This is a genomic window from Methylobacterium variabile (assembly GCF_001043975.1).
Classification (GTDB): Bacteria; Pseudomonadota; Alphaproteobacteria; order Rhizobiales; family Beijerinckiaceae; genus Methylobacterium; species Methylobacterium variabile.
Window position 1 is genome coordinate 1 of record NZ_LABY01000119.1, and the last position, 45,760, is coordinate 45,760.

The 45,760-nt window shown below is 72.1% G+C and carries 42 protein-coding genes and 1 pseudogene; 35 read left to right on the forward strand and 8 right to left on the reverse strand.

Translation table 11 applies throughout. The features are described from left to right. Positions 1-96: 96 nt before the first annotated feature. Positions 97-3,462, reverse strand: a complete 3,366-nt coding sequence (locus VQ02_RS17335) for a molybdopterin-dependent oxidoreductase (RefSeq protein WP_048445456.1) — start codon at positions 3,460-3,462, stop codon at positions 97-99. Positions 3,463-3,567: 105 nt separating this feature from the next. Here VQ02_RS17335 and VQ02_RS17340 point away from each other — a divergent pair, with 105 nt between their 5' ends. The 9 genes from VQ02_RS17340 (at position 3,568) to VQ02_RS17380 (ending at position 11,033) form a co-directional block, all read left to right on the forward strand. Next, on the forward strand, positions 3,568-4,266 hold the full coding sequence (locus VQ02_RS17340) for a GntR family transcriptional regulator (protein ID WP_245239763.1): 699 nt from the start codon (positions 3,568-3,570) through the stop codon (positions 4,264-4,266). A gap of 605 nt (positions 4,267-4,871) precedes the next feature. Further along, on the forward strand, positions 4,872-5,627 hold the full coding sequence (locus tag VQ02_RS17345) for a FadR/GntR family transcriptional regulator (protein WP_048445457.1): 756 nt from the start codon (positions 4,872-4,874) through the stop codon (positions 5,625-5,627). A 1-nt stretch (position 5,628) separates the two neighbouring features. Further along, positions 5,629-6,531: an NAD(P)-dependent oxidoreductase gene (locus tag VQ02_RS17350; protein WP_083469277.1), complete on the forward strand. Its 903-nt coding sequence runs from the start codon at positions 5,629-5,631 to the stop codon at positions 6,529-6,531. A gap of 17 nt (positions 6,532-6,548) precedes the next feature. Beyond that, entirely contained in the window at positions 6,549-7,232 is a 684-nt protein-coding gene (locus VQ02_RS17355) for an amino acid ABC transporter permease (protein ID WP_048445458.1), read from the forward strand. 10 nt (positions 7,233-7,242) lie between these two features. Then, positions 7,243-7,911, forward strand: coding sequence for an amino acid ABC transporter permease (locus VQ02_RS17360; protein ID WP_048445459.1), 669 nt, complete (start codon positions 7,243-7,245; stop codon positions 7,909-7,911). 17 nt (positions 7,912-7,928) lie between these two features. After that, positions 7,929-8,681 carry an amino acid ABC transporter ATP-binding protein gene (locus tag VQ02_RS17365; RefSeq protein ID WP_048445460.1) on the forward strand — a complete coding sequence of 251 codons (753 nt, stop codon included), beginning with the start codon at positions 7,929-7,931 and terminating at the stop codon, positions 8,679-8,681. A gap of 48 nt (positions 8,682-8,729) precedes the next feature. Then, positions 8,730-9,521 (forward strand): transporter substrate-binding domain-containing protein, encoded by a 792-nt coding sequence (locus tag VQ02_RS17370; RefSeq protein ID WP_083469280.1) that lies wholly within the window; start codon positions 8,730-8,732, stop codon positions 9,519-9,521. 70 nt (positions 9,522-9,591) lie between these two features. Beyond that, positions 9,592-10,038, forward strand: a complete 447-nt coding sequence (gene rpiB / locus VQ02_RS17375; protein ID WP_048445461.1) for a ribose 5-phosphate isomerase B — start codon at positions 9,592-9,594, stop codon at positions 10,036-10,038. A 77-nt stretch (positions 10,039-10,115) separates the two neighbouring features. Beyond that, the gene (locus VQ02_RS17380; protein WP_048445462.1) at positions 10,116-11,033 is read left to right on the forward strand and encodes a ribokinase; all 918 of its coding nucleotides are present in this window, start codon (positions 10,116-10,118) and stop codon (positions 11,031-11,033) included. 33 nt (positions 11,034-11,066) lie between these two features. Here the strand turns inward: VQ02_RS17380 and VQ02_RS17385 are convergent, their stop codons facing one another. After that, positions 11,067-12,011 carry a LysR family transcriptional regulator gene (locus tag VQ02_RS17385; RefSeq protein ID WP_245239764.1) on the reverse strand — a complete coding sequence of 315 codons (945 nt, stop codon included), beginning with the start codon at positions 12,009-12,011 and terminating at the stop codon, positions 11,067-11,069. Between the two features lie 269 nt (positions 12,012-12,280). Here VQ02_RS17385 and VQ02_RS17390 point away from each other — a divergent pair, with 269 nt between their 5' ends. The 9 genes from VQ02_RS17390 (at position 12,281) to VQ02_RS17430 (ending at position 21,660) form a co-directional block, all read left to right on the forward strand. Further along, on the forward strand, positions 12,281-13,915 hold the full coding sequence (locus VQ02_RS17390; protein ID WP_048445463.1) for a flavin-containing monooxygenase: 1,635 nt from the start codon (positions 12,281-12,283) through the stop codon (positions 13,913-13,915). 184 nt (positions 13,916-14,099) lie between these two features. Further along, the gene (locus VQ02_RS17395; protein WP_048445464.1) at positions 14,100-15,368 is read left to right on the forward strand and encodes an ABC transporter substrate-binding protein; all 1,269 of its coding nucleotides are present in this window, start codon (positions 14,100-14,102) and stop codon (positions 15,366-15,368) included. Between the two features lie 78 nt (positions 15,369-15,446). Further along, a complete protein-coding gene (locus tag VQ02_RS17400) occupies positions 15,447-16,349 on the forward strand; it encodes a branched-chain amino acid ABC transporter permease (protein ID WP_048445465.1) in 903 nt (300 codons plus the stop codon). Between the two features lies 1 nt (position 16,350). After that, positions 16,351-17,418 (forward strand): branched-chain amino acid ABC transporter permease, encoded by a 1,068-nt coding sequence (locus tag VQ02_RS17405; RefSeq protein ID WP_048445466.1) that lies wholly within the window; start codon positions 16,351-16,353, stop codon positions 17,416-17,418. Beyond that, positions 17,418-18,185 carry an ABC transporter ATP-binding protein gene (locus VQ02_RS17410; RefSeq protein ID WP_048445467.1) on the forward strand — a complete coding sequence of 256 codons (768 nt, stop codon included), beginning with the start codon at positions 17,418-17,420 and terminating at the stop codon, positions 18,183-18,185. Before VQ02_RS17405 ends, VQ02_RS17410 begins: the two co-directional genes overlap by 1 nt. Before the next feature lie 2 nt (positions 18,186-18,187). Next, positions 18,188-18,901: an ABC transporter ATP-binding protein gene (locus tag VQ02_RS17415; protein ID WP_048445468.1), complete on the forward strand. Its 714-nt coding sequence runs from the start codon at positions 18,188-18,190 to the stop codon at positions 18,899-18,901. Positions 18,902-18,945: 44 nt separating this feature from the next. Continuing rightward, on the forward strand, positions 18,946-19,737 hold the full coding sequence (locus VQ02_RS17420) for an SDR family NAD(P)-dependent oxidoreductase (protein WP_048445469.1): 792 nt from the start codon (positions 18,946-18,948) through the stop codon (positions 19,735-19,737). A gap of 38 nt (positions 19,738-19,775) precedes the next feature. Then, on the forward strand, positions 19,776-20,519 hold the full coding sequence (locus VQ02_RS17425) for an SDR family NAD(P)-dependent oxidoreductase (RefSeq protein ID WP_048445470.1): 744 nt from the start codon (positions 19,776-19,778) through the stop codon (positions 20,517-20,519). 304 nt (positions 20,520-20,823) lie between these two features. After that, positions 20,824-21,660, forward strand: a complete 837-nt coding sequence (locus VQ02_RS17430; RefSeq protein WP_245239765.1) for a LysR substrate-binding domain-containing protein — start codon at positions 20,824-20,826, stop codon at positions 21,658-21,660. Between the two features lie 180 nt (positions 21,661-21,840). Here VQ02_RS17430 and VQ02_RS17435 read toward each other — a convergent pair whose 3' ends face one another. Both VQ02_RS17435 and VQ02_RS17440 read right to left on the reverse strand, forming a co-directional pair. Then, positions 21,841-22,416, reverse strand: coding sequence for a thiamine pyrophosphate-dependent enzyme (locus VQ02_RS17435; RefSeq protein WP_048445471.1), 576 nt, complete (start codon positions 22,414-22,416; stop codon positions 21,841-21,843). Positions 22,417-22,448: 32 nt separating this feature from the next. After that, positions 22,449-23,003, reverse strand: coding sequence for a thiamine pyrophosphate-binding protein (locus VQ02_RS17440; protein WP_048445472.1), 555 nt, complete (start codon positions 23,001-23,003; stop codon positions 22,449-22,451). 582 nt (positions 23,004-23,585) lie between these two features. On the opposite strand from VQ02_RS17440, the pseudogene VQ02_RS39760 reads away from it, so the two are divergent. From VQ02_RS39760 to VQ02_RS17450, 3 genes and pseudogenes are all read left to right on the forward strand, one after another. Then, a pseudogene (locus tag VQ02_RS39760) lies at positions 23,586-24,083 on the forward strand (NAD(P)-dependent oxidoreductase); the annotation flags it as partial. Further along, positions 24,069-24,509, forward strand: coding sequence for an NAD(P)-dependent oxidoreductase (locus VQ02_RS39765; RefSeq protein ID WP_280818950.1), 441 nt, complete (start codon positions 24,069-24,071; stop codon positions 24,507-24,509). The pseudogene VQ02_RS39760 and the gene VQ02_RS39765, both read left to right, overlap by 15 nt. A 77-nt stretch (positions 24,510-24,586) precedes the next feature. Further along, positions 24,587-25,807, forward strand: coding sequence for an ABC transporter substrate-binding protein (locus VQ02_RS17450; RefSeq protein WP_048445474.1), 1,221 nt, complete (start codon positions 24,587-24,589; stop codon positions 25,805-25,807). 48 nt (positions 25,808-25,855) lie between these two features. Here the strand turns inward: VQ02_RS17450 and VQ02_RS17455 are convergent, their stop codons facing one another. Both VQ02_RS17455 and VQ02_RS17460 read right to left on the reverse strand, forming a co-directional pair. Further along, the gene (locus VQ02_RS17455; RefSeq protein ID WP_048445475.1) at positions 25,856-27,223 is read right to left on the reverse strand and encodes an MmgE/PrpD family protein; all 1,368 of its coding nucleotides are present in this window, start codon (positions 27,221-27,223) and stop codon (positions 25,856-25,858) included. A gap of 35 nt (positions 27,224-27,258) precedes the next feature. After that, complete coding sequence (locus VQ02_RS17460) at positions 27,259-27,999, reverse strand: SDR family oxidoreductase (RefSeq protein WP_048445476.1); 741 nt, start codon at positions 27,997-27,999, stop codon at positions 27,259-27,261. Positions 28,000-28,158: 159 nt separating this feature from the next. Between VQ02_RS17460 and VQ02_RS17465 the strand changes: the two genes are divergently transcribed. The 12 genes from VQ02_RS17465 (at position 28,159) to VQ02_RS17520 (ending at position 41,186) form a co-directional block, all read left to right on the forward strand. Next, positions 28,159-29,085, forward strand: a complete 927-nt coding sequence (locus VQ02_RS17465) for a LysR family transcriptional regulator (protein ID WP_048445477.1) — start codon at positions 28,159-28,161, stop codon at positions 29,083-29,085. A gap of 361 nt (positions 29,086-29,446) precedes the next feature. Then, entirely contained in the window at positions 29,447-30,343 is an 897-nt protein-coding gene (locus VQ02_RS17470; protein WP_048445478.1) for an NAD(P)-dependent oxidoreductase, read from the forward strand. A gap of 100 nt (positions 30,344-30,443) precedes the next feature. Further along, on the forward strand, positions 30,444-31,895 hold the full coding sequence (locus tag VQ02_RS17475) for an MmgE/PrpD family protein (protein WP_048445479.1): 1,452 nt from the start codon (positions 30,444-30,446) through the stop codon (positions 31,893-31,895). 113 nt (positions 31,896-32,008) lie between these two features. Further along, positions 32,009-32,965: a branched-chain amino acid ABC transporter permease gene (locus VQ02_RS17480; RefSeq protein ID WP_083469279.1), complete on the forward strand. Its 957-nt coding sequence runs from the start codon at positions 32,009-32,011 to the stop codon at positions 32,963-32,965. Further along, positions 32,965-34,746 carry a branched-chain amino acid ABC transporter ATP-binding protein/permease gene (locus tag VQ02_RS17485; protein ID WP_048445480.1) on the forward strand — a complete coding sequence of 594 codons (1,782 nt, stop codon included), beginning with the start codon at positions 32,965-32,967 and terminating at the stop codon, positions 34,744-34,746. The genes VQ02_RS17480 and VQ02_RS17485 overlap by 1 nt, the downstream gene beginning before the upstream one ends. Continuing rightward, positions 34,733-35,440, forward strand: coding sequence for an ABC transporter ATP-binding protein (locus tag VQ02_RS17490; protein ID WP_048445481.1), 708 nt, complete (start codon positions 34,733-34,735; stop codon positions 35,438-35,440). Before VQ02_RS17485 ends, VQ02_RS17490 begins: the two co-directional genes overlap by 14 nt. Positions 35,441-35,498: 58 nt before the next feature. Then, entirely contained in the window at positions 35,499-36,728 is a 1,230-nt protein-coding gene (locus VQ02_RS17495) for an ABC transporter substrate-binding protein (RefSeq protein ID WP_048445482.1), read from the forward strand. 45 nt (positions 36,729-36,773) lie between these two features. Then, a complete protein-coding gene (locus VQ02_RS17500; protein WP_048445483.1) occupies positions 36,774-38,009 on the forward strand; it encodes an ABC transporter substrate-binding protein in 1,236 nt (411 codons plus the stop codon). 133 nt (positions 38,010-38,142) lie between these two features. Further along, positions 38,143-38,535, forward strand: a complete 393-nt coding sequence (locus tag VQ02_RS17505) for a carboxymuconolactone decarboxylase family protein (protein WP_048445484.1) — start codon at positions 38,143-38,145, stop codon at positions 38,533-38,535. 82 nt (positions 38,536-38,617) lie between these two features. Then, a complete protein-coding gene (locus VQ02_RS17510; protein WP_048445485.1) occupies positions 38,618-39,610 on the forward strand; it encodes an Ldh family oxidoreductase in 993 nt (330 codons plus the stop codon). Beyond that, positions 39,607-40,416, forward strand: coding sequence for an N-acyl homoserine lactonase family protein (locus tag VQ02_RS17515; protein WP_048445486.1), 810 nt, complete (start codon positions 39,607-39,609; stop codon positions 40,414-40,416). Before VQ02_RS17510 ends, VQ02_RS17515 begins: the two co-directional genes overlap by 4 nt. Next, positions 40,413-41,186 (forward strand): SDR family oxidoreductase, encoded by a 774-nt coding sequence (locus VQ02_RS17520; protein WP_048445487.1) that lies wholly within the window; start codon positions 40,413-40,415, stop codon positions 41,184-41,186. The genes VQ02_RS17515 and VQ02_RS17520 overlap by 4 nt, the downstream gene beginning before the upstream one ends. Positions 41,187-41,344: 158 nt before the next feature. Here the strand turns inward: VQ02_RS17520 and VQ02_RS17525 are convergent, their stop codons facing one another. Beyond that, a complete protein-coding gene (locus tag VQ02_RS17525; protein WP_048445488.1) occupies positions 41,345-42,292 on the reverse strand; it encodes an AEC family transporter in 948 nt (315 codons plus the stop codon). A 260-nt stretch (positions 42,293-42,552) separates the two neighbouring features. Between VQ02_RS17525 and VQ02_RS17530 the strand changes: the two genes are divergently transcribed. Next, the gene (locus VQ02_RS17530) at positions 42,553-43,695 is read left to right on the forward strand and encodes an acyl-CoA dehydrogenase family protein (protein ID WP_048445489.1); all 1,143 of its coding nucleotides are present in this window, start codon (positions 42,553-42,555) and stop codon (positions 43,693-43,695) included. A 166-nt stretch (positions 43,696-43,861) separates the two neighbouring features. Next, on the forward strand, positions 43,862-45,472 hold the full coding sequence (locus VQ02_RS17535) for an AMP-binding protein (protein ID WP_048445490.1): 1,611 nt from the start codon (positions 43,862-43,864) through the stop codon (positions 45,470-45,472). 108 nt (positions 45,473-45,580) lie between these two features. On the opposite strand, the gene VQ02_RS35735 is transcribed toward VQ02_RS17535, so the two are convergent. Further along, the coding region (locus VQ02_RS35735) for an IS3 family transposase (RefSeq protein WP_157080673.1) at positions 45,581-45,760 on the reverse strand (180 nt) is incomplete at its 5' end.

The following is a 45,760-nucleotide window of genomic DNA, read 5'->3' on the forward strand; positions in this document are numbered from 1 at the left end:
CCGCCCCGACCTCCGCGGCGGGGCCGCCGCGGAGGTCGGGGCGGGGATGTGCTTCACGGTCAGCTCCTTCTCAGGCATCGGGCCCGGTCATCGGGCTCAGGCGTCGAGCACGCAGTCGGCCAGCGGGACGGCGCGGCAGGTCAGGCAGTGGTCGGAGGGGCCGTCGTAGGCGGCGAGGTGCGCCACCGCCCCGGCCTCGATCCGCACCTGGCAGCTCTCGCACTGGCCGGTGCGGCAGCCGCTCGGCAGGCGGAGCCCGGCTTTCTCGGCGGCGTCGAGCAGGGTTCCCGCGCCGGGCGACCAGAGGAAGTTCTTCCCGCTGCGGGCGAGGGCGACCGTTCGCGGCGCGAGGTCGGCCGGGACCTCCGTCCGGGCGGTGAACAGCTCGCTGGCGATGTCGTAGCGCGGCAGCCCCCAGGCGAGCAGGAGCGCGGTCGCGTCGGCCACGAAGGCGTCCGGGCCGCAGATGTAGGCGAGGGGGCGCCGGCCCGGAAAAAGCGGGCCTAAGTCGCGCAGGGCGCCGCGGCCGGCCAGATCGTAGTCCCGCCCTGGGACGTCCTCCGGGGCCGGCCGCGTGAAGACGTGCGTGGCGGCGAGGTTCGGCAGGCGGGACGCGAGCGCCCTCAGCCGGGGCCCGAAGGGATGGGCGCTCCCGTCGCGGCAGACGTAGACGAGCCGGATTGCCGCGGGGCGGGACGGCCCGCCGGCGCCCGCGAGCGCCTCGAGGTAGCTCACGAAGGGGGTGATGCCGATGCCGGCGGCGAGCAGGATGACGGGCCTGTCCCCGTCGAGGGGCGGCGTGAAGGTGCCCTGCGGCCCCTCCAGCATCAGGCTCGCGCCCGCCTCCAGGCCGTGGAGGTGCGTCGACATCCGCCCCGGAGCCGTGCCCGAGCCGACCAGCTTCACGGCGACCTCGTAGCGGTCGGGACGGCGATGCGGCCCGGTGAGCGAGTAGGACCGCGCCAGCCCGTCGCCCGTCGCCACGCGCACGTGCTGCCCGGGCCGGAAATCCGCGAGGGGACCGCCATCCGCCGGGGCAAGGGAGAGGGCGAGGACGTCCGCGGCCTCGCGCCGGATCTCCGCGACCGTGAAGGCGCGCCCGCCGCTCCACCAGCCCCGGCTGCGCTCCTCGTCCCGGGCGATCTCGCAGGCGACCGCGCGCAGCGGCACCGAGCCGCTCACCGGGTCCCGGCTCTCGTCCGAGAGCGCGTCGTTGACGTTCAGGGTGCCCGCCCCGGTGCTCGGGACGCGCGGCCGGCCGAGCGGCGGGCAATCCTCCCACCAGCCGAACTCCGCGATGACCACGTCGTCCGCCAGGGCCGGGTCGAGCCGGGCACGCAGGCGCGCCGTGCCGTGCGCCGTGCGCACCGTGATCCAGTCGCCGTCCCGAATACCGCGGGACGCGGCGGCGGCGGGGCTGATCTCGACGGCGGGATCGGGGGCCTTGCGGCGCAAGGAGGCGACGTGCCGGTGCGAGCTGTGCACGTACCAGCCCGACTTCGCGGTCGAGAGCCACAAGGGCAGCGCCGGGTCGCCCCCTCCCGCGGGCGGGACGTAGCCGGGCAGGGGAGGGTGGCCGTGCGCGAGCAGGAGCTCGGAGTAGAGCTCGGCCCGGCCCGTCGGCGTGGCAAAGCCCCTCGGCCTGCCGTCGGCGCCAGGGGCGGCGTACTTGCGCTCGGCGAAGGACTGCGGGACGCGGATGCCCTCCGGACGGGCGCGCAGATCCGCCACGGTGAGCCCGAGCGGCGCGAGCTGGTGGTTCCAGCCCGCCTCGACCGAGCCGCCGAAGAACGCGTCGGCGTGGCCGAGCCGGCAGGCGAGGTCGAACACGATGTCGTAATCCGCCCGCGTCTCGGCCAGGGCCGGGACCATGGCCTGGCGCAGCTGCACCAACTCGACGGCCTCCTGGGTGATCTCGAAGCCGACCCGCAGCGCCTCGCGCTCCCAGGGCATGCTGGCCGGGAGCACGATGTCGGCGTTCTCCGCCGTCGGGTTCAGGAACATGTCGACGTGGACGTGGAAGCCGAGCGCCCGCAGCGCGTCCCGGTTGCGCGACGACGCGCCTTGCGACACCACGATGTTCGAGCCGAAGCTCATCAGGGCCTCGACCCGGTAGGGCTCGCCCTCGATCACCGCGCGGGCGAAGTCGCGCGCCGTGATCCAGCCCCGGGCCGGCGGGCCGAGGGGAAGCGCGTCGAGGCCGAGGGCCTTGGCGCGCTGGTGCGGCGCCAGCAGCCCGTAATCGTTCACGCTCCGGGAGGGGGGCGCCACGGTCCACAGGTTGCCGCCGGCCCGGTCGTTCGCGCCCGTGAGCGCGTAGAGGGACGCGATCGCCCGCTCGGTCTGGGTCGCGTTGGTGTGCTGCCCGACCCCGGTCCAGGAATGATAGGCGAGGCGGGGCGATCCCTCGAACAGCGCGTAGAACCGGGCGAGGTCGTCGGGGTGAAGGCCTGTGATCCCCGCGACGTGCGCGGGCGTGTACGGCGCGGCCTCGCGCTCCAGGAGCGTCAGCGCGGTCGCGCAAGGGAGGGCGCGCCCGTCGCGCGCCCGCAGGACGTCCTCGCCCCGCAGCAGGATCGCGGGATCGTCGGGGCCCGACTCCGCCGGGCGCGGCCCGCCGGGGCCGAGCACCACGAAGGCGGAGTCCGAGCCGCCGTCCCACACGTCGCTCGCCCGGACGAAGCGCCCGGTGTCGCGGTCCACCAGGAAGGGAGCGTTGGTCCAGCGCCGCACGAAGGGCGCGTCGTACCGGCCGGTCTCGATCAGGTGCCGGATCGCCCCCATGGCGAGGGCCGCGTCGGTCCCGGGGCGGACGCGCAGCCACAGGTCCGCCTCCTCGCCCGAGCCGCCGCGCTTGGGATCGACCACCGCCACCGTCGCGCCGCGCCGGCGCGCGGCCGCGACCCGCGTCGCTTGGGCGAGCCAGGTCCGGGCCGGGTTGTGCCCCCACAGCACGATCGCGTCTGCCCGGTCGTAGTCGGCCGCCCCGATGCCGCGCCCGAACGTCAGGGCCTGCGCGTAGTCCTTGTGCCAGCCGCAGACCTCGACCGCGTAGATCAGGTTCGGGCTGCCGAAGACCCGGATGAACCGCTCCACCCACTCGAAGCTGTCGGCCATCGGCGTGCCGCTCGGCGTCGTCACCGCGAAGGCGACCGCCTCGGCGCCCCGGCGCGCCCGGATCTCACCGAGGCGGGCCGCGATCTCCGCCAGCGCCTCGTCCCAGGAGATCGGCACGAAGCCGGGATCCGGGTCGTGGCGCGGCCGCGTGCGCCGGAGCGGGACGGTGAGGCGCCGCGGGCTGCCGACCATCTCGGGCGCGGCCCGCCCCTTGGCACAGAGCGCGCTGCCGGTCGGATGGTCGGGATTCGGCCGCACGGCGACGAACCGGCCGTCCTCGACCACGTTGAGGGAGCCGCACCGCGAGCGGCAGAGCGTGCAGTAGCCCGCCTTGACCTCAGACATCCCGACCTCCCCCGTGGGTAGCGCGTCACGCACTAGTGTGAAGCGCGTGACGCGCTACTGCAAGCCGGCTCGTGGCGCGTATAAGAGGCAGCCGGAGGGTGAAGAATGGTCAGCCAGCACAGTGCCGCCGCAGCGCCGATGACCGCCGATGCCAACCTGCGCGAGCAGGTGCAGCAGCGCCTGCGCCTCGACATCGTGTCGGGGGAGATCGGGCCGGGCACCATCCTGTCCGTCCCGGGCCTCGCCCGCACGCTCGGCATCTCGACGACGCCCGTGCGCGAGGCCCTGCTCCAGCTCTCCGGCGACGGCCTGCTGCAGCCCCTGCGCAACCGCGGCTTCTGCGTCGTCGAGCCGACTTTGGACGACCTGCGCAACCTGTTCGAGGTCCGGCTGCAGCTCGAGACCTCCGCCTTCGTGAAGCTGGTGCGGTCCGGCCTCACGGACGTCGCGGAGCTCACGCGCCAGGCGGACGCGATCGCCCGGGCGGTGCGCACGCGCGACGTCCCGCTCTACCTCGCCGCCGACCGCGCCTTCCACCGGGAGCTGCTGGCCCGGGCCGGGAACGCGGTCCTGACCGGCATCGTGATGCGGCTGCGGGACACGATGAGGCTGTACGGGATCAACTCACCCGCCGGGCTGGCGCGTCAGGAAGAGTCGGTCCCCGAGCATTACCGCATCATCGCGCTGCTGCAGCAGGGGGATGAGGCCGAAGCGGCGGCGCTCATGCACAAGCACATCATGGATTGGGAGCCGATCTTCTCTGAATATCTCAGGGCGTCCGGTGATGTGACGAGCCGGGTGTGATCCGGAAAAGGAAGTAGGTGTCAGGATCTGCTTACTGTGAAGATCTATTAATTGAATTCATGCAGAAAATATTGATATATTTTGATTAATAACATATCATATTTTATTATGCGCAGGAACGGGGAGATATATCTAATTTTATTTGATAGTCTCAAGCTAAAATCGCGTCCGGCCCGCTGCCATCGCCCCGAGGCCACGGTACGCGATAGCAAGACATGGCCGCTCGCGCGCCGTGCACCGTCAAGCCCTTCCCCTTTCCCGGACGACTGGAGCAAAGCGGAAGGAGATCCGGGATCCAGGGGGAATGTGCCGCGAAGCGGCTCTGCATGTTGCAACGTTGCAGACAGACGGACGCTTCGCGACTTTTCGTGCTTGATCCCGGATCTCCCTCCGCTGCGCTCTAGTCGTCCGGGACAGGGGGAGGGGCTCATGACGGATCGTCCACCTGGCAGCATGGCCGCGCTGGTGTCGTGGATCATGCCGGAGGCCGAAGCCCCTGCGCCGGCCTCCGGGCCCCACCGGGCGATTGCGCAGGGAGGGGCGGCTTGACGCCCGCCGCCCTGGTCAGTATCTGGTCTGACCAAGGTATGAAAAACGTGATCGGGATGGATATCGCTCGCCCCAACGAGGGTCAGACCGGCTTCGAGCTCGTGTTCGCATTCCTGCGCGAGCGGTTGCTGGCCGGGTCCCTGCGCCCGGGCGACCGCCTGATCCCCGAGCGCGAACTCGCCGCCCAGCTCGGCGTCAGCCGCCCCATCGTCCGCGAGGCCCTGCGCGCGCTGAACGCCCTCGGGATCGTCGAGATCCGCGAGCGGTCCGGCACGGTGGTCCGCAAGCCGGACGTGACGGTCCTCAACGACTTCTTCGCCTTCGCCCTCGCGCAGCAGGACGGGATCGCCGACGACGTGATGCAGGCGCGCATCGCCGTCGAGTGCCAGTCGATCCGGCTCGCCTGCGCCAACGCCACCGTCGCCGACCTCGAGCGCCTGCAGCGCGGCCTGCAGCGCATCGTCGAGACGATCGACGACCATCAGGCGGGCGGCGAGGCCGACTACGCCTTCCACCGGGCGATCGTCACCGCGGGCGGGTCGGGCACGCTCGGCGTCCTGCACGACGCCATGGCGCACGTCCTGATGCGCTCGCACGTCGCGCGCCGCGCGCTGGTGCAGGTCGTCACGCCGATGCGGGCCTACCTCATCGAGGACCACCGCCGGATCTTCGAGGCGATCGCGGCCCGGGACCCGGCCCGGGCGGACGCCGTGCTGCGCGAGCACTTCGCGATCGGCGACGAGTTCCGCCGCCAGGCGGCGATGGTCGGCTCCGCCCCGGCGGGTGCCGCCGGTCGGTCAGGGAGGGAATGACGTGTCGGACAACGAGGGCACCGCCTGCGTCGGCTTCATCGGGCTCGGCACGATGGGCCGCGAGATGGCGCGCAACCTTCTCAAGGCGGGCTTCGCGGTGCGGGCCTACGACGTGCGCCCGGAGGCGGTGAGCGAACTCGCGGCGGAGGGCGCCGTCGCGGCGACGAGCCCGGCCGACGCCGCTCGGGGCGCGGCGGTCGCCGTGACGATGCTGCCCGACACGCCGCACGTCGAGGCGGTGGTCTACGGCGAGCACGGCCTCCTGAAGGCGCCCCCGGCCGGCCGGATCATCGTCGACATGAGCACGATCTCGCCCGTCGCCGTCCGGCGCATGGCGGCGGATCTCGCCGCCGTCGACGTCGCCTTCCTCGACGCCCCGGTCTCGGGCGGTCCGGTCGGGGCGAGGAACGCCGCCCTCTCGATCATGGTCGGCGGCGCCGCCGACGCCTTCGCGACGGCCCAGCCCGTCTTCCGCGCCATGGGCACCACGATCACCCATGTGGGCGCCCCGGGGGCGGGACAGGCGGTGAAGCTGTGCAACCAGCTCGTCTGCGGCATCAACATCCAGGCGATCTGCGAGGCGCTGGCGCTTGCCCGCGCCTCGGGCGTCGACCTCGACCAGCTGCGGCACGTGCTGCTCGGCGGCTCGGCGGCGTCGTGGATGCTCGACCGGCTCGGCCCCCAGATGATCGCCGGCGACGCCTCGGCGGGCTTCCGCATCGACCTCATGCTGAAGGACCTGCGCCTCGTCCTCGAGCAGGCCGGCGCCCTCGACGTCCCGCTTCCGGCGACCGCGCTCGTCACGAGCCAGTACGTCGAGGCGCGCGCGCACGGCGAGGGGACGAACGGCAACCAGGCCCTGTTCCGCGTCTACGACCGCATGACCGGCCGGACGGCGGGCTGACGACGGGAGCGCCGGCGGTGGCCCTCAACCTCGATTTCGGCGCCGTTCTCGAGCGCTGGCCCAGCTTCCTCGACGGCGCGCTGCTCACCCTGCAGCTCGCCGGCGTGGCGACGGTCGTGGGCGGTGCACTGGGCGGCGTCGCGGCGATCGGGCGGCGCAGCCGCTACCCCGCGATCCGGCGGCTGTGCGAGGTCTACGTCGAGGCGATCCGCAACACGCCGCTCCTTGTCCAGATATTCCTCGTCTATTTCGGCCTCGCGAGCCTCGGCTTCAAGTTCTCGGCCGTCACCGTCGCGGCGCTCGCCCTCACCATCAACGTCGGCGCCTACACCACCGAGATCGTGCGCGCCGGGCTCGACGCGATCCCCCGCGGCCAGATCGAGGCGGCCGAGGGGCTCGCCCTGACGCGGGCGCAGATCTACCGCCACGTCGTGCTGCTGCCGGCGATCGAGCGCGTCTATCCCGCCCTCACGAGCCAGTTCGTGCTCCTGATGCTCGCCTCGTCGGTGACCTCGCAGATCTCCGCCGAGGAGCTGACCGCGGTGGCCAACTACATCCAGTCCGACACCTACCGGGCGTTCGAGACCTACATCGTCGTGGCCCTGTTCTACGTCGCACTCTCGTTCCTGATGCGCGGCGGCTTCTGGGCTTTGAGCCTGGTGCTGTTCCCGCGCCGTCGGCGCCTCGGCACCCCGCTGTGAGGCGCATCCGATGAACGGCTCCCTCAACGCCAACCACCTGCTCTTCCTCGCCCAGGGCGCGCTCTGGACGGTCGGGCTCTCGCTGATCGCCCTCGTCGGCGGCGGCGCCCTCGGCTTCGCGATCGCGCTCTGCCGCGTCTCGGGCCTGCGTGCGGTGCGCCTCGCGAGCGGCGCCTACGTCCAGCTGATCCAGGGCACGCCGCTCCTCGTCATCATGTTCCTGACGTATTTCGGCCTGCCGCCGCTCGGCTTCAGCGTGTCGCCGCTCGCGGCGGCCGGCGCCTCGCTCACGATCTACGTCGGCGCCTATCTGGGCGAGATCTGGCGCGGCGCGATCCAGTCCGTGCCGCGCCCGCAATGGGAGGCCGCCGAGGGCCTCGCCCTCTCCCGCACCCAGCGCATGGCGAAGGTTATCCTGCCCCAGGCCGTCCGCATCGCGACCCCGCCGACGGTCGGCTTCATGGTGCAGATCGTGAAGAACACCTCGCTCGCCTCCGTCGTCGGCTTCGTGGAGCTGGCCCGGGCGGGCCAGATCATCAACAACGCGCTGTTCGAGCCCTTCCTGATCTACGCGATCATCGCGGTCGCGTACTTCGCCCTGTGCTTCCCGCTGTCGCGCCTCAGCCAGCGCCTCGAGCGCCGCAGCGGACGCGGGCGCACCACCCTCATGCCGGCCTGACGGAGATGACGCGCGCCATGCACACCTCTCCGCCCGCGACCCCGGACGCCGTCGTCACCCTGCGCGACGTCCACAAGAGCTTCGGGCCCCTCAAGGTGCTCGACGGGGTGTCCTTCGAGGTGCCGCGCGGGACGGTGACGGCGATCATCGGCCGCTCGGGCTCGGGCAAGTCCACGGCCCTGCGCTGCATCGACCGCTTCGAGACGATCGACCGGGGCGAGATCCGGGTCTGCGGCCACGCCGTCCACGATCCGGCCCTCGACCTGCGGCGCCTGCGCCAGGACGTCGGCATCGTCTTCCAGAGCTACAACCTGTTTCCGCACCTCACCATCGAGGAGAACATCACCCTCGCGCCGACCGCGGTGAAGGGCCTGGCCCGCGCGGAGGCCCGCGCCCGCGCCGCCGAGGTGCTCGCGAAGGTCGGGCTCGGCGACAAGCTCCAGGCCTATCCCGAGCAGCTGTCCGGCGGGCAGCAGCAGCGGGCCGCGATCGCCCGCTCCCTCGCCATGCAGCCGAAGGTGATGCTGTTCGACGAGGTGACCTCGGCCCTCGACCCGGAGCTGACCGGCGAGGTCCTGCGGGTCATCGAGGCGCTCGCCGCATCGGGCATGACGATGGTCATGGTCACGCACGAGATGGGGTTCGCCCGCGGCATCGCCGACGAGGTGGTGTTCATGCATCGCGGCCGGGTCCACGAGCGGGGCCCCGCCGCGATGCTGGCCGCCCCGACCACCCCGGAGCTCGCCCAGTTCGTGGGCTCCGGCCTTTGAACCAAGAACCATGACGCCAACAACGACAACGCAACCTGGGAGATGATCATGGGACGCCCGCTCCTCGCCGCACTCGTCGCGGCCGCCACGCTCGCCGGGTCGCACGGCGCCGCCCGCGCCGACCTCCTCGACGATGTCACGAAGGCCAAGAAGATCCGGGTCGCCACCGACCTCGCGATCCCGCCCTCGGGCATGATCGACGCGAACCTGAAGCCCGTCGGCTCGGACGTCGAGACCGCACAGCTCCTCGCCAAGGACCTCGGCCTTGAGCTCGAGTTCGTCCAGACGACCGGGGCGACCCGCATCCCGAACGTCCAGACGAACAAGGCCGACCTCATCATCTCGACGCTCTCCGTCACCCCCGAGCGCGCGAAGGTGATCGACTTCACCAAGCCCTACGCGGCGCTGCAATCGGTCGTCGGCTGCCTGAAGTCGCTGGAGGCGAAGGACTGGCCCGACCTGAAGGGCAAGACGATCGCGGTGTCGCGCGGGACGACGCAGGACACCGCGCTCAGCAACATGCGGGACCGCGACCTGCGCCTCTCGCGCTACGAGGACGACGCGACGATGGTGACCGCGGCGGTGTCGGGCCAGGCGGACTGCGTCGCGACCTCGGCCACGATCGTCAACCAGATCGGCGCGAAGAACCCCGCCCGCGCCTTCGAGCCGAAGGTGCCGATCACGACGTTCGACCTCGCGATGGGCGTCCGCAAGGGCGAGGCGCGGTTCGTCGAGGCGCTCAACGCCTGGATCGTCACCAACCTCAAGAACGGCAAGCTCAACGCGATCTACAAGAAGTATCACGGCGCCGACCTGCCGCCCGAGATGCGCGGCTCGTGACGCGGCGCCTGCCGGCCAACCTCGACCGCGGCGGCAAGGCCGCGGTCCGCCACCAACGGAGCGAAGTGACATGCGGCTCGTGATCGGATCGGACCATGCCGGCTGGATGCTCAAGGGAGCCGTGGTCGACCACGTGCGCGCCCTCGGGCACGAGGTCATCGACGTCGGCTCGTTCGACGACCAACCCGTCGACTTCCCCGACATCGCCCGCGAGGTCGCCCGCAAGGTGACCTCGGGCGAGGCCGATCGCGGCCTCATGGTCTGCGGCACCGGCGTCGGCGCCTCGATCGCGGCGAACAAGATGAAGGGCATCCGCGCCGCGGTGTGCCACGACATCCACTCGGCGCACCAATGCGTCGAGCACGACGACGTCAACGTCATGTGCATCGGCGCCCAGATCGTCGGGCCCTGGCTCGCCAAGGACCTGATCGCCTCCTACCTCCAGGCCGAGTTCTCCACCGACGCGGATTTCCGCCGCCGGGTCGAGAAGCTGCACGCCATGGACGCCGAGGGCTGAGCATCGGTTCCGCCGGCCGCGACGGCCGGCGCAAGAGATGGCTCCAGACAAGACACGGTTCCAGGGAGGACGTGACGATGATCGTCGTCTTCGGCTCGATCAACGTCGATCTCGTGGCCGAGGTCGCGGCGATCCCGTGCCCGGGCGAGACGGTGCTGGCGCCGGGCTACGCGACCCTGTTCGGCGGCAAGGGCGCGAACCAGGCGGTCGCGGCGGCGCGGGTCTCGGCGCCGAGGCGGGTGGCGATGGTCGCCCGCGTCGGCGACGACGCCTTCGGCCGGATGTGCCGGGACAACCTCGCCGCCAACGGGGTCGACGTCGCCGGCGTGACCACCGGCCCCGAGGCGACGGGCTGCGCCTTCATCACGGTGGACGCGCAGGGCGAGAACGCCATCACCGTGGCGAGCGGCGCCAACGCCGCGCTCGGCGAGGCCGCGTTCCCGGAGGACGCCGCGCTAACGACGCTGATCCTCCAGATGGAGGTGCCGCTCGCCGCCTGCTTGAGCGCGGCGCGGCGGGCGCGGGCGGCGGGCGGGCGCGTGGTCTGGAACCTCGCGCCCGTGCCCGCAACCCTCGATCCGGGCGACCTGCGCGCGCTGCTGGCCGTGACGCACGTCCTCGTCGTCAACGAGCACGAGGCCCGCGCCGCGGCCGCATGCCTCGGACGGCCGGAGGCCGACGGCGAGGCCGCCGCCGGGCTCCTGGCCGAGGCGGGCGGGGTGACCTGCGTCGTCACGGCGGGCGCCCGCGGGGCATTCGCGGCCCACCCGGACGGCACGCGGATCGCGGCCGCCGCGGCGCCGATCCGGCCGGTCGACACGACGGGGGCGGGCGATACCTTCGTCGGCATCCTCGCCGCCGCCCTCGACGACGGACGCGCCTGGCCGGCGGCTCTGGCCCGGGCCTGCCGGGGGGCGTCCCTGGCCTGCCTCGCTCCCGGCGCGCAGGCGGCCATGCCGAATGCGCAGACGCTGGATTCCGGCGAGGCCGGCTGAGCCCCGATCGCCTCCGCCGCCCGGCTGGCGTGGTCAGGCCCTCGTGCCGCTCCGCTCCGCCGCATCGCGCTGCCAGGCGGGGGGCTCCTGCGAGAAGGCGTCCTCCAGGAAGTCGAGGAAGACGCGGATCCGCTGGGTCAGGTGGCGGCGGCCGTTGTAGAGGGCGTAGATCGGGTCGGCGACGCCGCTGTGGCGGTCGGCGAGCAGCTCGACGAGCCGGCCGGCGCGCAGGTCGTCGACGATGTGGAACTCGGCGAGCCGCACGATCCCGGCCCCGGCCCGGGCCATGGCGAGCAGCATCTGGCCGGTATTGGCGGCGACGCTCCCGGTCGGCTTGAGCCGGCGTGCGGCCCCGGCCTCGTCGCGGACGCTCCAGATGCTCCAGGGCGCGGTCGAGGGGAAGTTCAGGCACTCGTGGGCCGCGAGGTCGGCCGGGCCCCGCGGGATCCCGCGGGCCTCCAGGTAGGACGGGGCGGCACAGATGATCCAGCGCGTGCTGGCGAAGCGGCGCGCGACGAGCGAGGAATCGGCGAGCTCTCCGACGTGGATCGCCACGTCGATGCCGCCGTCGAGCAGGTTGCCGGGCTCCATGCTGAGGACGAACTCGAGCTGCAGGGCCGGATGCAGGCGGCGGAAGACCGGGACGAGCGGCGCGAGCTGATGCGTCGCGAAGGTCGGCATCGAGCGGATGCGCAGGGTGCCCTGCGCCGCCCGGCCGCCGAGCACGGACGCCTCCGCGTCCTCGACCGCCTCGATCGCTCGCAGGGCCGAGGTGTAGAACGCCTCCCCCTCCGCCGTCAGCGTGACGGTGCGGGCCGCCCGGTTGAACAGCGTCACCCCGAGCCGGTTCTCCAGCCGCCCGATCAGCTTGCTCACGGCCGAGGGCGTCATGGTCAGGCTGCGGCCGGCGGCCGAGAAGCCGCCGTCCTCCACCGCCCGCACGAAGACCAGCATTTCCCCGAACCGGTTCATGACCATGCGAGTCTGGCCGTTCCTGTGAAGACGTTTCACATGTGGTTCGCAGTATGGGAAATGGAGGTTGCGTCCGCAACGCGTTAGCCTCGACCGGCGCGGGCCTGCGAAGGTCCGGTCCGAGGATCCGAGCCCCGCGCGCGACGGTCACGCCATGACCGCCGCGGCTCCGCGAGGGCGGGGGACGATCCGGTCCGGCCGGGTCCCCTGCGACGCACCAACGAGACGGACCGCGCCCCGCCATGGGGACGATGTCCGACCAGGGAGAGGACGCCATGGGGAATCCGCGCGCGGAGACCATCGAGGCTGAGTCGGTTCGCCGCTACGACGCGATCATCGTCGGGGCCGGCTTCTCCGGCCTGTACCAGCTGCACCTGCTGCGCGACCGGCTCGGGTTGTCGGTGCGGGTGCTGGAGGCGGCCGATGGCATCGGCGGCACCTGGTACTGGAACCGCTATCCCGGCGCGCGCTGCGATTCCGAGAGCTACTACTATTCCTACTCGTTCTCGCGCGAGCTCGAGGACGAGTGGGAGTGGAGCGAGCGCTACCCCGAGCACGGCGAGATCCGGCGCTACCTCGACCACGTCGCCGACCGCTTCGACCTGAGGCGCGACATCCAGCTTGAGACCCGCGTGACGGGCGCGGCCTACGACGAGGCGCAGAACCGCTGGACCGTCACGACGGAGAGCGGCGAGCGCGTCCAGGCGCAGTTCCTCATCACCGCCGTCGGCTGCCTCTCGACCGCGAACGTGCCGGCGATCCCCGGCCTCGAGACCTTCGCCGGCGCCTGGTACCACACCGGCCGCTGGCCGCATGACGGCGTCGACTTCACGGGCAAGCGGGTCGGGCTGATCGGCACCGGCTCGACCGGCATCCAGGCGGCGCCGGTCATCGCCGAGCAGGCGGCCCACCTCACGGTCTTCCAGCGCACCGCCAACTACAGCGTGCCGGCCCGCAACGGCCCGATGGACGACCGCTTCAAGGCCTGGGTGCGGGAGAACTCCGCCGAGCTGCGCCGCAAGGCCCGGGAGGCGACGAACGGCCATCCGTTCGACTTTCACGACCGCTCCGCCCTCGACGTGTCGCCCGAGGAGCGCGAGGCGATCTACGAGGCGGCCTGGGAGCGGGGGGGCTTGCGCTTCCGCGCCGCCTTCCGCGACATCCTCCTCGACCCGGACGCCAACGAGACCGCCTCGGAGTTCATCCGGGCGAAGATCCGCAGCATCGTCAAGGATCCGGAGACGGCGGAGACGCTCACGCCGCGCGACCACCTGTTCGCGACCAAGCGCCCCCCGATCGACACCAACTACTTCGAGACTTTCAACCGCGACAATGTCCGCCTCGTCAACCTCAAGGCGGCGCCGATCGAGGCGATCGTGCCGGAGGGCGTGCGCACAAGGGACGCGACCTATCCGCTCGACATCATCGTCTTCGCCACCGGCTTCGACGCTCTGACCGGCCCGCTGCTCAAGCTGAACCTCCGCGGCCGCGACGGGATCGCGCTCCAGGACGTGTGGGCGGCGGGTCCGCGCAGCTATCTCGGCCTGCAGGTCCCGGGCTTCCCGAACCTGTTCACCATGACAGGGCCGGGCAGCCCCTCGGTGCTCACCAACATGCCGGTGGCGATCGAGCAGCATGCCGAGTGGATCGCGGGCTGCATCGCCCACCTGCGCGAGCGCGGGCTCGAGCGGATCGAGGCGACGCCGGAGGCGGCCGAGACCTGGGGCGCGGCGGTCAACGAGGCCGCCTCGGCGACGCTGCTGCCGATGGCGAGCAGCTCATGGTACCTCGGCGCCAACGTGCCGGGCAAGCCGCGGGTGTTCATGCCCTATGCCGGCGGCATGGCGCGCTACCGCGGCATCTGCGAGGACGTCGCGGCGCAGGGCTACGACGGCTTCGCCCTGCGCTGAGGCCGCCCGCCGCGCGGGCGCGGGGCGTGTGCCGGAGGCATCCGGACGCCCTCATCCTCGACATCCATTGACTCCCCTCCGGCCTTGCCGGAGGATCGACGAGAAAGCCGACGGACAATACAGAACAGCCGGCACAAACCCAGGGCGAAAACGCTCGGGCCATAAGATCAGGGATGGGAACCAGATGGGCACGAACTCGGTCAGCGGCCGCGCGCCATCGCGCCGGCAGGTGTTGGGCGGATTGGCGGCGGGCGCCGCGATCACGGGCTTCCCGCACATCGCGGGCGCCCAGGCCAAGGCGATCCGGGTCGGGATGCCGACCATCCTGTCGGGCCGCGTCGCGATCCTCGGCACGTCGAGCCGGGCCGCGGTGCAGCTCGCCTTCCGGCAGATCAACGAGGCCGGCGGCATCGGCGGGCGCACGCTGGAGCTGGTCGACCGCGACTCCAAGGGCCGCCCCGACGAGGCCGCCAAGGTGACCCGCGACCTCATCAACAACGACGGCTGCGAGATCATCATCGACGGCGAGGCCTCCTCCGGCGCCTTCGCGGTGCACGAGGTGATCCGCGACCTGCCGGTCCTGTGCCTGCACACCTGCTCGGAGACCTCCTCGCTCTCCGCCGACCCGAAGCTGCACGTCAAGACCGCGTTCCGCTGCGCCCGCCAGGGCATCCACGACGCGGTGGCGGGCAGCACCTACGCGGCGCGGATCGCCAAGCAGAAGGGGCTGAAGCGCTGGATGACGTGCTCGCCCGACTACGCCTACGGCCGCGACAACACCGCCGAGTTCCTCGAGTTCGCCAAGCTGTTCGAGCCCTCGATCGAGACCGTCGACCAGGTCTGGCCGAAGCTCTTCGCCCCGGACTACACCGAGAGCATCACCAAGATCCTGCAGACGAAGCCGCAGGCGGTGTACTCGGCCCTGTGGGGCGGCGACCTCGTCGCCTTCATCGAGCAGAGCAACCTCTACCGCCTGTTCGCCAACGTCGCGATGTTCTCCGGCGGCCTCGGCGACCCGCCGGTGCTGACCGCGATCAAGCAGCTGCCGCCGGGGCTCAACACCGCCTACCGCTACAACCGCACCTACCCGGCAAAGCCCGCCAACACCGCCTTCGCCGACGGCTTCGCCAAGATCGCGGGCCACGAGCCGACGAACTGGGCGTGGCAGACCTATCTCGGCTGCCTGTTCGTCGCCGAGGCGCTCAAGCGCACCGGCGGCCGCACCGAGGGCGCGAAGCTCGCCTCGGAGCTGAAGGGCATGGCGGTGGCCGCCCCCTTCGCGGTCGGGGAGACGATCACCATGCGCGACAGCGACCACACGATCGTCGGCTATCCCGTCGCCTGGGGCCGCACCGTGCCCAAGGCCCCCTTCGTCGAGGACTTCTCGGACGTCGACTGGGGGAAGATCGTCGAGCTCGAGACGCAGTGGAAGAAGGGCAAGGGCTACGCCTGAGGCGGCCCTGACCCGACCCCGTCGCGGCGGCAGCGCCCGCTGCCGCCGCCCCGATCCTCACGTCCGGGGAGAACCGCCTTGAATCTCGAGGCTCTCGTCGACTGCCTGTCCTCGGCATCGTGCGCGGTCACCCAGGTCTCGACCGGGCTGATCGTCGGGATGCTGCTTTTTCTCGTCACCTCGGGCCTGTCCCTGATCTTCGGGGTGCTCGGCATCATCAACTTCACCCACGGCGCCTTCTACATGCTGGGCGCCTACTTCGCCTTCACGGCCTACGCGCTGAGCGGGAGCTTCCTCGCCGCGATGGCCGCGGGCGCGGTCGGGGTCGGGCTGTTCGGGATGGCGTTCGAGCGCCTCATCATGAGCCGCGTCTACGGCCGGGACATCCTGATGCAGCTCCTCGTCTGCTACGCGATGATCCTGATCCTCGACGACGGCGTGAAGCTCCTCTACGGCGGCGAGTACCGCATGATGGGCATGCCCGACGCCTTCGCCCTGCCGCCGGTCGAGATCGCCGGCGGCTTCGTGCCCGGCTACTACCTGTTCATGGTCGGCATCGCGCTCGCGGCCGGCCTCGCCCTCTGGCTCGGCATCAACGGGACGCGGCTCGGCAAGATCGTGCGGGCGCTCGCGATCAACCCGCAGATGGTCGGGGCGCTCGGCATCAACACCACGCTCCTCTACGCCGGCGTGTTCGGCCTCGGCAGCCTGCTCGCCGGCCTCGCCGGGGCGCTCGCGGCGCCGATCCGCACCCTGACGCCCGGCATGGGCCTGTCGATCCTGATCGAGAGCTTCATCGTGACGGTGATCGGCGGCATGGGCTCGATCGCCGGGGCCTTCCTCGCCGCCCTGCTCATCGGCTTCACCCGCGCCTTCGGGGCGATCGGCTTCCCGCTCTTCGTCGACGGGATGATGTTCGCCCTGATGGCGCTGGTGCTCATCGTCAAGCCGAGCGGCCTGCTCGGACGGGAGGCCGCCTGACATGCGCGTCAGCCTCATGCGGGTCAGTCCTTTGCGCGCCGGCCTCGCCCGCGACGTCGCCGTCGCCGTTGCGGGCCTCGCCCTGCTCCTCGCCCTGCCGATGCTGTTTCCGCAGCCGGCCCTGCGCGACTTCCTGATCTACTTCTTCGCCTACGGCCTCTTGGCGATGTCGCTGAACCTGCTCGTCGGGCTCACCGGCCTCGTCTCGTTCGGGCACGCCGCCTACTTCGCCACCGGCGCCTACGCGTTCGGGCTCCTGATGCAGTCCGGCCTGGTCTCGATCCCGGTCGCGGCGCTCGCGGCGGTCGGCGGCACGGCGCTCGTCGCCCTGGTCATCGGGGCGATCTGCGTGCGGCTCAAGGAGATCTACTTCTCCTTCATCACGCTCGCCTTCCAGATGTTCATCCACAGCGTCATCGTGACCTGGGTGAGCCTGACCGGCGGCGACCAGGGCCTGCGCGGCGGCATCCCGCGCCCGCCGATCCTCGGCCTCGACCTGAACGACGCGCGGGTGCTCTACGGGACCTGCGCGGTGGTGTTCGTGCTCTGCATCCTGGCGATGCGGCAGGTCGCGCAGTCGCCCTTCGGCTACACGCTGCGGATGATTCGAGACAACCCGGCGCGGGCGAACTTCCTCGGCGTCGACGTGACCGCGATGAAGCTCGGCATCTTCGTCTTCGCGGCGGCGATGGCGAGCGTCGGCGGCCTCATCCTGGCGCTGTTCGTCTCCGGCGCCTACCCGGAATTCGCCTTCTGGACGACCTCGGGCGAGGCGATCTTCATGATCATGCTCGGCGGCATGAAGGTCTTCCTCGGCCCGCTCGCCGGCACGCTGCTGCTCCAGACCCTCAACCACTACGTGACGATCTACACCGAGCATCACGGCCTGGTGCTCGGGACCGTCATCCTGGTGATCGTCCTGGGGCTCCGCCGCGGTCTCGCCGACGTCCTGTACGACTGGCTGCAGGCCCGCCGCGCCCGCCGGGCGGCCGCCTCCGACCCGGTTCCCGGAAGCTTCGAGCCCGCGCCCCTCGCCGACGGCGCCCTCATCAAGGGCAGGACGGTGTGATGCTGCGCGTCGAGCACCTCTCGAAGTCCTTCGGCGGCGTGCGCGCCACGCGGGACGTCTCTATCGACTTTCCCACTGGCTCGCTGACGGCGATCATCGGGCCGAACGGCGCCGGCAAGACCACCTTCTTCAACCTGATCTCGGGCCATGTCCGGCCGGACGAGGGCCGGGTGCTGTTCGACGGCGCCGACATCGTCGGGCTCTCGAGCTTGGAGGTGGTGCGCCGCGGCATGGCGCGGGCGTTCCAGGTCGCCTCGCTGTTCCCGAGCCTCACGGTCCGCGAGGCGCTCACCGCGGCGGTGGTCTCCCACCTGCGCGCCTCGGGCCGAGTGCTCTCGCGCTTCCCCGTCGCCGCCGCCGGCCGCCGGGCGGACGAGATCATGGACCTGCTCGGGCTCGACCCGAAGGCGGACGTCCTCTCGGCCAACCTCTCGCACGGCGACCAGAAGCTCCTCGACATCGGGCTCGCCCTCGCGATGGACCCGAAGGTGCTCCTCCTCGACGAGCCCACCGCCGGGATGGGGTCCGAGGAGCGCTGGCGCATGATCGGCAAGGTCCACCGGCTGTGGGAGGTCACGGGCATGACCGTGCTGTTCATCGAGCACGACATGGACATCGTCTTCAAGATCGCCCAGACGATCCACGTCCTGAAGTACGGCGCCGTCCTGGCGCAAGGAACCCCGGACGCGATCCGGCGCAACCAGGACGTGATCGACGCCTATCTCGGCACCGATCATCGCCTCTCCGAGACCGTCGGGGAGGCGTGAGCATGGCCGCCCCGATGCTCGAGGTGCGCGGCGCCGACGTCTTCTACGGCACCAGCCAGATCCTGTTCTGCCTCGACCTCAGCGTCGAGAAGGGCCAGACGATGGCGCTGCTCGGCCGCAACGGCGCCGGCAAGAGCACCACCTTCAAGGCAATCGCCGGCATCGTCCCGCCGCGGCGGGGCGAGGTCGTGCTCTCGGGCGAGACCGTCTCGGGACGGGCGCCCTACCGCATCGCCCGGGCCGGCATCGGCTACGTGCCGGAGGACCGGCAGGTCTTCCCCGAGCACACCGTCGAGGACAACCTGATCGTCGGCGCCAAGCGCGGGCCGCAGGGCGAGGGCCACTGGACGCTGACGCGCATCTACGAGGTCTTCCCGCTCTTGGCCGGCATGCGCACCCGCACGGCCGGGCGCCTCTCGGGCGGCGAGCAGCAGATGCTCACCATCGCCCGTGCGCTCATGGGCAATCCCGACGTGCTGCTCCTCGACGAGCCGAGCGAGGGCCTGGCGCCGATCATCGTCCAGGCGATCGGCGGCCTGATCCGCTCCTTGCGCGGCATGGGCGTCACGATCCTGCTCGCCGAGCAGAACATGCACTTTTGCCTCGACATCGCCACCCACGCGACGATCGTCGACAAGGGGCAGGTCGTCTACCGCGCGCCGGTCGCGGAATTGCGCGGCAACACGGCGATCACGCAGCGCTACCTCGCGGTCTGAGCCTCGCGGGGACCGGACCGATCGGCCGACAACAGGAGACGGACATGGAGCGGGACGAGGGACGGGGCCGGGTCGCCCTGGTGACCGGCGGCGCGAGCGGGATCGGGCTCGCCGTCGCGGGCGTGCTGGCCGGGCGCGGCTGGCGCACCGTCATCTCGGACATCGACGCCGCGCGCGCCCGGGAGGCCGCCGGACCGATCGGCGCCGAGGCGGTGCCGTTCGACGTGGTCGACGAGGCGGCGACGGAGGCGGCCTTCGCGGAGATCGAGGGCCGGATCGGCCCCGTCGAGGCGCTCATCGCCAATGCCGGGCTGATCCAGCCCGGGGGCCGGCCGGAGGACCTCCCGCTCGCCGAGTTCGACCGCATCATCGCGGTCAACCTGCGCGGCGTCTACGTGTCGTGCCTCGCCGCCGGGACCCGGATGGCCAGGCGCGGCCGGGGCGGCATCGTGATCACCGGCTCGGTCACCGCGTGGCGCACCGCGCCGCTCCACGCCTACGCGCCCTCGAAGGCGGCGGTGGTCCACATGGCGGCCTGCCTCGCCGCCGAGTGGGGGCGCTCGGGCGTGCGGGTGAACGCCGTCTCGCCGGGCTACGTCGCCACCCCGCCGCTCCAGGCCGCGATCGACCGCGGCCAGCGCGATCCGCGCCTCCTCACCGATGCGGCGGCTTTGGGCCGCCTCGTCGAGCCGGTCGAGATCGGCCGCAGCGTCGCGTTCCTGCTCTCGGACGACGCCGCGGCCATCACCGGCATCAACCTGCCGGTGGATGCGGGCTGGCTCGCGGGCTCGCACCTCACGACCTATGGCGGCCTGCGACCGGCCCGGGAGCCCTGAGCGCCGCCGCGCGACCGACGGGAGGATGCTTTCGCGCCATGACGCCATCGAAGACTTCGCCGTTCGACCTGACGGGCCGGCGCATCGTGATCTCGGGTGCGGCCGGCGGCATCGGCAGCGCCACCGCGCGGCTCTGCGCCGAGCAGGGCGCCCGCCTCGTCCTCGCCGACCGGCTGGCGCCCGAGGAGATCCGCGACCGCGTCGGCGCCGCGGTCGCGGGCGCCGCCGAGATCCACAGCCTCGACACCGGCTGCCGGCGGGCCGTGACCGCGCTCGCCGCGGAGGTCGGCCCGGTCTACGGGCTGATCGACACCGCCGCCATCGCGCCGGCGGACGACTGGATGGCCGAGGACTGGGACGCGGCCCTCGACGCGGTCATCCGGGCCAACGTCAAGGGACCGATCAACCTCACCCGCGCCTTCCTGCCCGGCATGCAGGCGGCCGGGGAGGGGCGCATCGTCCTGTGCGGCTCGGTGGCCGGCTGGATGGGCGGCATCCGCTCGGGGCCGCACTACGCCTTCTCGAAGGGCGGCATCCACGCCTTCGTGCGCTGGCTCTCCCGCCTGGGCGCCCCGCACAACGTGCTCGTCAACGGCATCGCCCCGGGCCCGGTCGAGACCGCGATGACGGAAGGCAAGGGCTACGACCCGCAGGCCTATCCCCTCAAGCGCATGGCGCGGCCGGAGGAGATCGCCGCCACCGCGGTGTTCCTGTGCGGCGCCGGAAGCGGCTACGCGACGGGCGCGATCTTCGACGTCAACGGCGGGACCCACTTTCACTGAGGACCGGACCGGCGGGCCTGGGGCGCCGGCAGGCAGGGATCCGCGCGTCCCGCTCGAAGAGGCCGACGACGATCATGGAACTCCGCTTCCTCCGGGCCTTCCACGCCGTCGCGGAACTCGGGAGCCTGAGCAAGGCCTCGGACCTGCTCCGCATCGGGCACCCGCCCTCAGCCGGCAGATCAAGCTGCTCGAGCACGAGCTCAAGGCCGAGCTCTTCCTGCGCAACGGGCGCGGGATGATCCTGACGAGCGCGGGGCAGCTGCTTCTCGAGCGCAGCCTGAGCCTCGTCCGGCAGATCGAGCAGGTGCGGGACGACCTGCAGTCGCTGGACAAGGTGCCCTCCGGCGCCGTCGTTCTCGGGATGGTCCCGACGGTGAGCGCGGTGCTGTCGGCGCGGGTCGCGCGCCGCGCCGTGTCCGATCTGCCCAACGTCGCGCTGCGGATCGTGGAGAGCTACGGCGGCCACCTGGTGGAGTGGCTGCATCGGGGCACGGTCGACCTGTCGATCATCTACGGACCCGCCGTCGACTGGCATCTCGACGTCGAGACCCTGGGCCGCGACGAGCTCGTGGCGGTCGGCCCGAAGGGGTCGGGCCTCGCGGCGCGCGCGCCCGTCGAGCTCAGCTGGCTCATCGGCCAGAAACTGGCCCTGCCGAGCCACTCGCACGGGCTGCGCATGCTCGTGGAGCGAGCGGCGGAGCGCAAGCGATTGCGGGTCGACGTCGTCGTCGAGGCCGATTCCTTCCGGGTCCTGACGAACATCGTCGAGGAGGGGATCGGCTACACGATCCTGCCGCCCTCGGCGATCCATGCCGAGATCCAGCAGGGCTCCCTCGAGATCGCCGCGTTCTCACCTCCGAGCATCACGCGCGAGGTCGTCCTGGCCTCGGCGACCGCGAAGCCGAGCTCGTGCGTGCCGAGATCGCCGCGCTCGTGCGCGAGGAGCGCTGGCAGCTCCTGCCCGAGCGGGCGCCGCAGCCCCGGGAATCGCGGGTCAAGACCCCATCGGCTTGATCGCGCTCGCTGCCGGTGGGGTCGGCCGCTGGCTTGCCCGCCACCGCAAGGTCAGCTGCTGCAGGGCCGCGTTGTCGGGACGATCTATCTCGCGCTCGGCGCTCGGCTGGCCCGGCAAGAGCGGTGAGGCAAGCCACTGGCCTGCCGGATCGGAGGCCGCAGAGGGCCGCAAGGTGCCCCTCGCAACGCCAAGCTGACCGTTTTCGACCCAGGAGCGGCCCCGGGTGCTCTACGAGCGGGTGCCGCCCTCCATCCTTGATATTGTCGCGTGTTCCCTCAACGGGCAGGCGCGCCGGCGGACGAGGCCCTACGACACGGCGAACCCGAGATGCCCCCGAAACCGGTTCTTCAGGTAGGCGCCGTCGCGCGGCGGCAGCGCTCGCTCGACGTGGCCGGTGGCGATGCGCACCCGGGCGAAGCGGGGTCCGCCGGAGGTCTTCGCCAGCTCCGGCCGGTACGCCTGGAGCCCGGCCTCGTCCGAGATCTCGGTGGTGTTCTCGAATCCGCACGCGCGGGCGACCCGATCCAGCCGGACGCCGAGGCCCGAATGGCTGAGCTGCATGCCGGTCTCGCCGTAATGCCCGTTGTCGAGGACCACGATCGTGAGATTGCCGGGTCGGGCCATCGCGACCGTCATCAGCGCGCCCGTGCCCATGATCTGCTCGCCGTCGCCGGTCACCACCACGACGGGCCGGGAGGCTTGCGCCTGCGCGAGCCCGAGGCCGACGATCGCGGCGCCGCCCATCGCCCCCCAGAGATAGAAGTTACCGTCGTGGTCGCCCGCGTCGAACACGTCGTAGCTCGGCGAGCCGAGGCCGGTCACGACGAGGAGGTCGCGGCGGTCGGCCAGGAGGGTTCTCGCGGCCTGGCGGCGATCGAGCATCCCAGCAGTCTCCGACGTCCCTTGCCCCGACATCACTTGCCCTCCACCCACTTCTTGCGCCCGAGCATGCGCTGGGAGATCAGCACGGCGACCTGCTGATCGCCGTCGAAGGCCAGTGCCGCGGCCGCGGCGACGACCTCGCCCGCCTCCTCCGGCCGCTCGAGCCGCAGGATCGTGACGCCCATCGCCGCGAGCGCTGCGCTCGTCCCCCGCCCCATCGGGATCTGCCACGGGTTGAACTCGGCCCACTCGCCCCGCATCGTGACGAGCGTCAGGAGCGGGATGCGGCAGCTCGCCGTCAGCGACAGCATGTTGATGCAGTTGCCGACGCCGCTCGACTGCATGAGCAGCACGGCGCGGGCGCCGCCGAGCCAGGCGCCCGCCGACAGCGCGATGCCCTCCTCCTCGGTCGTGAGGACCGTCGTGCGCACGCCCTCGTCCTCGTGCAGCGACCGGATCAGCCGTGCGTGGCCGGCATCCGGGACGTAGGAGGCCTGGGTCACGTGCGCCTCGCGCAAGGTGCGATAGATCGCGAGCGGCCAGTCCGGGCCGGCCCCGGTCGCGGCGCTGGGTGGGGAAGCGGTCATCGTCATCTCCGGCCGGACCCCGCGGCGAGGCTCGCCTGGGCGGCGCGCGGGTGTCGTCGCATGATCGGGGGAGCGGACCGTCTGCGGCCGCGGCACCGACGTTCGCCCGAGATGTGCGCGCCGACCGGGCCGGGCGCACTTTCAATTTCGGCATATCCGCTCTCACGGATTTCGAATTCGCCGCCGCCGGCCGCCTTGTAGGATTGCGGTCTGCCGGGACCGGCGCACCCGTCACGTCTCCGCCACGGCGAGGGACGGGGGAGCCCGACGGTCAGCTGCGGGGACGAGATCATGAACGTCCACAGGAACCTGATCGCGGGAGAGTGGGTCGGGAGCGTCGACGTCCTGCCGAACGTCACCCCGTCCGATACCACCGACGTCGTCGGCGAGTACGCCTGCGCGTCCCGCGAGCAGGTCGCGGCGCCGCGTCGCTCCCGTGTCGGCGCGCACCACGACGCAGCTGCGCGCCGATCCGCTGTTCAGGATCTCGTCCGAGCTCGTCGAGCGCCGCGACGAACTCGGCGAACCGCTGGCACGTGAGGAAGGCAAGACCAGAACGGCAAGCAACAAAGCAAGACGGCCAGCAAGACATTCAGGGAGGGACGCATGGACATGGTGGGGTTCGTCGGGCTCGGCCGCATGGGCCGGCCCATGGCATCCAACCTCTGCCGCAAGGGCTTCCGGCTCGTCGTGAACGACGTGAACCCGGCCGCGATGCAGGAACTCGAGAGCCTGCAGGCGCGCTCCGCCGCCAGCGCGGCCGAGGTCGCGGCGCAATCCGCAATCATCATCACGATGCTGCCGAACTCCGCGGTGGTGCGCGAGGTGGTTGGCGGGCCCGACGGCATCCTGGCCCACGCCGGGCCCGGCGCGCTCGTCATGGACATGAGCACGGTCTCGCCGGAGACCACGGACGACCTCGCGGCGCAGGCCCGGTCGCGCGGGATCGCCTTCGTGGACGCGCCGGTCGGGCGCCTGGCGAGCCACGCCGACCGCGGCGAGTCGCTGTTCATGGTCGGCGCCGCGGATGCCGATTTCGCGCGGGTCAAGCCGCTCCTCGACGGCATGGGCTCGACGATCTTCCATTGCGGCCCGGTCGGGTCCGGCACGCGGACGAAGCTCGTCAACAACTACCTCGCGGTGACGTCCTGCCAGCTCAACGCCGAGGCCCTGGCCCTGTCGCAGCGCCTCGGCCTCGACCTCGGGCGCACCCTCGACGTCCTGTACGGCACCACGGCGGTCAACGGGCAGCTGAAGATCGCCTGGCCCGCCAAGGTCCTGGCCGGCGACGTCGAGCCGGGCTTCACGATCGACCTCGCGCACAAGGACCTGAGCCTCGTCAGCGAGGCGGCCCACGCCGCGCAGGTGCCGATGCCGGTCCTGGCCGCCGCCCGCGAGGCGTTCTCGACCGCCCGGGCGCGCGGATTCGGGAGCAAGGATTTTTCCGCGATGGTGGATGCGCTCTGCGACCTCGCCGGGATCGAGAAGCCGCGCCTGCGCACCTGACCGAACGCCGACAGCCCGTGACCATGCCAACGACGCCGGCGGCCTCGACGCCGCACGGTCGATCAGGGAGGAAGGCCATGCCCATCTCGCGGCGAGCGCTCCTGGGCGGGGCGACCGCACTCGCGGCCATGCCGGGCGGCGCCCGCGCGCAGGGTCCGCGGATCAAGATCGGTGTGCTGTCGGACTTCTCCGGCATCTACACCGACCTGCTCGGGCCCGGCGGCGTCGCCTGCGTTCAGCAGGCCGTCGCGGATTTCGCGCCAGAGCGCCACGGCTTCTCCGTCGAGGTCGTCTTCGCCGACCACCAGAACAAGCCGGACGTGGGGTCCGCCATCGCCCGGCGCTGGTACGACGCCGAGGGCGTCGACATGGTGATCGGCCTGCCGAACTCCTCCGTCGCCCTCGCCCTCGCCTTCGTGACGGCGGAGCGCAACAAGGTCTGCATCGGCACCGCGGTCACGTCGATGGACTTCACGGGATCGCAGTGCACGCCCAACACGATCAACTGGACCTACGACGCCTACATGCTGGCGAAGGCGCTCGGCACCGAGACCGTCAAGGCCGGCGGGCGGAAATGGTACTTCATCACGACGGACAACGCGTTCGGCACGGCGATCCAGGGCGAGACCGCCCGCTTCGTGCAGGAGGCCGGCGGCACGGTCGTGGGGAACTCCAAGTATCCGATCGGCGCGACGGACTACTCGTCCTTCCTGCTCGCGGCGCAGGGCAGCGGCGCGGACGTGCTCGGGCTCGCGCTCGGCGGCACCGACATGGTGAACTGCCTCAAGCAGGCCGGCGAGTTCGGCCTGCGCGGCCACATGCGCATCGCCGCGCCGGTGACGTTCCTCAACGACATCCACGCGCTGGGCTTAGCCCTGACGCAAGGGCTGCTGCACACCAACAGCTTCTACTGGGACGGGAACGATCGCAGCCGCGCCTTCACCCAGCGCGTGCTGCCGCGCATGCAGGGTGCCTATCCGGGCATGGTTCACGCGGGCTGCTACGCGGGCGCGCTGCACTACCTCAAGGCCGTCGCGTCCCTGGGCGTCGCGAGCGCGAAGGCGAGCGGCGCGAGGACCGTCGCGCGCATGAAGGAGATGCCGGCCGACGACGACGCGTTCGGGACCACGGTCGTGCGCCAGGACGGCCGCGCCCTGGTGCCGGCCTTCCTGCTGCAGGTGAAGACGCCCGAGGAGAGCAGGAGCCGGTGGGACTACTGCAAGGTCGTCACGGAGATCTCCGGCGTGGATGCGGCCAAGCCTCTCGCCCAGGGCGGTTGCCCGCTCGTCAAGACGTAGGCTGCGCCTCTCGTCCCGGAGGTCGCGGGGCGCCGTCCGGCGCCCGGATCAGCCGGACGCGGCCGCGAGCAGGCGGGCGAGCCCTCCGGGCTCCTCGACGCGCCAGGCCGCGCCGATCACCCGGTCGGGGTCGCACCGCGTCCCGCCCGCCCGCGCTGCCTCCCGCAGCTTGTCCTCGATCTCTGCGTCCGAGAGCGGCCGCGCGAGGCTCCCGCGCGCGTGCATGACCGTGGCGGTGAACGCCCGCCCGTCGCGGTCCGTCACGGTCACGCGGGCCGCGCCGAGGGGGAGGGCGTCGTCCTCGCGGGCCCGGACCCGGTCGCGCAGGGCCGCGACGGACGGGTCGAAGGCCGCCTCCTCGAACTCCTCCGGCCCGGCCCGCCCCCGTGCCAGCGCCACGGCGGCGCAGTGCTGCAGGCTGACCCTGGCGTCGCGGGCGCTCCGCACGATCCGGTCGCCGCGAGCGAGGAGCAGCGCGTCGCCGTGGACGACGACATCGCGGATCGCCGCGGGGGCGAGGCCGTGACGGGCCCGCAGCTCCAGCCCGGCATCGATCACCGCGTGCATCACGATGCCGGCCGGGTAGGGCTTGAACGTGTTGCGGGCGAACTCCCAGCGCTCGCCGAGGCCCGCGCCGATGGCGCCGAGATCCGGCGCGTCGCCGCAGGCCCGCGCCCAGCCGAGCGGCCCCTCGATCGCCAGGGGGGCGGCCTGCTGCCCGGCCTCGGCGAGCAGGGCCGCCAGGATGCCGCTGCGGGCGGCATTGCCGACGCTCGCGTTCTTGCCCGCACTGGGCAGGTTCTCGACGTGACCCGAGGCGAGGCTCGAGGCGAGGCCGATGGCCGCCGCGAGGCCGGACGCGTCGAGCCCGAGCAGCTTGCCGGCGGCGACCGCCGCCCCGAGGCAGCCGGCCGTCGAGGTGATGTGCCAGCCGCGCGCGTAGTGGCCCGGGGTGACCGCGAGCCCGACGCGCAGGGCGACCTCCGCCCCGGCCGAGAAGGCGCCCAGCACCGCGTCGCCCTCGGCCCCGCGCCACTCGCCGACCGCGAGGGCCGGCGCCAGGACCGGCGCCGTCACGTGGATCACCGTCGGCAGGTGGGTGTCGTCGAAATCGAGGAGGTTCATCGCCACCGCGTTCACGAAGGCGGCCGCCCCGGCGTCGAGGCGCTCCCCCCGGCCGATGACGCTCGCCTGCGCCGCCCCGCCGAAGCGTCCGAGCGCGGCCGCCGCCGCCGAGACCGCCGGGTCCCGGGCCGAGGCGAGGGTCGTGGCGAGCCCGTTCAGGAGCGAGCGCAGGGCGGTGCGGCGCACGGATTCCGGAGCATCGGCCCAGCGCGACGCGGCCGCGAAGGCCCCGAGCCGCTCCGCGGCGCCGGCGACTGCCGGCCAAGGCGGATCCGAGGTTCCTCGCGTCATCGTCCGTCCTCCCTCGGATCGCCCCGGCGCCGGCCTCAGGACCGGTTGACCGGCAGGATCATCATCTCGGCGATCTGCACGTGCGGCGGCTGGTCGAGGGCGAAGACGACGCTGCGGGCGACGTCCTCGGGCTCCAGGGCCATCCGGAACTGGTCGAAATACGCGCGCGTCTTGGCCTCGTCGCCGCGGTAGCGGGTCCTGATGATCCCCGTGCGGGTCAGGCCCGGCAGGATCTCGGTGACGCGGATCGCGGTCTCCGCCAGCTCGGCCCGCAGCGTCTGCGTGAACATCCGGACCCCGGCCTTGCTGGTCGAGTAGGCCGTCATGTCCGGCACGATGCGCACGGCGTTGATCGACGACACGTTGACGACGTGGCCGGCGTCGCGCGCGACCATGGCGGGCAAGAGCGCCCGGGTGACCCGCATGGTGCCGAGCAGGTTGGTGCGGATGATCGCCGCCCAGTCGTCCGCCGCGCCGAGATCGAACCGGACGCGGCCGCCGATGTCGTGGCCGGCATTGTTGATCAGCACCGTGACCGGCCGGAACGAAGCGGGGACGAGGTCGGGCAGCCGGTCGACCGCCGCGTCGTCCGAGACGTCGAGCGTCACCGCGCACGCGCCGTCCCCGAGCTCGGAGGCGAAGGCCGCCAGGGCGGCCTCGTCCCGGTCGACCAGGACGACCCGGCGCCCCGATCCCAGCAGCGCGCGCGCCATCGCGCGGCCCAGGCCCCCGGCGGCCCCCGTCAGCAGGACGGTGCCGGCGCTTCCCTCGGTCATCTCTCGCCTCCTCCGCGCCGCGCGGCGGCCTTCCGTGGGCCGTCCGGCGTCGCGTCGAGACTGGCAGAGACGTCGGGCTGTGTCCGCCTGACCGCGTGTGCTACCAGTTATTCCGAAAACAACAGAACCGGGACGCATGATCCCGCAGCGCAGGGCGGAATGGACTTCAAGCAGCTCAAGGCCTTCGCGACGCTGGCCGAGTTCGGATCCTTCTCGCGCGCCGGCGCGGTGCTGTCGGTGGCCCAACCGGTGCTGAGCCGCCAGATCAAGGCGCTCGAAGAGGAGCTCGGCATCGAGCTCGTCTACAGGAACGGGCGGGGCATCGTCCTGACCGAGGCCGGCAAGCTCCTGCACGGCTACGCGGGCGGGGTGCTCGACACGGTGCAGCGGGCGACGAGCGAGGTGATGGCCCTGCGCTCCAGCCCGCGCGGCACGATCTCGATCGGCATGCCGCCCTCGGTCGGCGCGGTCCTGACCGTGCCGCTGGTGCGCTGCTTCCGGGCCGAGTTCCCCGAGGTCGCGATGCGGATCGTGGAGGGCTTCAGCGGCCACATCCTGGAATGGCTGCTCACCGGCAAGATCGACGTGGCGGTGCTCTACAACGCGCCGCGCACCAGCAACCTCCGGGCGGAGCCGCTGCTGCGGGAGGAGATCAGCCTGCTCGGTCCCGCGGACGATCCCCTCAGCCTCGGCGACCGGCCCGTCCAGGCCTGCCGCCTCGCGGAGATCCCGCTGATCCTGCCGGGCCGGCCGCACGGCCTGCGGCTCCTGATCGATTCGGGCCTCGGCGAGGCGGGCATCGTTCCCTCGGTCATCCTCGAGGTCGACGCGATGCCCTCGACCCTGAGCCTCGTCGAGCAGGGCATCGGCTACACCCTGCTCTCCTACGGGCCGGCGCGCCACCTCATCCGGGCGGGCCGGATGCGGACGTGGTCGGTGACCGACCCGGTCCTCACCCGCGAGCTGATCCTCGCGACGACGAGCCAGCGGCCGACGACGGTCGCGACCCGGGCGCTCGCCGGGATGGTGCGGCGGCAGGTGCACGAGCTGGTGCGCGGCGGCCTCTGGCTGTCGGAGCCGGTCTGACTCCGGCACTCGACGACTGCAACGGAGCGGCGGGCCGGCGGGGGATCCGGGACCCGGCGCGACGCGTCCGGATCAGTGAGACGTCGCGGTGTGGCGCCGCTCCGCGGTCCGCCACGTGCGGAAACCCGGATTTCATCCCATTACATTCCAATCGTCCGCGACAAAGGATGCGGGTAGCCGCGCCGGATACTCGAGAGCGGCAATCAAGCGGGCCTCGGGACCACCTTCTCGCCTGAATGCCGTCGCGCGCGACAAAGCTGTTATTCCAAGAACGGCGATGCCGCCGCGCTCCGGCCCTCGCTAGGCTCTTCTTCAATGTCGGATCCGGGGCGAAGAACTCCCGGGCCGCGGAGGACGCGCGATGGCAGGCGAAGTACTGGGATTCGTCGGGGTCGGCCGCATGGGCGGCCCGATGGCGCAGCGGCTGCTCGATGCCGGCTACCAGCTCTGCGTCTACGACACGCAGCCGGCCGCGACGGCGGCCCTCGCCGCCCGGGGCGTCCGGATCGCCGCCTCGCCGGGCGAGGTCGCCTCGACGGCCGAGATCGTGCTGATGAGCCTGCCGACGCCCGACATCGTCAAGGCGGCGGCCCTCGGCGAGAACGGCATCGCGCACGGCAACCGGGTGCGCACGCTGATCGACCTCTCGACCACCGGCCCGGGCATCGCCGGCCTCGTCGCCCGGGGCCTCGACGAGCGGGCGGTGACCTGGGTCGACGCCCCGGTGAGCGGCGGCATCGCCGGCGCCAAGGGCGGCACCCTGGCGCTGATGGTGTCCTGCCCGCGCGAGGTGTTCGACGCCACCGTGGAGCCGATCCTCAAGACGTTCGGCAAGGTGTTCTACACCGGCGACAAGCCCGGCCTTGCCCAGACCGCCAAGCTCGTCAACAACCTCCTGGCGGCCGCGGCCCTCGTCATCTCGTCGGAGGGCATGGCGATGGGGGTGAAGGCCGGGCTCGACCCGAAGGTCCTGCTCGACATCATCAACGTCAGCTCCGGCCGCAACAGCGCGACCCAGGACAAGTTCCCGCGCTCGGTCCTGCCAGGCAGCTTCGATTTCGGCTTCGCCACCGCCCTCTCCTACAAGGACGTCCGCCTGTGCCTGGACGAGGCGGAGGCGATGGGCGTCCCGATGATCATGGGCGCCGTGGTGCGCCAGATTCTGGCGCTCACCCAGGCGAAGTACGGCCCCGATTCCGACTTCACCTCCATCGCCAGGCTCTCGGAGGAGTGGGCCGGCGTCGAGATCCGGGGCTGAGCGCGGCGCCCGGCGATCCCGCCGGGCCGCGCGGAGCCGCACCATCGTTGCCGCCGGCGCGGCGGCCATCCCGGCGATGCGAGGCCGAGGGGAGGGACGGATGCCATCCTCTGACGCGGTGACGGAGCCGCAAGTGGCGGAGCCTCCGGTGCGGCTGGCTCGGGCGCTGGTGCGGCAGGCTCGGGCCGTGCGGTTCGCCGACCTCCCGGGCGCCGCGGTCGACCGGCTGAAGATCTGCCTGCTCGACTTCCTGTCCTGCGCCTTCGAGGCCCGCGACCTGCCGACGAGCCGGCAGGCGGCGGCGATCGCGACGCCGCTCGAGGGCGGCGCGACGATCCTCGGCTCGGCGCGGACGGCGCCCGCCGGGGAGGCGGCCTTCGCCAACGCCACCGCCGGGCACGGGCTGGTGCGCGAGGACATGCACGCGGCGAGCATCGGCCACCACGGCGTGGTGATCTGGCCGCTGCTGCTGGCGCTGGCCGAGCGCGAGCCGGTCTTCGCCGAGCGCGAGCCGGCGACGGGGGAGCGCCTCCTTCTGGCTGCCGCCCTCGGCTACGAGGCGGGTGGGCGGATCGGCCGGGCGCTGTTCACCGCGGACCTCGCCCGCCTGTTTCGGCCGACCGGCCTCCTCGGTCCCCTGGGCGGGGCGGTGGCCGGCAGCGTGCTCCTCGGGTTCACCGAGGACGAGGCCGTCTCGGCCCTGGCGCTCGCGGCCAACGCCGCCTGCGGCCTCAACCAGTGGCCCGGCGAAGGCGGCAGCGAGATGTACTTCCATCCGGGCGTCGCGGCGCGCGGGGCGATCGCGGCCCTCGACCTCGCCCGGGCCGGCGCCTTCGGTGCGGAGGCGATCCTCGACGGCGAGGCGGGCCTGTTCGCCGCCTTCGGGCGCCGGGCGCCGCCGGCGGAGATCCGGCTGTTTCCCGACGGCGAGGCGGAGATCCTCGCCGTCTACAACAAGTCCGTCCCGGCCTGCAATTTCGCCCAGACCGCCTGCCAGGCGGCCGTCGCGGTCGCGCGCGAGGTCGGCCCGGCCGAGACGATCGAGGCGGTGACCGTGCACCTGCCGGAAGCGGCGATCCGCTACCCGGGCTGCGACGCCGCCGGCCCGTTCGTCCGCGCGCTCCAGGCCAAGATGAGCATTCCCTACGGCGTCGCGGCGGCGCTGGCCCGCGGCCGGATCGACGAGGCGGCCTACGCCCGGCTCGACGACCCGGCGGTGACGCGGATCCTGCCCCTGGTGCGGCTCGTGCGCGACCCGGGCTTCACCGCGGACTTCCCGGCCCGGCAGGGCGCGGAGGTCGAGGTCGCCCTGAGCTCCGGCGCGCGGATCAGCCGCCGCCTCGCGGACGTGGTCCCGGCCACCGAGGGCGAGATCCGGGCCCGCTTCCGGCAGGCGGCCGACGCCGTCCTGCCCGCCGGCCGCGCCGACGCGATCGAGGCGGCGGTGGACGGGCTGGAGACGGCAGGGTCCGCCAGCCGGATCGCCGCCCTGTGCGCCGCCGACGCCGCGCGGCCGCGGCTCGCCGCCCGGCGCGAGCCGTCGCGGGGCTGAGCAGAGCGGCGCGCAACGAGTTCCCCGAGCGGACGCGAGATCCGCCGGGCCTGACGGGAGGGACGGATGACGGGTGTGCACCACGCCCGCGCGGCGCGCGCGGGAGGGCTTCGATGATGGCGCAGGTCGTCGAGAACATGCTCCAGGCCCTCGCAGCCGGCCTGCTGGCCGGCGCGATCTACGGCCTGATGTGCGTCGGCCTCGGGCTGATCTTCGGGGTCATGCGGGTCATCAACTTCGCCCAGGGCGACGTGATGATGCTCGGCATGTACGCCGCCTACTATCTTTTTCTCAGCTTCGGGGTGCAGGCCGTCTTCGGCAGCGTGTTCGGGCCCTACGTGGCGATCCTGCTGAGCGGGCCGCTGATGTTCGGGTTCGGCTACCTGATCCACCGCTTCCTGATCGCGCGGGTGACCGGCGCACGGACCGCCAAGCTCGAGGGCGAGGGCCACTTCGCCCAGCTCATCCTGACTCTCGGCGTCGCCCTCGTGCTCCAGAACGGCGGGCTGATCGTGTTCGGCTCGGTCCTGGCCTCGATCCGCACCCCGCTCTCGTCCTCGGCCTGGGAGATCGGGCCGCTCTGGGGCGAGGACGTCGCGGTCTTCGTCAACAAGGCGCGCGGGATCGCGGCGCTGATCTCGGTGGCGGCGATGGTCGTGCTCTCGGCGGTCATCACGCGCTCGCGCCTCGGCAAGGCGCTGCGGGCCTCGGCCGACAACCCCGAGGCCGCGACCTACATGGGCATCGACATCGACCGCTCGCACCGGATCGCCTTCGGCCTCGGCTCGGCGATCACCGCAATCGCCGGCGGGCTGCTGGCCACCAACTACCCGTTCCACCCCTATATCGGCATCGACTACGTCATCGTGATGTATGCCGGCGTCGTGCTGGGCGGCCTCGGCTCGATCACCGGCGCCTTCTGGGGCGGCATGACGATCGGGCTCGTGCAGCAGCTCTCGACCCTGGTCCTGCCGACCCAGCTCCAGAACGCCGCGATCTTCGCCGTCTTCCTCCTGATCGTGTTCTTCCGGCCGCAAGGATTCTTCGGCCGCATGGTGGAGCGGACCTGATGCCGACGCTGCGCTCCCTCGTGCCGGTCCTCGTTGCCGCGGCGCTCTACGCCGGCCTCGCCGCGATCGTGACCAACTCCTACTACCAGCTCACGCTGACGCTGGTGCTGGTCTGGGCGATCTTCGGCCTGTCCTGGAACCTGCTCTCCGGCTATACCGGCCTCGTCTCGTTCGGGCACGCCGCCTTCTTCGGCCTCGGCGCCTACACGACGGCTTTGGGCCAGATCTACCTCGACCTCAGCCCCTGGCTGCTGATCCCGGCGGGCGCCGTCATCGGCTGCCTGGCGGGCCTCGTGGTCGGCATCCCGACCTTCCGCCTGCGCGGGCACTACTTCGCGCTGGCGATGCTCGCCTACCCGTTGGCGATGCTCTACGTGTTCGAGTGGCTCGGCTTCCAGGAGGTGACGCTCCCGATCAAGCGCGAGTCCCCCTTCGCCTACATGCAGTTCTCCGATCCCCGGCTCTACACGCTGGTGGCGCTCGCGATGCTGGTGGCGGTGGTGGTGATCACCCGCGCCATCGAGGGCACGCGCTTCGGCATGGCGCTGCTGGCGATCAAGCAGAACGAGGCGGCGGCGGAAGCCGCCGGCATCGACACCCTGTCCTGGAAGCTGCGCGCCATCGCGCTGTCGGGGGCGATCGCCGGGGCGGTGGGCGCGTTCTACGCCGTCGTCCTGCTCGTCGTCACGCCGCCCTCGGTGTTCGGCATGCTGGTCTCGGCCCAGGCGCTCACAGTATCGATGTTCGGCGGCGTCGGCACCGTGTGGGGCCCGCTGATCGGCGCGGCGGTCCTGATCCCGGTCTCCGAGATCCTCCACGCCGAGCTCGGCGCCCGCATCCCCGGCATCCAGGGCGTGATCTTCGGCCTCGCCATCATGGCGGTGATCCTGCTGGCGCCGGAGGGCGTGTACTGGCGGGTGCGCGACCGCCTGCGCCAGCGCCGGGCCGGGTCGCCAGTGACCGACAACCGCCCGGCGGCCGTCGAGGCGAGCGTCGTTTCCTTCGCCGCGCCGCCGCTTCCGGCGCGCGAGCGCCGCCGCACCGGCGCGGTGCTGCTCTCGGTGCGCGGCCTGTCGAAGTCGTTCGGCGGCCTCAAGGCGGTGCAGAACGTCTCGTTCGACGTCCACGAGGGCATGATCCTCGGGATCATCGGCCCGAACGGGGCCGGCAAGACGACGCTGTTCAACCTCCTCAACGGTTTCCTGCGCCCCGATGCCGGGCAGGTGATCGTCGACGGGCGCGACCGGGTCGGGGAGCGGCCGCACCAGCTGGCCCGGGCCGGGATCGGCCGCACCTTCCAGGTCATGCGGCCGTTCCTGCGGATGTCGGTGCGCGACAACGTCCGGGTCGGCGCCTACCTGCGCGCGGCGAGCGAGGAGGAGGCGCGCCGCCTCGCCGACGAGGCGGTCGACCGCGTCGGGCTGCGGGGCGCCGCCGACCGCATCGCCGGGCAGCTCACCACCAAGGAGCTGCGCCTGATGGAGCTCGCGCGGGCGCTCGCCGGCCAGCCGCGGCTGCTCCTCCTCGACGAGACCCTGGCCGGGCTCGGGCACGGCGAGGCCGACGAGGTGGTGGCGGTGATCCGGCGCCTCGCCGAGACCGGCATCACCATCGTGATCATCGAGCACACGATGCAGGCGATGGTCCGCCTCGTCGACCACTTCCTGGTCCTCGACCACGGCGCGGTGCTGATGGACGGCGAGCCGGAGCGGGTGACCCGCGATCCGCAGGTGATCGAGGCCTATCTCGGCAAGAAATGGGTGGCGCATGCTCACGCTTGAGAACGTCTCGGCGGGCTACACCGCGGTCTCCGTCCTGAAGGGCGTCTCGGCCCGGGTCGAGGCCGGGCAGTTCGTCGCCATCGTCGGGCCGAACGGCGCCGGCAAGTCGACCCTGTTCAAGACCATCTCGGGCATCCTGACGCCGTCGGCCGGCACGATCCGGTTCGAGGGCCAGGACCTGCGCACGATCCCGGCGGCCCGGCGCGCGCATCTCGGCATCGCCCACGTGCCGGAGGGGCGCCAGGTCTTCCCCTCGCTCTCCGTGATGGAGAACCTGGAGATGGGCGCCTACACCGAGGCCGGCCGCCGGGCCTGGAAGCGCAGCCTCGACCTGATCTTCGGGCTGATGCCGGTGCTGGCCGAGCGTCGCGGCCAGTATGCCGGCACGCTGTCGGGCGGCGAGCAGCAGATGGTGGCGATCGGGCGCGGCCTCGCCTCGGCCCCCAAGCTCCTGATGCTCGACGAGCCCTCGATGGGCCTCGCGCCGGCGATCGCCGACTTCATCTTCGACAAGCTGATCGAGATCCGGGCCCAGACCCGGATGACGATCCTGCTCGTCGAGCAGCGCGTCGCCGAGGCGCTCGAATCCGCCGACCACGGCTACGTGCTCGAGGCCGGCCGCGTCGTCCTCGACGGCACCAACGCGACCCTGCGCGCCGACGACCGGGTGCGCCAGGCGTATCTCGGCATGTGACCAGGGTTCGCAGGACGGCACTCCGCCCGGAGAGGCGGGCCGACCGGGAGGAGCGAGGATGACCGGGACCATTTCATCACTCACGCGGCGGGGCTTCGTCGGCGGCAGCGCCGCCCTCGGCCTTTCCACCGTGGCGAGGGCGCAGGCGCCGGCGGTGAAGGTCGGGCTGATCGTGCCGCTCTCGGGCCTCTACGCCCGGCCGGGCGCGGTGATGCGGATGGGGGCCGAGCTCGGCGTCGCCGACGTCAACGCGGCCGGCGGGATCAAGGCGCTCGGCGGCGCGAAGCTCGAACTCGTGGCGCTCGATTGCGGCGACACGGTCGAGAAGGCGAAGAACGCCGCCCAGCGCATGGTCGCGCAGGAGACCGACCTCGTCGCCGCCACCGGCGCCTACCTGTCGTCGTTCACCCTCGCGGTCAGCGAGGTGACCGAGCGGGCGGCGCTGCCGCTCCTCACCCTGTCCTACTCGGACCTCCTGACCGACCGCGGCTTCCGCTACATCTTCCAGACCGCCGCCACGGCGGCGGCCCAGTCGGCGCTCGGCCTGCCCGAGCTGATGAAGCTCGCCGAGGCCGCCTCCGGCAAGCGGCCGAGGACCGTCGCGATCGCGATGGACAACACCGGGACCTCCGTCGCCACCGCCAAGGCGCTCAAGGAGAAGCTGTTTCCCCAGCTCGACCTCAAGCTCGTCATGGACGAGGTCTGGACGCCGCCGCTCTCCGACGCGACGCCGCTGATCCAGAAGGTCCGCTCGACCCGGCCCGACCTCTTCCTGTTCATGCCGAACGCGGTGGCGGACGCCAAGCTCGGCCTCGAGAAGATGAACGAGTTCGGCCTCGGCCAGGGCCGGGTGCCGACGATCTCGTTCTCGATCACCATCGCCGAGCCGGACATGCTCCAGAGCGTGTCGCCGGACGTCGTGCAGGGCATCATGACCATCGTGGCGAACTGGGGCGTGAAGGGCCAGGAGAGGCTCATCGCCGACGTCAAGGCGAAGTACGGCGAGCCGTGGGCGACCCAGAACATCGTCTCGACCTACGGCGACATGTGGCTGATCAAGGACGCCCTGGAGAAGGCCGGCAGGGCCGACCGCGCCGCCGTGGCCGACGCCCTGCGGACCGGCGATTTCGGGCCGTCCCGGTACTACCCCGGCGGACGGCTGCAGTTCGACGAGAAGGGCCGGCGCATCGGCGCCGGGGTGGTGATCGTCCAGTGGCAGAAGGGCGTGCCGGTCGCCGTCTTCCCCGACGACCTCGCCCTCGCCCCGCCGTTCTGGCCCAAGCGCTGAAGCAGCCCCGCCAGAGGGCCCTGCACCACACGGGAGGACACGACGATGACCGAAACGACGCGGCACGCCCCGACGCGCCGCACCCTGCTGGCCGCGGGCGCCGCGGCGCTGGCGGCGCCCCGCGCCTTCGCGCAATCGCCCGCCGAGGTGAAGGTCGGGCTGCTGGTGCCGCTCTCGGGCCTCTACGCCCGGCCCGGGAGCGTGATGCGGATGGGCGCCGAGATGGCGGTCGACCATGTCAACAAGGCCGGCGGGATCAAGGCGCTCGGCGGCGCGAAGCTCCGCCTCGTCGTGCTCGATTGCGGCGACACCACCGAGAAGGCGAAGAACGCCGCCCAGCGGATGGTCGCCCAGGAGCCCGACCTCGTCGCGGCGTCGGGCGCCTACCTGTCCTCCTTCACCCTCGCGGTGACCGAGGTGACGGAGCGCGCCCGCCTTCCGGTCCTCACCCTGTCCTACTCGGACCTGATCACCGAGCGCGGCTTCCACTACGTCTTCCAGACCTCCGCCACCGCCGCCTCGCAGGCCCGCCAGGCGCTGCCGCTGATCATGCGGCTCGCCGAGACCGCCGCGGGCAAGCGGCCGAAGACCGTCGCGATCATCACCGACAACACCGGCGCCTCCGTCGCCTCGGCCAAGCCGATGCGCGAGGGGCTGCTCAAGGAGGTCGGGCTCGACCTCGTGATGGACGAGACCTTCACCCCGCCGCTCTCCGACGCCACGCCGCTGGTGCAGAAGGTCCGCTCGACCCGGCCCGACCTGCTGTTCTTCCTGCCCACCGTCATCTCCGACGCCAAGCTCGTGCTCGAGAAGATGAACGAGTTCGGCCTGTCGCAGGGCCGCATCCCGACGATCTCCTTCGGCATCGCCATCGCCGAGCCCGACATCCTCCAGACGATCAGCCCGAGCCTGCTCCAGGGCGTGCTCACCTGCGTCGGCAGCTGGGCGACGAAGGGCCACGAGGAGCTGGTCAAGGAGCTGAAAGCCCGCTTCAACGAGCCCTGGATGACCCAGAACGCGATCTCGACCTACGGCGACGTGTGGGTGATCCGGGACGCGCTCGAGAAGGCGGGCAAGGCCGACAAGGACGCGGTCGCCGAGGCCCTGCGCACCATGGACGGCGGTCCCTCCAAGTACTTCCCCGGCGGCCTGATCAAGTTCGACCAGAAGGGCCGCCGCGTCGATGCCGAGATGACCGTCGTGCAGTGGCAGAACGGCATCCCGGTCACGGTCTTCCCCAGGCAGCTCGCGGTCGCCGAGCCGTTCTGGCCGAAGCGCTGATCCGGCCCGAGCGGAGCCGCCCCGTGCCGTTCCGCTCGCGACCGACGGCGTCATCCCCGCCGCCGACGCGGCGGCCATCCCGGCGGACGACGCCCGGACCGGCGACGATCCACCCCAGCAGAAGGACGAGGACATGAGCCAGGAGATCTACGAGCGCGGCCTGGAGATCCGCAAGAGCGTGCTGGGCAAGGAGTTCGTCGAGAACTCGATCGCCAGCGCCGACGACTTCAACCTGCCGATGCAGCAGCTCACCACCGAGTATTGCTGGGGCTACGTCTGGGGCCGCGAGGGGCTGCCGAAGAAGACGCGCTCGATGCTGAACCTGGCGATGCTGAGCGCGCTCAACCGCCCGCACGAGCTGAAGATGCACCTCAAGGGCGCGCTGAAGAACGGCGTCACCAAGGAGGAGATCCGCGAGATCCTGCTCCAGGTCGCGATCTATTGCGGCATCCCGGCCGGGGTCGACTCGTTCCGGATCGCCCGGGAGGTGTTCAAGGAGGTCGAGGCCGGCAAGCCGGACAACTGAGCGGCCCCTACCCGGGTCCGCTCACGAGTCTCGCCCTGCACCACGCCCCGCCGCACCGGCGGCCGGGGCCGAGGAGACGACGATGCGTCTGTCTGTCGATGAGGCGCGTGCCCTGGCGGCACGCGTCCTGGGAGCGCTCGGCCACGGCGACGCCGAGGCGGCGATGGTCGCCGACCACCTGCTCGACTGCGAGCTGCGCGGGGTCGCCTATGGCGGCCTCGCCCGGGCGCTCTCGATCGCCGAGCGGCTTCGGCGCACGGGCGACCGCCGGCGTCCGATCACCGTCCTGCATGAGACGCCGGTCTCCGCCCGGCTCGATGGCGGCGACCAGCTCGGCTACCTCGTGGCGCGCCGCGCCACCGAGATCGCGATCGCCAAGGCGGCGGCGAGCGGGATCGCGCTCGTGGGGGCGAGCGACACCTGGTACACCGGCATGCTGTCGTACTACGCCGAGATGGCGGCGGCGCAGGGGCTGGTGAGCTTCATCGCGTCGAACGCCTCGCCCTGGGTCGCCCCCCACGGCGCCACCGAGGGGCGGTTCGGCACCAACCCGGTCTGCTTCGGCTTCCCGAGCGCCGGCGAGCCGGTGATCTGGGACATCGGCACCTCCGCGATCATCCACGCCGAGGTGACGCTCGCCGGCCGGCTCGGGCAGGCGCTGCCGGAGGGGGTGGCCTTCGGACCGGACGGGGCGCCGACCCGCGACCCCGCGGCGGCGCTCGCGGGGGCCTTCGCCGCCTGGGGCGGGCACCGCGGCTCCGGCCTCGCCATCGTGGTCCAGCTCCTCGGCATCATGGCGGGCTCGCCCCCGATCCCGCCGGACCTCGCCGGGTTCGGCTTCGTCGTCGTGCTGATGCAGCCCGGCCTCCTCGGCCCCGAGGACGCGTTTCGCCGCAACGTCTCGGCCTACGCGGACGCGATCCGCTCGGCCCGGCCGGTGCCGGGGGGCGAGCCGGTGCGGATGCCGTTCGACCGCTCGCGCGAGGCCCGGGCCCGGCGCCTCGCCGCCGATTCCATCGAGATCCCGGACGTCCTGCACGCCCAGCTCGTCGCCCTCGCGGAGCGCACCCCATGACCCATGCCGACCCCTTCGAGCTCTACGCGATCCGCTACGGCTGCCACACCGGCCGCCGGTCCTCCGACAACTTCATCGGCGCCGACGCGCACGAGGCGGGCGAGAACCTGGACTACTTCGTCTGGGTCGCGAAGAACGCCGACCGCTGCTTCGTGATCGACACCGGCTTCAACCCGACCTCGGCGGCCGAGCGCGGCCGGACGCTGCTGCGCCGCCCGGCCGAGGGCGTGGCATCGCTCGGGATCGATCCGGGCGCCGTCGACGAGGTGATCCTGACCCACCTGCACTACGACCACGCCGGCTCCCTCGACGACTTCCCCCGCGCGCGTTTCCACTGCCAGGACAGCGAGGTCGCCTACGCGACCGGGCGCTGCATGTGCCACCCGTTCCTGCGCCACCCTTACGACGTGGAGGACGTGGTCGGCCTCGTGCGCCGGGTCCATGCGGGCCGCGTCGTGTTCCACGACGGCGCCGCCGAGATCGTGCCCGGCCTCAGCCTGCACCGGATCGGCGGCCACTCGGCCGGCCTCCAGGTCGTCCGGGTCTGGACCCGGCGGGGCTGGGTCGTGGTCGCCTCGGACGCGAGCCACTTCTACGCCAACATGGCGACGGGCCGTCCCTTCCCGGCCGTCCACGACGTCGGCGCCATGCTGGAGGGGTTCCGCACGGTCCGGGCGCTCGCCGACGGCGACGACCACGTCGTGCCCGGCCACGACCCGCTGGTGACGGCACTCTACCCGGCGGTGTCGCCGGCCCTCGAGGGGATCGCGGTCCGGCTCGACGTCGCCCCGCGGTCGCTCGCGTGAGGCTCGCGCTCGTCACCGGCTCGACCGGCGGGCTCGGGCTGGCCTGCGCCGAGGCCCTCGCGGCGGCGGGCCACGGCATCGTCCTGCACGGGCTCGCCGACCCCGCGACGGTGGAGCCCGACCGCGCGGCGCTCGCGGCCCGCCACGGCGTCGCGGTGACCTATCGCCGGGCCGACCTCGCCGATCCCGGGGCGGTCGAGGCGCTGATGGCCGACCTCGCCGCCGGCTTCGGCACCCCGGACGTCCTCGTGAACAACGCGGTCGTCCGCCACTTCGCCGACGCCGCGTCCTTCTCCGCCGCCGACTGGGACAGGGCGGTGGCGGTGAACCTGTCGGCGCCGTTCCACCTCGCGCGCCTCGCCCTCCCGGCGATGCGGGCGCGGGATTTCGGGCGGATCGTCAACATCGCCTCGCTCTACGCCGAGCGCGGCGCGCGCCGCCGGATCGACTACAGCTCGACCAAGGCGGGACTGCTCGGGCTCACCCGCACCCTGGCCCTCGAGACGGCCGGGACCGGCATCACCTGCAACGCCGTCAGCCCGGGCACGGTCCCGACGCCCGCGATCCTCGCCCGCATCGCCGCGCTGGCGGCCGAGCGCGGTCTGAGCGGGGAGGAGGCGACGCGCCTCTACCTCAGCGAGCGCCAGCCGAGCGGCCGCTTCGTGCAGCCGGAGGACGTCGCCGCCCTCGTCGCCTTCCTGTGCGGCCCGGCGGCGCGGGACATCACCGGAGCCGTCATCCCGATCGACGGCGGCTGGTCCATCGCCTGACGGGATGGCCGGTGCGAGGGCGCGCCGCGCGACGCGGCATGCTGCTCGGGCCCGCCGGCGCCGCAATGTCGCCGGGGCCCGCCCCCGGGGTGAGCGCGGGCGTCCTGAGGGGTGACCTCGACGCTCCAGCGCCGCACGAGCCACGCCAGGACCCGCGCTCACGTCGCCGCGGAGATGATGGCGGTGAGGGTGGCCATGGAGATGATCGTCGCGACCACGACCGTGGCGGCCGAGACCTCCATCATCGCGCCCGACCGATGCGCGAGGAGGAACGCGTTCGCCCCCGTCGGCATCGCGGCCGTCACGATCATGATGATGGAGGCCGGCGCCGGGATCGCCGCGAGGGTCACGGCCAACCCCATGCAGAGCGGCATGACCGCGAGCTTGATCGCCACCGCGAGCAGGACGGGCGGGCCGACCGTGCTCCGGCGCAAGGCGGGCAGCGAGGCACCCAGGCTGATTAGCGCGAGGCCGGGCGCCGCCTGGGCGAGAAGCTCGAGGATCCGCCGCAGCGCCTCCGGCACCGGCACCCCGGTCCAGTTCCAGACGGTGGCGGCCATGATCGAGGAGATGATCGGGTTCTTGAGGCTGCCGACGATCGTGTCCCGCACCGTGTGAACGAGTCGCCGCCGGTGCTCGCCCCTGTCCAGCTCGACCAGGACCGTCGCCGCCGGAAGGAGGAGCAGCGAGTGCGCCGCGATGATCGACAGGAGGATGGCGAGGCCCGCGCCACCCCAGATCGCGCTCACGATCGGGATGCCGAGGAGAACGGTGTTGCCGAACACCGCATTCAGCCCGAACACCGCCGCCTGGGCGACGCTCATGCGCATCACTGCGATCCCGCCCAGGACCGACAGGGCGAACATCGGCAGCGCCACCGCGAAATAGACGCCGATCACATCGAGCCGCGGCGGCGTCCTGCTCCCGATGATCGACAGGAACAGCAGCGACGGCAGCAGGATCCAGAATATCAGGCTGGTCAGCCCCTTCGTCTCACTCCTGTCCACGACACCGAACCGGATGATCAGGCGGCCGATCAGTATCAGGCCGAACACGGGCAGGATCACGGAGACGAGCGTCGTGGCGATTTGTGCGAGGTTCGACATGCCTACGGGATCCCGCCCTCCCGGCGCCGTGGAGACGGAGAGCCCCGGGGCGTAACACGGGGGCCGAGAGGCGGGCGAGCGGATGCGCGCGTTGTTCACAGGCCCCGGCACCGACGGCGGCTGATCCCCGGGGCATGGCGGGCGTCCGGCGTCGCACGGAATTATATCAATGCATTGACATTTCAGGCTGGGCCGATAGCCTGCGATCGGGCTCGAGCCGCATCCGCCGATGGATCTCGGGTGATGATCGAGAGGCTGGCATGGTTCTGACCGATGAGCAGGCCGAGATCCGGGACGTCGCCCGCCGCTTCGCCCGCGAGAAGGTCGCGCCGGGTTATCAGGCACGCGAGGCCGAGGGCGCGATCGAGCGCCGGCTCGTGGCCGGGATGGGCGCACTGGGCCTGATCGCGCCCGAATTGCCCGAGGCGCTCGGCGGCCTCGGTCAGCCGAGCGTCACGAGCGGGCTCATCGCCGAGGAGATCGGCTACGCCGACCTCAACGTGGCCTATGCCCAGATCCTGGGCTCGCTCAACGGCGCGATCCTCGCCCGGCACGCCTCGCGCGACCTCGCGGCGGAGTGGGTCGGGCGGATCGTCTCGGGCGAGGCGGTCGTGGCGATCGGGTTGACCGAACCGCGCGGCGGTTCGGACGCCGCTGCCTTGAGCCTGTCGGCGCGGCGCGACGGCGACCACTACGTCGTCAGGGGCGAGAAGTCCTCGATCTCGATGGCCGACCAGGCCGACGCCATCGTCACCTTCGCCCGCACGGGCAGGCCGGAGGAGGGGGCTCGCGGCATCAGCGCCTTCCTAATCCCGATGTCGGCCCGGGGCGTCTCGACGCTGCGCTTCAACGATCTCGGCTCGAAGGCGATCGGGCGCTGCTCCGTCTTCTTCGACGACGTCCGGATCCCGTGCGCGAACCGCATCGCCGACGAGGGCGCGGGCTTCGTCCAGGTGATGCAGGGGTTCGATTTCAGCCGGGCGCTGATCGGCCTGCAATGCATCGCGGCCGCCCAGGCCTCCCTCGACGAGAGCTGGGCCTACGTCCAGGAGCGGCAGGCCTTCGGCAAGCCGCTCGCCGACAAGCAGGGCGTGACCTTCCCCCTCGCCGAGGGCGAGGGCCTGATCGCGGCGGTGCGCCAGCTCTGCTACCACACCCTCGCCTTGCGCGACGCGGGCCTGTCCCACACGGCGGAAGCCGCGATGTGCAAGTGGCTCGGGCCGAAGACCGCCGTCGACGTCATCCACCAGTGCCTGCTGACCCACGGCCATTACGGCTGGTCCCTCGACCTGCCGCACCAGCAGCGCCTGCGCGACGTGATGGGCCTGGAGATCGGGGACGGCACCGCGCAGATCATGAAGCTGATTGTGGCGCGCGAGCGCCTGAGGGCGGCACGGCGCTGAGCATCGCTTCGTCGTCCGTTGAACGGCTGGTGCCGAAGGGGCGGCCGGTCCGGCGTCACGACGATGCGGGAGCAAGGACCGTCAGAACTGCCGGGCGCAGTTCCACTCAGCGTTGATCGCGTCGCGGGGCCGGCAAGAGCCAGGGCGCAACGGAGGAGGGACCGGGATGGGAGCGAACGCCGATCGGTGGCAGCGGCGCGCCGCGCAGGCGCGTGCCTCGGGCGCCTGGCGCGACAGGACGTTGCTCGACGACCTCGCCCGCGCGGTCGCCACGACCCCGGACAAGCTCGCCGTCGTGGCGAACCGCGAGGGCGGCGAGACCCGCATGAGCTATCGCGAGCTCGACGCACGCGCGGACCGGATCGCGGGCGGCCTCGCGACGCGGGGCGTCGGCCGGGGCGACGTCGTGTCGTTCCAGCTGCCCAACTGGTGGGAGTTCACCGTCCTGCACCTCGCCTGCCTCAAGCTCGGCGCGGTGTCGAACCCGCTGATGATCATCTTCCGCGAGCGCGAGCTCCGCTTCATGCTGCGCCTGGCCGAGACCAAGGTGCTGGTCGTGCCGGGCCTGTTCCGCGGCTTCGACCACGCCGCCATGGCGCGGTCGCTGCGGGCGGAGCTGCCGGCGCTGGCGCACGTGCTGGTGATCGGCGGCGAGGGCGAGGAGGATTTCGGCCGGCTCCTCGCGGAGGGCGGCGGGTTCGAGACGCAAAGCCCCGCGCCCGACGACGTGATCCAGCTGCTCTACACGAGCGGCACCACCGGCGAGCCGAAGGGAGTGATGCACTCGTCGAACACCATGCTGTCGAATCTCGGGCCCTTCGCCGAGCGGCTGCATCTCGGGGCGGACGACGTCATCCACATGCCCTCGCCGATGGCCCACCAGCTCGGCTTCATGTACGGCCTGGTTCTCCCGGTGATGCTCGGCGCGACCGCGGTGCTGCAGGACGTGTTCGTCCCGGCCGAGATGCGGCGCCAGATCGCCGAGACCGGGGCCACCTTCACCATGGGCGCGACCCCGTTCCTGAACGACCTCGCCGACCACGTCGTGCGGACGGGCGAGGGCACGCCGAGCCTGCGGACCTTCGTCTCGGCCGGTGCGCCGATCCCGCGGGCGCTGGTCGCGAAGGCGCGGGCGGCGCTCGGGGCCGCGATCGTCTCGGCCTGGGGCATGTCCGAGAATGGCGCCGTCACGACGACGCGGCCCGAGGATCCGGAGGACGTGACGACGAGCACCGACGGCCTGGCGCTCCCCGGCATGGAGGTCCGCATCCTCGACGCCGCCGGCGCCGTCGCGCCTCCGGGCGAGGAAGGCCTTCTCCAGGTGCGGGGCTGCTCGAATTTCGTCGGCTACCTCAAGCGGCCCGATCTCGACCCGCAGGATCCCGAGGGCTGGTTCGACACCGGCGACATCGCCCGCATGGACGAGGCCGGCTACATCCGCATCGCGGGACGGGCCAAGGACATCATCATCCGCGGCGGCGAGAACATCCCGGTGGTCGAGGTCGAGGGCCTGCTGTACCGGCACCCCGCGGTCGCCGCGGTGGCGATCGTCGGCTACCCGGACGCGCGGCTCGGCGAGCGGGCCTGCGCCTTCGTCGTGCCGCGCGAAGGTGCGGACTTCTCCCTCGACGAGATGACCGCCTATCTGGGCGCGCAGCAGATGGCGCGCCAGTACATGCCCGAGCGCCTCGAGCTGCTGGCCGAGCTGCCGCGCACGCCGAGCGGGAAGATCCAGAAGTTCAGGCTGCGCGAGATGATCAGGGACGCCGCGGCGTGACGGGGCCGGTCATCGGGGGAGGCCCGGGGGCGGGAGCCTACGGCTTCTCGTCGTCGGCGCCGCAGGCCTCCCCGTCCTGATCCTCCTCCGTTTTCGCGGACACGGGGGTTAGCCTGCGTTCCGCTCGGCCTGCTCGGGCGTGATGTAGCCGAGAGCCGAGTGGAGGCGCTGTCGATTGTAGTAGCCCTCGATGTAAGCGAACAGGTCGCGCCGGGCCTCATCGCGGGTCGCCCATCGTCGCTGGTGGACAAGTTCGACCTTGAGGGTGTGGAAGAAGCTCTCCATCGG

Bases quoted from the DNA above. Each gene is read 5' to 3' on its own strand.
- VQ02_RS17365 (WP_048445460.1), top strand. From the start codon at position 7,929: ATGCACACCTCTCCGCCCGCGACCCCGGACGCCGTCGTCACCCTGCGC.
- VQ02_RS17435 (WP_048445471.1), bottom strand. From the start codon at position 22,416: ATGCTCGATCGCCGCCAGGCCGCGAGAACCCTCCTGGCCGACCGCCGC.
- VQ02_RS17345 (WP_048445457.1), top strand. From the start codon at position 4,872: ATGGATATCGCTCGCCCCAACGAGGGTCAGACCGGCTTCGAGCTCGTG.
- VQ02_RS17425 (WP_048445470.1), top strand. From the start codon at position 19,776: ATGACGCCATCGAAGACTTCGCCGTTCGACCTGACGGGCCGGCGCATC.
- VQ02_RS17395 (WP_048445464.1), top strand. From the start codon at position 14,100: ATGGGCACGAACTCGGTCAGCGGCCGCGCGCCATCGCGCCGGCAGGTG.
- VQ02_RS17390 (WP_048445463.1), top strand. From the start codon at position 12,281: ATGGGGAATCCGCGCGCGGAGACCATCGAGGCTGAGTCGGTTCGCCGC.
- VQ02_RS17440 (WP_048445472.1), bottom strand. From the start codon at position 23,003: ATGACCGCTTCCCCACCCAGCGCCGCGACCGGGGCCGGCCCGGACTGG.
- rpiB (WP_048445461.1), top strand. From the start codon at position 9,592: ATGCGGCTCGTGATCGGATCGGACCATGCCGGCTGGATGCTCAAGGGA.
- VQ02_RS17480 (WP_083469279.1), top strand. From the start codon at position 32,009: ATGATGGCGCAGGTCGTCGAGAACATGCTCCAGGCCCTCGCAGCCGGC.
- VQ02_RS39765 (WP_280818950.1), top strand. From the start codon at position 24,069: ATGGGCTCGACGATCTTCCATTGCGGCCCGGTCGGGTCCGGCACGCGG.
- VQ02_RS17460 (WP_048445476.1), bottom strand. From the start codon at position 27,999: ATGACCGAGGGAAGCGCCGGCACCGTCCTGCTGACGGGGGCCGCCGGG.
- VQ02_RS17335 (WP_048445456.1), bottom strand. From the start codon at position 3,462: ATGTCTGAGGTCAAGGCGGGCTACTGCACGCTCTGCCGCTCGCGGTGC.
- VQ02_RS17340 (WP_245239763.1), top strand. From the start codon at position 3,568: ATGGTCAGCCAGCACAGTGCCGCCGCAGCGCCGATGACCGCCGATGCC.
- VQ02_RS17370 (WP_083469280.1), top strand. From the start codon at position 8,730: ATGGGACGCCCGCTCCTCGCCGCACTCGTCGCGGCCGCCACGCTCGCC.
- VQ02_RS17485 (WP_048445480.1), top strand. From the start codon at position 32,965: ATGCCGACGCTGCGCTCCCTCGTGCCGGTCCTCGTTGCCGCGGCGCTC.
- VQ02_RS17360 (WP_048445459.1), top strand. From the start codon at position 7,243: ATGAACGGCTCCCTCAACGCCAACCACCTGCTCTTCCTCGCCCAGGGC.
- VQ02_RS17475 (WP_048445479.1), top strand. From the start codon at position 30,444: ATGCCATCCTCTGACGCGGTGACGGAGCCGCAAGTGGCGGAGCCTCCG.
- VQ02_RS17525 (WP_048445488.1), bottom strand. From the start codon at position 42,292: ATGTCGAACCTCGCACAAATCGCCACGACGCTCGTCTCCGTGATCCTG.
- VQ02_RS17490 (WP_048445481.1), top strand. From the start codon at position 34,733: ATGCTCACGCTTGAGAACGTCTCGGCGGGCTACACCGCGGTCTCCGTC.
- VQ02_RS17380 (WP_048445462.1), top strand. From the start codon at position 10,116: ATGATCGTCGTCTTCGGCTCGATCAACGTCGATCTCGTGGCCGAGGTC.
- VQ02_RS17470 (WP_048445478.1), top strand. From the start codon at position 29,447: ATGGCAGGCGAAGTACTGGGATTCGTCGGGGTCGGCCGCATGGGCGGC.
- VQ02_RS17450 (WP_048445474.1), top strand. From the start codon at position 24,587: ATGCCCATCTCGCGGCGAGCGCTCCTGGGCGGGGCGACCGCACTCGCG.
- VQ02_RS17500 (WP_048445483.1), top strand. From the start codon at position 36,774: ATGACCGAAACGACGCGGCACGCCCCGACGCGCCGCACCCTGCTGGCC.
- VQ02_RS17515 (WP_048445486.1), top strand. From the start codon at position 39,607: ATGACCCATGCCGACCCCTTCGAGCTCTACGCGATCCGCTACGGCTGC.
- VQ02_RS17385 (WP_245239764.1), bottom strand. From the start codon at position 12,011: ATGGTCATGAACCGGTTCGGGGAAATGCTGGTCTTCGTGCGGGCGGTG.
- VQ02_RS17495 (WP_048445482.1), top strand. From the start codon at position 35,499: ATGACCGGGACCATTTCATCACTCACGCGGCGGGGCTTCGTCGGCGGC.
- VQ02_RS17415 (WP_048445468.1), top strand. From the start codon at position 18,188: ATGGCCGCCCCGATGCTCGAGGTGCGCGGCGCCGACGTCTTCTACGGC.
- VQ02_RS17455 (WP_048445475.1), bottom strand. From the start codon at position 27,223: ATGACGCGAGGAACCTCGGATCCGCCTTGGCCGGCAGTCGCCGGCGCC.
- VQ02_RS17405 (WP_048445466.1), top strand. From the start codon at position 16,351: ATGCGCGTCAGCCTCATGCGGGTCAGTCCTTTGCGCGCCGGCCTCGCC.
- VQ02_RS17410 (WP_048445467.1), top strand. From the start codon at position 17,418: ATGCTGCGCGTCGAGCACCTCTCGAAGTCCTTCGGCGGCGTGCGCGCC.
- VQ02_RS17505 (WP_048445484.1), top strand. From the start codon at position 38,143: ATGAGCCAGGAGATCTACGAGCGCGGCCTGGAGATCCGCAAGAGCGTG.
- VQ02_RS17510 (WP_048445485.1), top strand. From the start codon at position 38,618: ATGCGTCTGTCTGTCGATGAGGCGCGTGCCCTGGCGGCACGCGTCCTG.
- VQ02_RS17420 (WP_048445469.1), top strand. From the start codon at position 18,946: ATGGAGCGGGACGAGGGACGGGGCCGGGTCGCCCTGGTGACCGGCGGC.
- VQ02_RS17535 (WP_048445490.1), top strand. From the start codon at position 43,862: ATGGGAGCGAACGCCGATCGGTGGCAGCGGCGCGCCGCGCAGGCGCGT.
- VQ02_RS17530 (WP_048445489.1), top strand. From the start codon at position 42,553: ATGGTTCTGACCGATGAGCAGGCCGAGATCCGGGACGTCGCCCGCCGC.
- VQ02_RS17465 (WP_048445477.1), top strand. From the start codon at position 28,159: ATGGACTTCAAGCAGCTCAAGGCCTTCGCGACGCTGGCCGAGTTCGGA.